This is a genomic window from Pseudoalteromonas lipolytica (assembly GCF_001306915.1).
Lineage (GTDB): Bacteria > Pseudomonadota > Gammaproteobacteria > Enterobacterales > Alteromonadaceae > Pseudoalteromonas > Pseudoalteromonas simplex.
Window position 1 is genome coordinate 230,685 of record NZ_LJTC01000003.1, and the last position, 57,671, is coordinate 288,355.

Genomic DNA, 57,671 nt, shown 5'->3' on the forward strand with positions numbered 1-57,671 from the left:
ATAATTGATAGTCAGAGATTTTTTTATTTTTTAAATCAATTGACTGAATTTGTGCTAGAGCCAATGCAGGTTTATTTTGGGCTTTGTATGTTTTAGCAAGTTCTAATATTACAGCAAGCTTATCGCTTTGAAGATTATTCTCATTTAGTAAATTGAGTGCTTTTTTCAATATTATTTCTGCTTTTTTATATTGTGCTTGAGAGTTATAAATTTTTCCCTGAGTGGTTAGATTAACTATTTGGTGTGAAAGAAAGTCGTTGCTTTTCTGAAAGTTATATATGTTACTAAGTAGTTCTAATGCTTGGTCATATTTTTTTAAACCAAGCAAAGCCTTAGCAAGAAGATTACTCGTAAACGACTCATTAAAGGTATGGTTATTTGTTTTGCTGTACTCTCTAAATTTTTTAAATATTTCTGCTGCATTGTTATATAGGTGTAATTTTAAGTAGATAACAGCGATGTTGTTTTCAGTTTGCATTACAAGGTTATTATTCCTCATCTTTGCAAAAGGGAGCGCTTGTTTGTAATGATTAAGTGCTTCTTGATATAACCCTAAATGGGAATAGATATTTCCCGAAATATTATAGTAGCCATACATCAGGCTCTTATCTTTCGATTTGGCAACCATACTCTCGAACTCTACGAGCGTAATCATCGCTTCATCTAGTTTATTATTACCAGATAAAACCCACGCTTTATAGTTAGTCATAATGATCTTCTGTTCAAGATTCAACTCAGAATTGGCTAGTATTTTATTTACTTCTTCTAAACCTAGCTGTCTTGAGTTTGCGTAAGTGTTTCTGACTTGGTTGCGTAGTTTTTCAAATTCTGTTGCTGTAATTGCGGTTGCTTGCAAAGGAACTGACAAAAACATGCCTGCGATAATTGGAACCATGAATCTCATGATTTATTCCTATCCAAGCAAACATGTATCATCTGACAATACGTGTTTACTCTACTGCTTTAAGATGATGTTCATTGTAAGTTTTCACTCATTTTAAGGGCATCTGAAAAGGCTTAAATTAAAGGCAGAATTCTCGTGCATGTTTAAAAAAAGCATTAAAGGTTAATTTAAGGTAACGCCAAAAATGTATTTTTCTAGTTATAAATTCTTATATTTAATGCTGGTCATACCTATTTAATTGCTAGCTATTGACTAGGTTAGGGTTATAAATAAAATATGCTGGCTTTCAACTCTGAGAGCTAGAGTTAACCCCTAACCACTCACGCAGTTTAAGAGTATTTTTATGTCAAACGTGTCTACTTGCATTACCTATGATGCATCTACGTCGTTAGTTATGATGACGTTAAGAGGGACGGCAAGCGCACAGGATGTGATTAACTTTTACCAAATCGCCCAACAATACTCAGTATTATATGGGTCAGATAAAATACTCGTTGACGTGTCTGAGTTGACGCACAATTTCGCACCTGCTGATTTATTCACAATTATGCCGGCAGTGGCAAACTCTTTGAAAGAAGCTGTTGTAGCAATTGTCGTAAGTTTTGATGGTTTTATGCACGACTTATTTATGCAAAAAGCAAAGCGCTATAACTTACAAGCTGAAAACTTTGAATGTTTTAACAAAGCAAAAAATTGGCTGGTTCGTCAATAATTGGTCGAGCTAGTCATCGCTATTTTGTTGTGTATATCTGGGCTTACAAATACCGCTAATTTTTAGCTTTTATTGTGCGATTTACCTTGATGTTTACCGCCAAAACCTAGCAATTCATTACGTAACCTTTTAAACTGTTTAGCCAATTAATAATTATAATTTGTTATGACAGCAACTAGGATAGATGCAAGCAAACTAGCTCAAAATTCAGAGCCGTTTAGCTTCAATGATCAACAAAAAAATTCTCTTTTTGCCCAGCTTAAACAGCAACGTGGCATCTTATCTCAAACAGATATTTCTTCTCTTTGTCAGCAGTTTCAGGTTAGCCAACTTGAGTTACTAAAAGCCTGTGTACCCGTCGCAAGTTTATTTTCTGTGGCGCCTATTTCTAAATTCTACGTGGGCGCTATTGCAGTTGGGTTAAATGAGCAAGACGAAACAAATTTCTATTTTGGCGCTAATGTTGAGTTTTCTCATCAAGCCTTGAGTTTAGTCGTTCATGCTGAGCAATCAGCGATTAATAATGCATGGCTTAATGGCGCGCAAGCAGTACAAAGAATTGCAATCAGTGACGCTCCTTGTGGCTATTGCCGTCAATTTATGAATGAATTGAGTACTGCAGACTCACTTGAGATTTTATTGCCAGAGCGTAACTTTAACCTTCATGAGTTATTACCTTATTCATTTGGCCCGAAAGATTTAGGTAATGATGCGTGTTTATTTTCGCATAAGCAAAGTGATAAACAATTTGCCGACCTTACCATTGATGACGCAAAACTTATTCAATTAGCACTCAATGCATATGTGCCATACACAGGTAATTTTAGTGCTGTTAAATTAAGTACATTTACCGAAGGGGATTTTTACGGAAGCTATGCCGAAAATGCAGCCTATAGTCCAAGCCTTTCGCCATTACAAAGTGCATTGAGTCAGTTTTATCTTGCGGGTTTAAGCTTTGATGATAAAACAGTTAAGTCGATAACCTTGTTAGAAACACAAGGGGCAGAAAATCAATATGAGGTGGCTAAATCTGTGCTGGCAAGCTTTGCAAACCCACCAGCATTTGAGCACTATATTGCGAAATTAAGTAACGCTTAATTAAGCAATAGTTTTGCAGCTTCAATGACGACGGCGACTGATTTTTTCTCAATCTCGCCGTGGTCAACATTCGGAATCTCTTGTTTAGTACGATTTACTAAAACACCTGCAACACATGCTGCGCGTAAGCCAAGGGCAGCACACATAGTAAATAGTGTTGCTGATTCCATCTCGTAGTTCATCACACCTAGTTTTTGCCACTCTTCACAGCTGCCTTGGAATGAGCGCGGAACATAACCTGAATAAGTATCGTAACGCTCTTGACCTGGGTAGAATGTGTCACTTGATGCAGTAATACCAATGTGGAAATTAATTCCTAATTTATCACATGCATTGACCATTGCTTGTGTAGCAAAAAAGTCAGACACAGCAGGGTAGCTTAGTGGTGCAAAATGCTGGCTTGCGCCATCTAATCGAACAGATGCTTGGCTAATTAAAATGTCGCCTTCATTGATGTGCGGCTGAATAGCACCGGTCGTGCCAATTCGCAAAAAGGTATCAATACCAAGTTGGGCAAGCTCTTCAACAGCAATTGAAGTAGATGGGCCGCCAATACCGGTTGAACAAACGACAACACTGTGGCCGTTTAGCTCACCACGGTAAACATGAAATTCACGAGTCTTCGCTAAGCATTCAGGGTTATCAAGAAGCGTAGAAATGCGTGCTGAGCGGTCAGGATCGCCAGGTACGATAGCAAGAGTTGCCCCTTTTAAGTCGTCACGTGTGATCCCTAAGTGAAATACCTTTTCCATTATTAAACCTTATTTTTGTCTAAAGCGTAATACTTTAATCATATGTGTTTAAAGTACAGGACAGATGTCCGATTAACTTAACAATGTTGCAAGAATTGCACAGTTAACCTAAACCTAAAGATGTCACCTTTAATGAGGATACATTATGCCAGCATCATCTTCTATGAACAAAAATCACGAATTTGCTCGTTGTTTAGAGAGCTCTCAAATATCTGCATCTGCACCGTTTCATTGGTTAGCACTTGCATTTAAGGACATCGCTAATGCGCCAATACTGAGCCTTGTCTACGGATTAGTATTTACCTTGATACCAGCGACAATTATGTATTTTGTATATCAGTTTGATACGCACTTAGTTATTTTGCCTGCTGTGGTTGGCTTTGCATTAATAGGCCCTGCCTTTGCTGCTGGCCTTTATGATGTAGCGTGGGAGCTTGAAAAAGGCCATAAACCTACTCTAATGCATAGCCTTAAATCTATGTTTAGAAACCCAGCAGGTGAATGGGGCTTTGCTGTGTTATTAATGGTGATTATGATTGTTTGGATGCGTTTAGCTGCGCTCATCCACGCCCTATATCCGAATGTTGTTAACCCGAGTTTTGAGCAGTTATCTGCGTTTTTAACGCTCGGTAGTATTGTCGGTGGTATCTTACTGGTCACTGTATTTGCTATCTCAGCGTTTACCCCGCAAATTATGATGGAACGCCGAGTTGATATCATGACTGCGGTAATTTCTTCAATGAATGCGGTTAAAACCAATTTTGCTGCCATGGTTGTTTGGGCTGGGATAATACTCTGTTTAGTGTTTGTTGGTTTTATTACAGGCACTGCTGGGTTTATTGTGATTATGCCTTTATTAAGCTACGCCAGTTGGCATGCATACATTGCTGTTATCAAAACCAAGAAGCCAAGAGGCTACGAATAATGAGTATTCACTTCGTTTGAATATAAATCTATAGCGGCAATCGACTCGGTTGCCGCAAAATTTGACTTTCTTTTCGCGCATGTTATACCTGCCAAAATACAGCGCTCTTATTTGACTAGAGCAGTTTAAATTCATCTGCATTGAAAATATAATCATTTAATATCAGTGAGTTATAGGTTTGGTTGAGCAAGTGATTGTTGACTCTTAAAAATCTTAACTATACACAAACCTGATTGCGCAAGTTTTTTAATTACGCATGAATATGCAGATAATAATCAGCGGAGTAGAGATGAGTAACACACAAAAAGCATTCCACGAAAAACTAAGTCAGTGTCTTTGTCCTCCTGGCGATGGTGTATTTACAGTAAATACAGCAAAAGAGCGTAAAGATGCGTTGCGTACTAAATTATACGGTCAAACAGACAATGTTGATGTGCTTTGGAAAGAGTCACTTGAAACATTGGCAGAGTCTGAGCACAAAGCCGTTATTTTAGGTATTAGCTCTGACTGCGGCGGTGGTATATTACGTGGTGCTAACTGGGGACCTCTTTTTTTACGCTCTACCTTGATTGATCAACAACCGCAAGCACGCGCTTTTGATTTAGGTGATGTGCGTGTGATCCCACATTTACTGCATGATAAATACCTTAACGATGCGACCATCACAAACTGCCAAAAAGCGTTATATGCTGATGAAAACAGTGAATACCATGTATCACCTTTGTCTATCACTGAAGATGTCTGTGACGGCTTTTATGCGAACTACCCTGATAAGGGTATTTTTGGTATCGGTGGCGACCACTCAATTAGCTACCCGCTAACTAAAGCTTACTTAAAAGCAAAACGTGATGCTGGCAAACGCACTGCAATCATTCACTTTGATGCTCATACAGATTTATTAGTAGAGCGTCTTGGTATTGATTTATGCTTTGGTTCTTGGTGTACACATATTCTTGAGTACTTACCAGCGCCACGTAACCTAATTCAATTTGGTATCCGCTCTAGTGGTAAGCCTAAGCAACATTGGGAAGACACGTTTGGTGTTAAACAACATTGGGCCCACGAAATCATCGAACGTGGCTCTAAAGCAGTTGCTGAAGAAGTGATTGCACAGCTTAAAGCAGATAATGTTGATGAGCTTTATGTGAGCTTTGATATTGATGCGCTTGATGAAAGCTTTGCTTCAGCGACAGGAACACCAGAAGCAGGTGGCTTAACACCTCAGCATGCATTAGACATTCTTGTTGCATTGGCTGACGAGTTCCCAATTACAGGTGCTGATATGATGGAAATCGCGCCATTCACCGACAGCTCACTAATCGGCCAAACAAGTTCTGAAACGACACTCAGAGAAGGTGCTAAAATCTCTGCATTTTTGATTGGTGCAATGAATAAGTAATTCATTTTGCAAGATTAGCGGAAACTTAGTTTCCGCTAATTGTTTATTTCTGTTTTACATTTCAAATTTCATCACCTCGCGCTATATTTGTATAAAAAATAATTATAATTTCCGGTATAGCGATTATGCATAAGCTCTTTATCTTACTTTGTTTACTAGTGTCTTTACCTGTATTCTCTGCAATTACAGTGGTCACTGAAAATTTACCGCAGTTACAGTATCAAGATGAGAATGGTGAGTTAGTGGGGACTGTAGTTGATAAAGTACTAACATCGCTCAAGCAAAGTAACATCAACTATGAAATTTCTGTGAACCCTTGGTCTGTTTCTTACAATGCGGCTCTTAGAGATGAAAATACATGTATATTCTCAATAGCTAGATTACCTGCTAGGGAGCGTGATTTTATCTGGTTGTCAAAACTTGGACGTTTCTCTGCTTCATTTTATTCGTTTAATTTTCAGCAAATTTCAATTAGTAATTTACAACAAGCTAAGCAATACCGTATTGCGGTGCTAAAAGATAATTACTCTCATATTTTCTTAAAAGAACATGGCTTTGATGAAACAAATCAGCTGATATTACTTGATAGTTTTGACAATATTTATGATGTGTTAAAAAGTCGTCGAACGAGCATAGATTTAGTCGTTTTAAGTGATCAACAATTTGATTTTGAATTACAAAAAGACTCTACACTCAACTCACTAAAACCAGTGTTTAGTATTCCAGTTGTTAATCCTGACTTATATTTTGCTTGTAATAAAAATATGAACACTGCATGGCTTGAGAAGTTAAGTAAAGCCTTTGCTGATTACGATTAAAAATAGCACTTGTTGATTGTAATAAAGCGGCTATAATCAGCTGCTTTTTGTCCATTCTCGCCAAACTCTAGCTAGCAAAACGAGCAAAAAGTTGTTTGCATTCAACACCCTGAATGCGTTTAATTGTTAGGAGTTACAATGAGTGACTTACTCATTATTATTATTTTAATTCTGATCAGTGCGTTGTTTGCTATGAGCGAAATTGCAATAGCAGCATCACGCAAGATTAAATTACGAGTAATGGTGGACGAGGGGAGTTCTAAAGCCCAAGCGGTGCTGGCGTTGCAAGAGCAACCTGGTGCTTTCTTTGCCATGATACAAATTGCCCTAAATGCAATTGCCATTTTGGGTGGTATTGTTGGTGAGCAAGCATTATCGCCTTATATCGAACAAATCTTAGGTATGATTTATCAAGGACCTTTACTAAGCCAAATCAGCTTTTTGATTTCGTTTTTGAGTATTACCTCTTTGTTTATTCTATTTGCTGACTTATTACCTAAACGGTTAGCAATGATTATGCCGGAAGCCGTTGCAGTTAATGTGGTTTCTATAATGCGCTGGGTAACTTTTGCGTTAACACCCTTTGTCGTTTTCTTTAATGGAATTACCAACCTGATTTTGCGCGCGTTTAAAGTACCCGCTGAACGAGAAGACATTGTTACGACAGAAGACATTGTGGCGATGATGGATGCAGGGGCAGAGTACGGTAGCTTACAGCAACAAGAATATGAGTTAATTGGCAATGTATTCGATTTAGAAGCGCGTTTTTTATCGAGTGTAATGACTCCTCGTGATCAAATTGTCTATTTTGATGTTAAAGCTGATGCTCAAGAAGTGGCGACCAAAATTATCGAACATCCACATAACCACTTTTTAGTCTGTGATGGTAATTTAGATAAATTAATAGGTTCAGTTGAATCAAAAGATATTTTGCGCAAAGTGCTTAAAGGGCAAAGCGCCGAAATTGATAATGAATTGATAAGCCAAGATATTTTTTATCTTCCAGAAACATTGAGTTTGTCTGAAGCTTTAAACACATTCAAAAAAGCGGCTGAACCATTTGCCGTTGTGGTTAACGAGTATGCACTCATGGTAGGTATTGTCACTGTCAAAGATTTAATGAAAGGCTTTATGGGGGATTTAATTAGCCATCAAGGCGAAGAGTTAATTATTCAACGTGATAATTCATCTTGGCTGGTCGATGGTTTAACACCTGTGGTTGAGCTTGCTAAGGTACTTGAAATTGAAGAGTTCCCTGAGCAATCTCATTACGAAACAGTCGCAGGGTTTTTGATCTACACCATGAAACGCCTGCCTAAACGCGCTGAGTTTATTAATTTTGGTGGCTATAAGTTTGAAGTTGTCGATGTTGAAGGAGTGAAAGTCGAGCAACTACTCGTTACTCGCATTTCGGATACTGTTTAGGCCGCCGATGCGGCCTTACTCAAAGGCGCCTTTCACAAGGGCTTTGCCTTTGCTTACCATATGAACACCCTTTGACCAGCATTCTGTTGGCGCAAGCGTTGTTTTATTAAGTAGCACAAGATCGGCATCTGCATTTTGCTTAATGACACCTTTATTGATACCCAGTATCTGTGCAGGGTTTGATGTAATCGCCATTAAAGCGTGTTCAATCGAAACATTAAACTTTTGCACTGCTTCTACAAACGAGCCATGCAATGTGGACTCTTTACCGACTTCAAGGCCAAGCAGATTATAGCTTTTGTCAAAAATAGGGAGGCTTGCATGGCCATCAGAGCTCATAGTGAGCTTTGTTGGGTCGACCTTATTCTCTAGGCAATAAGCGAGTGCGTGTGCGGCAGAGTATTCGCCATGAGCAAGGTCATACTCGGTTGTACTTGTTGTAAAATCGATAGTGCCACCGGCTTTACAAAACTCTACCCCAGCATTAAGTAAGTCGATATTACGATTCATGTGAGTTGGGTAAAATTGTGCCAGCGAAATATCGGTTAGCTTATCAACCTCATGTAATAACGATAAATGTGTATCAACAGGGCCAACATGAATGCTGACAGTGCCTTTTTTACCACTTAACATGCCTGCCACTTTTGCCTCAGCGGCAAGCTGTGCCAGCTGTTGCACCGTGGGTTGGCTACTACGATGATCAGATATAGCAACTTCACCCACACCAATAAACTCATCAATGTACATTAAATCGCTGGTGACTGAGCCTGTCAGTGTTTTCGCAGGTAAATGATATGAGCCCGAATGACAAAACACGTTGAGCCCAAGCTCTTTCAGCTCTTTTGCTTTAGCAATCAGGTTACTATGAGTTCGGCTACTTGAGTCAGTGCCAAGGGCTGCAATAACGGTTGTTGTGCCATGTAATGTTGCATCAGTCAGGTTCATTTCAGGTGTTCTGCTTGCAAAGCCAGCTTCGCCGCCTCCGCCAGTTATATGAACGAGTGAATCTACAAACCCTGGGGCTAAAATACAATGAGTGCCATCGACTGTGGTAATCCTCTGATAAGTATCGATGGTGATTTCAGGCTGTATATCAACTATTTTTCCGCCAGCAATAAGAACATCTTGAGTGCCTAAAGGTGAGGGGGCGAAAACGTCTGCGCCTTTTATAAGTGTTAACATAATTAAATCTTTTACTGATAGTTAATAAAGTGTGCGAGAAAAATAAAGCAGCTAGCAAGGCCAAACAAAGCTAAAGTGAAGCGCCAAATAAAACGTGCCCATTCACTCCAATCTAATTTAACAATACCTAAACAGCCAATGAGACTAGCAGAAGTCGGAATAAAAATATTGGTTAAACCATCACCCAACTGAAATGCTAACACCACAATTTGACGTGATATATTTAATAAATCACCGAGCGGTGACATTAGCGGCATTGTTATGGCTGCTTGTCCAGAGCCTGACGAAACAAAGAAGTTAAATACACTTTGAAATAATAGCATGCCCCAAGCCGCAATATAGTCGGGTACAACTGAAATGCTGGTGGCACTGTAGTACAGCAAGGTATTTAGAGTTGAAGGCGAGGTTAAGTCACTACCGCCAAGTATTAAAATAACGCCTTTTGCCAGAGCAACTAAAAGCGCTGCAGGTAGCAGTTCTTGAGCACCTTCTTTAAATGCGTTTGCGCTTTCATTGGCAGTTTGTTTTTTAAATAGGCTGGCGATTACAGCACAAGCAATCCCTAGGCAAAAGAATTGCGCTGCTAATTCAGGAATATAATACTGCCTAGCCATCACGCCCCAAATAACCCAAACAATGCCAGCAATAAAAGTAAGTAAGATTAGTTTATCTGCGTTATCTAAATTTATTGCACTGTCTTGGTGTTGGTTAGATTGTTGTTTAGTGGCTCTGATAGAGTTGGCATAGCGAATAGTGAATACAAGGCCAAATGAAGTAAAAACAAGCCAAGCAACCATTCTGAACCCTGCGCCAGAAAAAACGGGAATTTCAGCTATAGACTGAGCTATTGCAATGCTGAACGGGTTCATCCATGAGGTGGCAAAGCCAATTTGTGTAGCAACATAGGTTGTTAATACCGTTACTTTTGCGTCATAGCCAAGTTGTTTCATAATCGGGAATAACACAATACAAAAGGCAATGGCTTCCTCACCCATGCCGAAAACAGCACCACCTAAAGAGAAAAGCACGAACAAGAGAGGAATGAATACCCACTCAATATGTTGTGTTTTATTGATCAGTGCCATGATGCCGTTATTTACCGCACCGGTTTTTAAGATAATCCCAAACGCACCGCCAGTAATTAAAATAAACGCCATCACACCAATCGCTGCGCCATACTTATCACCTGACACTAATCCTTCAAATAAGACATTAGCGAGGCCAATTTCACCACCTTCTGCAAATAATGCTGGCGGGGTATGATCTGAGGCTGTTTGATATTGTGATAATTCAACACTATGGCTATCTTTTTCGGCATTAAATACACCGGGGGTTATAAATAGGCTGGCAAAATAGGCGATAACTGCGACGCACAACAAAATGATGCTCGCATCTGGCATCGCAAACTGTTTGTTTTTCATAAAGTCACTTAAATGTCATTCGACGTTTATAAGATAAGCAAGGTATTGTAGCCCTTGCTAAGAAAGATTAATACTGAGAGTCGTTAGTTTAAGATAACGTAAGCTCAAAAGTGTGGGCGACGATTAAGCCGCCCATACCTTGCTAAAAGCGATAGCTCAAACTTAACGTATAGCGACTGCCATAAGCATTATGGTTTATAGAATCAAAACCTCGACTTGAACCATATAGTTTAGGCGGTTCTTTATTAAAGATATTATCGATACGAGCACGGATTGATAATGCATCATTGATAAAATATCCGGCTGATAAATCCCATACTAGCCAGTCATCAACATCACGCTTTAACTCATCATTAAGCTCGCCAAGTTCTTCTAGCTCGTCTATTTCACGGCCACGAAGCCCTTCAATATCATCCTCATAGCTACTGGTATAATTGGCACCTAAGTTAAGATAATAATTTTCGGCTTCCCAATCGATAGACAGTCGGCCAATATTTTCTGGATATCGATAAGTGCCGATGAGTTTTTCTACAGCATCTGAACCGGGTTTATTTCTCTCAAACTCTAAATAGTGTGTACCATCAAGGGCAAACGTTAAATCACCTTCAGCTAAGCGAAAACGATGATCAAATTTAAAGTCGATACCCGCTAAGGTTTGCGTGCCGGTATTTTCAAGAGGAATAACATGATCTCTAAATAGTGGCAGGAATAGCTCATCTTCTCGCGGGTTAAACTCACTTATATAGTTTGCTAGGATCTCTGAAAGATTAGCGCCATCACTTTCGATATTAAGGCCTGCATTATCGGTTACTTCACACAGCTGCTGCTCGTAGGAAATACCTTGTTGTCCTTGTGGTACTAAGCCACAGTGACGAAGAGACGCGTCCGTAATTGCTCTATCAAGCACGGCAGTCATATTGGTATCGATGACTTGTTCATGATCAAAATGCCAATAATCGACAGTTAGGTTGGTATTTACAGATGGACTCCATGCAAAGCCAATGCTGAGCGCTTCAGATTCCTCGGCTTTGAGTGCTTGATTACCAAGCTCTAGGCTGTTAACACTGACTTCTGTACCATCACCCATACAGTATAAATCTGCAACAGCCTGATTTGCTCCGCAATCAAAGCTTGATTGTGTGGTCCGTAATTTTACGCCAGCTTGAGTTAATGATGGTGCTCTAAACGACGTTGACCAAGAGCTTCTAATGATCAGAGAATCTGAAGGGCGGTAGCTTAAACCCACTTTAGGGTTAAACGTTCCACCAAAGTTATCGTAATGATCGTAACGACCAGCAACTTGCAGTTCTAGCTGCTCAGTAACTGGCATATTCAACTCTACAAATGCAGCGTACTGCGTACGGTCTGCTTCTGATAAGCTCGAGCCAAAACCAAAAACATCAACTAAATAACCATTTTCAGCACGCGCTTGTGAGTCTAAAGACGGAATATCTTTTAACTCTTCTCGGCGAGCCTCAATACCAAATGCAGCATAAATGGGTAACTCATTAAATGTAAATAAGTCGCCATTAAAGTTTAAATCCCATCCGTAAACTGTACTTTCACCACTTCTACTAGGGTTTGCTTTTGCAAGCTCAAGCACCGCATCATTATTAGCATCACCCTGTAAAAAAGGGTTGTAGAATGGCATTAACTGACCTTGCGAACAATTGAGCTGAGTTCCATCAAATGTAGCTAATGAACCGTCGGAGCATAATTCACCGGTGATTGCAGCATGAAATTGGTAGCGGTTGTAAATACCATCAATCGCTTCTTGCTCTGACTTAGAACGAGAAAATGTTACACCAGACTCCCAACTCCAGTCCCCAATGTAACCAGCTAGGCTACTGACTAAGCGCAAGTTTTTAGTTTCAACTTCAACTGTACGCGGTGAATTAAAACGTGCATCAAATGCAAAGCCATACACTTCTCGACCCGCTTGAGTGGTAAATGGATCAATATAAAGCTGGTCCATTAAGTCGTTACTGCCATCAGCGTTATCATAAATGAATAGCGCATCTTCTATGATAAACGGACCATCATCGTCGTTTATTTGATTGATTGGTGCAGGTGATGAATAGGCTTTTGATTTAGTTTGGCTATAGAAGAAATCGGTATGCCAATCTAAATCACCTAAGGTGCTGTTAAACATAAAGCCAGTTGAAAGGCTTTCAAATGGGGTTTCTAGGTAATCATCTTGGTTTGCATAGTAAGCACAAATTTGCTCACCATACTCAGTCGTGACAAGCTCTGTTTTACAGTTTGGGGCTGGTAGTTCATTGCCATCTCGGCTGCTGTAATAATAAATGTTTGGTGAGTTCTCAAGTTTCGGTAAATATGAGTAACCATTCACTAGATTAGGTGTTGCGGTATAACTTCTGTCGGTCGCTTTAAAGGCATTGCGGTCGTAAATATCAGCAAATACCGTTAAGTTACTTTCACCGATATTGGTTCCGTAGACTAAGTTAAGTTGCTTCTTAGCTTCATCATGACTGTCAAAACTATTGGTGTAAGAAGTGTTTACTTCAGCTCCTTGATAGTCATCTTTAAGAATATAGTTAATAACACCGGCTACCGCATCAGCACCATAAATTGCTGATGCGCCAGTGGCTAAAATATCAATGCGCTCGATTGCAGCAAGCGGAATTGAGTTTACATCGACAAAGTTCTCAGTGCCTGCTGCAAACGAGCTTGGTGCTACACGCCTACCATTAATGAGTGTTAATGTGGCAGATGGCCCCATACCTCGAAGGCTCGCAGCGGATTGACCCGCTGGCGTTGAGGTTGATGTACCACCACTTTCAGATGTTGAAAAGGTACCGGATCCGCCTTTAAATACGGATAAATCTTTTAATAATTCATGAATAGTGTTCGCTCCTGAGCGCTTGATTGCATCTTGGTCAAGCACGGTAAGCGGGATGGTTCCTTCTAAATCAACCCCTTTAATTCGTGACCCTGTTACTTCTACTCGTTCAATTTTTTCTGATTGTTGGTCGTTTTGAGCATACACAGTTTGTACTGGGCACAGCACAGCACTGATTGCTACAGCAATTGATAACTGACGAAACATATTGATTTACCTTTGCCTTAAAAAACACACGGCAAAACCGTGACATTTTGAATAATTGTTATAATTTTTTAGACAGGGCAGTGGGTTATAGACACAACTAGCCCCTCACAGGAAGTGAGGTGTGGCTACTCGTCAAACCACTCCGAAAGGTAGTGTGGAGAGTAGAAATATGTGCAAAGCGATAATGCGTTTTTCAACATAATTCCAATCCGTAAGGTCTTTTGACAAAGCTAGCGATACAGTGCTAGCTTACTCGCGTTTTTAAATGTTCCTTTTTTTTATAGCAAGCAACAAAAAGCTGCGCAAGCAATTTTCTAATATTTTTTTACAAGAGTGTAACAATATGAACATCCTTAAGGAGCAAAAGACTAAATATCAAACTTCAGCTTTTTCTTTGGTATTTAGTTTTTTTTTCGCATCATTTGGCAGCAAAGTCTATGCAAATGATCAACAGCAAACGTTGGTTTTAATTGGCGGATCTTTGACCACCTGCTCAAGTATGAGCCCTAAAAATTGTCTTTCGAATAAACAGATTAGTGGTAAACAGACTAATCAATATCGATTAAATAATGATGCTTTATCTGCAATAAAGACAAATTGGCCAACCAAGAACAAAAAAAATCGTCAGCAAACGCTTAAGGTATTAGCACAGATTGCACGTCAAAAGTCAGGTGTGATCACTAAAAGTGATATTTTATGGGCTTGGCGCGATTTAGATAACAAGTTACTAAACGAGCTTACTGATTCAGAATACAACTTTGTCATAGACTCACTTGAAGTGGCTGTATTAAATACAGATTCGACCCGCCAAAAAGAGTTGGTCAGTACAAGCGATAATAACGAACGTGCAGCCAATGATATTTTAGATTTTGTTGCTGCTTCATTAAAAACAAGCACCGAATCACCAACAATTTTAGCGGTTACTGCATCAAGCAGAGATCCATATGAATCAGCTGACTTTTATGAAGGGTTATTAAACTTTACTGGTGTAGAATCAAGCTGGTTACCTCTAACACCTGCTTTAGCAAAAGCGATTACCAGTAAGCAATGTGACAGTTTGGATTCCTTACGTACTGACTCTTTGGGCGTTTTTAATCGTGAGGCAATTTACCCTGATAGAACTAAGGCCGAAAAAGCGCTTTGTGATAAAGGGGTCGATCATTTAGTTAAGCTGATTGAAAATGCGACGGGTATTATGTTTAACGGTGGCGATCAGAGTTTAACCAGAAAAGTACTGTTTGATAATAACGGTAAGCAATATCCTTGGACTCAGGCAATTTTACAAAGACCATTACTTGTTGGCACAAGCGCAGGTACAGCGGTGCAAAGTGGTGGTAAAAATGCCTATGGCACAGTGCCGATGATTTCAAATGGTACAAGTTTAGCGGCAATGAGAGAAGGCTCGTTTGCGGTATCACCGCCAAGTGAGCGCTGTGAAAATGAATGCGGTGATAAGCTTTCGGCTGATAGTCTTACCTATGAAAAACAAGGTGGGCTTGGCAGCTTTACTTATGGTGTTCTTGATACACACTTTAGCGAGCGCAACAGAACAATGCGTTTGGCAAGATTACTGGCAGATACCGGGCAACAGCATGGTTTTGGCATTGATGAGACCACCGCCCTTGTATCAATTCGAGCTGGTGAAACTGCACTAATGACGGTGATTGGTAAAAGCGGTGTCGTGCATGTTAAATCTAACGCTAAAAATAACGGAGCAATCAGTTATTGGCCTGCTGGTGCAGTTATTGATGTAACAAAGGATGGTTTTACTCTAGCTAAACGAACTGTTGATAATGCACTCCCTAGTATTAAAATTCCGCCACTACCGATGCAGCGTTTTGGCACTATTTTTTCAGATGCTAAATTACGTTCGCTTGTACAAGCTATGTGTTTAACCCAAGAGCAACAGGCAGTAGCCCAGCACGATGAGTTTTTATTGGACTTAATTGCCACTGACAATACTCGTTATTACCGTGTAAATACGAGTAGTACAGGCTGTGCAGTAGAAAACCTAGCATTTAAAGTTAAGACCTTTTAGCAGTTAAGGTACTGAAAAAGTAGTGGATTATTTGTTCATTATTAGTTAGCGTAAAGCTAATAATGAACAAACCATGGAATGGAGTTATGAAATATAACGTACTACTTTTATTTATTTTTGGCTGTTTATTTGCCTATTTATCTATACCAGTCATAGGTTATGGCTCGGCTATTGCGATTCCAACCGAAGTACTTTCAGCCCTTTATGACTTGTCACCTAACTTTGCTTTATCAATGGTTGATATCGTTACTTTAGGTCTTCCATTATTAGCGTTACTTTTGGTGTTTTTATTAATAAGTAAGTCGCTGTATCTCAAAGACAAAGCGTATTCATATTTTATATTGCTGACACCATTTTTAGCATTGCATTTATATTTTGCTTTTAATACATTTTCTGCAAATATTGATAACACCGCTTTACTGACTAGTTTCCCTAAGTATGTACTACTAGTGCTATTTGTGGCGCTTTTTTCTACTCATAAGAAACCGAACTTTAGTTGATGTAAGTCATACGCGAAAGTTCAACATATAAGCTAATCTCTAATTAATCAGTGAACGAAGTTGGTAACACAATGAAAAAATTACTGCTATTAACAAGTGGGGGTGATTGCCCTGGGCTTAATGGGGTGATCAGAGCGGTGGTTAAAGCAGCCGAACATGATGGCAATTGGCAGGTGTATGGTAGCCGAAGAGCGTACTGTGGTGTGCTTGAAAAGCCAAACGATATTATACACTTAACCAGTGAAGTGGTGGCTGGTATTCATGTTCGTGGTGGAACAATTCTGGAAACTGTTAATAAAGGGAATCCTACCGCTTTTCCTGCTGAAATAGCAGGCGAACAAGTGTTTATTGACCGCTCTGATGAGTTAATCGGTATTATTAAGCAACTTGGTTTTGATGCGGTAATAAATATAGGTGGTGATGGTTCGCACAGAGTGTCTCAGCATTTATTTGAGCATGGCTTAAATATCGTAGGCGTACCAAAAACCATTGATAATGATTTATATGGCACTGATTACACAATTGGTTTTCAGACTGCTGTCGACACCGCCACCGAAGCCATTGATCGATTAATACCAACAGCGCAAAGTCATAACCGAGTGATTGTGACTGAGGTAATGGGACGCGATGCCGGTTGGATTTGTTTGCACTCTGCTATTGCAGCTGGCGCAGAAGTCGCGCTTATTCCAGAAATTCCTTACGATATTGAAGCGATTAAAGCCAAACTAACATCACGTTTTGATAAAGGCCACGGATTTGCCAATATTGTCATTTCAGAAGGAGCTAAACCTGTTGCTGGTGGTGTTGTTAGTAAACAATCAAATGAACTCGGTTACGAAAACCCTGTACTAGGTGGTATTGCTGAGCAGCTTGCTTCACAAATACGTGTAGCGCTTGACCTTGATGTAAGAGTAACCGTATTAGGGCATATTCAACGTGGTGGCACACCTAATGCGTTTGATAGGGTGCTTGCAGCAGAGTTTGGGGTGCAAGCATTTGAGCTAGTAAAGCAAGGCCAATTTGGTTTTATCCCTGTCAGTAAAGACGGTGAAATTAAACCAATCAGTTTAAAAGAAGCTACTTCTGAATATCGTGTCATCCCTCTAGAACATCCTTTAATAACAAGTGCCCGCGCTATGGGCATGTGTTTAGGCGAATAATCTGCGAATTGATATAACTTCAATTCGCATAACTAATAGTTTTAAAACAACTTTCTCAGTTACGTTCGTAATAATTCAATTAGCAATTTATTTATTGCACAAAATTCATGCGTTAAAGCAAGCATTTTATTTAATGTAAAGTTCTTTAAAGATGGTTGATCTGTGCCTTTTTTGGTTTAGAATGATCGTTCACTCTAAACTAAGGAACTACACATGCAGCGCTCTCGCATTCCATTTTTTGCACTGTCAGCTTTGGCTGGTGCTGTTTTATTATCAGGCTGCGGCCAATCAGAATCGGCTCAAGGGCAAACGCAGGCAGCTCAAGCTGTTCCTGTTGGCGTTATTGAGATGCAAAGTAAACCACTTACACTAACTAAAGAATTACCAGGTCGTGTGGCTGCTTCACGTATTGCGCAAATTCGTCCGCAGGTTAACGGTATTATTCAGTCTCGTATGTTTGTTGAAGGTGCTGAGGTTGAAAAAGGCCAAGCTTTATATCAGATTGACCCATCTACATTTGAAGCTGAAGTAGCGACTAGTAAAGCTGCTATTACTAAAGCTCAAGCCAGTATTGCTAATGCCAAGGCAAAAGCAGAGCGCTATAAAGAGCTATTAAGTATCAAAGCTGTAAGCCAACAAGATTACGACGAAGCTGATGCAGCATACAAAGGTGCAAAAGCTGATTTACTAACGGCTCAAGCGCAGCTTAAAACCGCTGAAATCAATTTAAACTACAGCAAAGTATTAGCGCCAATTAGTGGCCAAATTGGTAAATCAGATGTCACTGCCGGTGCCCTTGTGAGTGCTAATCAAGCAACAGCATTAGCAACCATTACTCAATTAGACCCAATCTATGTTGATTTAACTCAGTCAAGCAGTGAACTAACACGTTTGAAAAAAGCCATTGCTGCGGGTGAGCTTGATAAAGATGCCGCTTTACATTCAAAAGTTGAATTAAAGATGGAAGACGGCAGTACTTATCAACATAAAGGTACATTGCAATTTTCTGAAGTGACTGTTGATCCAAGCACAGGCTCAGTAACCTTGCGTGCTGAATTTCCTAACCCTGAAAAATTACTGTTGCCTGGTATGTATGTTCGTGCAGTGATTGTTGAAGGTGTGAAAAGTGATGCGATTTTAGCACCACAGCGTGGCGTAAGCAGAAACACCAAAGGTGAGCCTACAGCCATGGTTGTAAGCAAAAACAATACCGTAGAAGCACGCGTACTTAAAACTGATCGTACTGTCGGCTCAAATTGGTTAGTGACAGACGGCCTAAACAGTGGCGATAAGTTAATTGTTGAAGGTTTACAGAAAATCCGCCCAGGTGCACCAGTCAATGCAATGCCTGCAGAATCAGCAGCAAACAGCCAGTAACGGAGAAACTTAATGTCACGATTTTTTATTGATCGGCCCATATTTGCATGGGTACTTGCTATCGTTGTGATGCTGGCAGGTATCTTAGCAATTAGAAGTTTGCCGGTTGCGCAGTATCCATCCATTGCACCACCTGCAATTAGTATTCAAGCCACATACCCTGGTGCGTCGGCCCGTACTCTAGAAGATACGGTTACACAGGTTATTGAACAAAAAATGAAAGGGCTAGATGGCTTGCTCTACATGTCTTCAACCTCTGAGTCTAACGGCTCTGCGACATTAACCTTAACCTTTAGTGCAGATACAGACCCTGATATCGCACAGGTTCAAGTACAAAACAAATTGTCGCTTGCAACACCGTTATTACCAGAAGAAGTACAACGTCAAGGTGTCTCGGTTGCAAAATCGGCTCGTAACTTCTTAATGGTTGTTGGCTTTGTATCTGAAGACGGCAGCATGAACAACATCGATATTGGTGATTATGTTTCATCAAACGTGCTTGATATTATTTCGCGCGTAAACGGTGTCGGTGAAGTACAGCTGTTTGGTTCTCAATACGCAATGCGTATTTGGTTAGACCCAGCTAAGTTACTTAAATACTCATTAACTCCTGCTGATATTAGTGCTGCAATCAGTGCTCAAAATGCGCAGGTGTCAGCAGGTCAACTAGGTGCATTGCCAGCGGTGAGTGGCCAGCAATTAAATGCAACGGTGACTGCACAAAGCCGCTTACAAACGCCTGAGCAATTTAGAAATATTTTTGTAAAAACCAATGCTGATGGTTCAGTTGTTCGTTTAAGTGACGTTGCTGATGTTGAATTAGGTGGTGAAAACTACGGTGTTGTTGCGCGTTTTAACGGCAAACCGGCATCAGGTTTAGGTGTTAAGCTTGCTAGTGGTGCTAATGCACTTGATACAGCAGATGGCGTTAAAGCGGCGCTTGCTGAACTTGAGCCTTTCTTCCCTGAAGGTTTAACAACGGTTGTACCTTACGATACGACGCCATTCGTATCACTTTCAATTGAAAAAGTTGTCAGCACTCTTATTGAAGCTGTTGTGCTGGTGTTCTTGGTAATGTACTTATTCTTACAGAACTTCAGAGCAACACTTATTCCGACTATTGCAGTACCTGTTGTATTGCTTGGGACGTTTGCTATCTTGCAAGTGTTTGGCTTCTCAATTAATACCTTAACCATGTTTGCGATGGTACTTGCCATCGGTCTACTGGTAGATGATGCAATCGTCGTCGTTGAAAACGTTGAACGTGTAATGACTGAAGAGAATTTATCTCCTCTTGAGGCAACACGTAAATCAATGGATGAAATCAAAGGTGCCCTTGTTGGTATTGCGATGGTGCTTTCGGCAGTATTCGTGCCTATGGCGTTCTTCCCAGGCTCAACAGGGGTTATTTATCGCCAGTTCTCAATTACCTTGGTAACTGCGATGAGTTTATCAGTGTTGGTTGCATTGATTTTAACGCCCGCTTTGTGTGCGACAATGCTAAAACCAAGTCATGTACATAACGATAAATCTTTATTTGGTCGTTTCTTCCTTGGCTTTAACCGTGGTTTTGACAGAACGAACTCGGGTACACAAGGTTTTGTGTCTCGTATGATCAAGCACAGTAAACGCTACTTACTTATTTATGGTTTAATCGTGGGTGGCATGGTGTTTATTTTCTCACAATTACCATCGGCATTCTTACCAGATGAAGACCAAGGTATTTTGTTTAACCAAGTCAGCTTACCTGCCGGTGCGACAACAGAGCAAACGTTAAAAGTTGTTGAAAAGATGGAACATCACTTCTTAGAAGAACAATCAGAAGCGGTAAAATCTATCTTTACGGTAACAGGCTTTAGCTTTGCAGGTTCTGGTCAAAACGCGGCAATCGGCTTTGTGGGTTTAAAACACTGGGATGAGCGTCAACGCCCTGATCTAACCGTCGGTGCGGTTGCAGGTAAAGCCATGGGGTACTTCTCAACCATTAAAGAAGCATTCGTGTTTGCTTTCCCACCTCCTGCGGTTGTTGAGCTTGGTACTGCAAACGGTTTCACCTTGTTCTTACAAGATAGGGTTGGTCTAGGTCACGAAAAACTACTTGAAGCACGCAACATGTTTTTAGGTATGGCTGCACAAAACCCGGTGTTATCAGGTGTGCGCCCGAATGGTCAAGAAGATAAGCCAGAGCTTGAGCTTGATATTGATTTAGCAAAAGCCGAAGCATTAGGCCTAACGCAAGCAGATATCAATAATACGTTATCAACGGCTTGGGGTAGTAGCTATGTAAATGACTTTATTGACCGTGGTCGTGTGAAAAAAGTGTACTTACAAGGTACGCCAGAATCACGCATGGTGCCAGAAGACCTAGATGAGTGGTATGTACGTAACAATAATGGTGACATGGTGCCATTTACTGCCTTTGCTCATTCTTATTGGACTTATGGCTCACCGCGTCTTGAGCGTTATAACGGCTTCTCAGCGATGGAAATCCAAGGTGCTGCTGCTCCAGGCTACAGTACGGGTCAAGCGATGGCTGAAGTTGAGAAAATAGTTAAGAAGTTACCACCGGGTGTATCGTTCGAATGGACAGGTATTTCATATGAAGAACGTTTAAGTGGTGGTCAAGCGCCATTACTTTATGCACTTTCATTATTGGTTGTATTCCTATGTTTAGCGGCGTTATATGAGAGCTGGTCAGTTCCTGCAGCGGTTATGCTCATTGTACCGCTTGGTGTATTTGGTGCGTCGATTGCGTCATTTGTATTTAATTTATCAAACGATATTTATCTACAAGTGGGTCTATTAACCACCATAGGTTTGGCATCAAAAAATGCCATCTTAATTGTAGAGTTTGCTATTCATAAAATGGATGAAGGTATGAAACTTGTCGATGCCGCGGTAGCAGCTATTCGTCTACGTTTACGTCCAATCTTTATGACATCAATGGCATTTGTGTGTGGTGTACTACCACTGGCAATTGCATCAAGTGCAGGCTCAGGTGCACAAAACGCACTCGGTATTGCTGTTATTGGCGGTACGCTTGCGTCATCGACCATTGTGGTAATCTTTGTGCCGCTGTTCTTTGTACTGGTGCGCCGAGTATTCCCAGGCAAAACAAAATCAACTAATGAGGAGCAGGCATAATGAAAGCTAAACTTATCTCAGTGTCTGTTGCTGCACTTATGTTATCTGCCTGTAATATGGCGCCAGATATGGAGCAACGTGAATTACCCGTTGCTCAAAACTATGATATTCAAGGTACAGCGGGCGATATCAATGCGCTCAATTGGCAGTCATTTTTCAGTAATGCGCAACTTCAACAACTAATTGCGCTAACGCTTGAAAACAACAAAGATATTAAAACTGCTGCACTGAATGTGCAGCAGGTTAGAGCAATGTATCAGATTGAAGATTCTGCACTTTACCCAAGCATTGATCTCAATGCATCGGGAACCCGTCAGCGTCTTCCGGCAGATTTATCTGGTACTGGTCAAGCAACTATCTCTGAAAACTATTCAGCAACTGTTGGCTTAACCGCTTATGAGATTGATCTTTGGGGCAAAGTACGCAACCAATCCGAGCAGGCTTTGCAAAACCTATATGCTGCTGAGTACAGTTTAACCAGTGTTCGCATTAGTTTGATTTCTGAATTAGTGAATGCATGGCTTAACTATGCGACTGACAAAGAGCTATTGGCTTTAGCAAACGAGACTTTAAAATCTCAGCAGGAGTCTTTAGAGCTAACCCGTAAAACATTTGCTCTAGGTGCTGCCTCTCAGTTAACGCTATCGCAACTTGAAAGCACAGTAGCAACCGCGAAAGTTGATATCGCAAACTATCAGCGTTTATTAAAGCGCGATAAAAATGCCCTCGACTTTTTAGTGGGTAAAACCGTGACTGCGGATTTATTACCATCACAAAATATTGATGATGTACTGAGTTTACCGGATGTGCCAGTAGGGTTACCGTCAGAGCTTCTTACTCAGCGACCTGATATCAAAGCTGCAGAGCATGATTTATTGGCAGCCAATGCAAATATTGGTGTGGCAAAAGCGGCATTCTATCCAAGCATCAGTTTAACCGCGAATGCGGGTACAGCTTCTGCTGACTTGAGTAATCTTTTTGATTCAGGTTCAGGTACTTGGAGTTTTGTACCTTCAGTAAACTTGCCTATTTTTAATATGGGTCGCAATCAAGCTAATCTCGATGTTGCAAAAGCACAGCAAGAAATGGCAATAACCAGTTACGAGCAAACCATTCAACAGGCATTTAAAGAAGTCTCTGATGCCCTTGCTGACCGTGAAGGTTATATGCACCAGCTAGATGCCCTGAATGATTTGTACCAAAGTAATGAGCTATCTTTTACTTTATCGGATGCGCGTTTTCAAAAAGGCGCAGACAGCTACTTGCAAGTATTGGATGCACAACGAAATTGGTACAGTGCAGGACAACAGTTAATTTTGGGTAAGCAAGCGTATTTGGCGAGCCAAATTAATTTGTATAAAGCACTGGGCGGCGGCTGGAATGCACAAAATACTGTGCAATAAATCAGCAAAAGCATAATTTATTTAAGGTTTTGCAGGATCTTAGTTGTTTTGACTCTCCTCTAAGATTAAGATCCTGTAAACCTTATTTAAATTAAAGTTAACCATAGTCAGTAAAGCTTGGAGAAACCATGACGCAAAAAACAAAAAGACACAATGACCCTGCGCTTGCCGAGGCAAGACGTAATCAAGTGCTTTGTGCCGCGGCAGATTGTTTTCGACGTAAAGGCTATCATGGCGCGGGAATGGCGGAAATCTCGAAGACTGCGGGTATGAGTGCTGGCCATATCTATAATTACTTCGCCAGTAAAGAAGCAATTATAGAATCGATTGTTGAACGTGATATGGAAGAAATGTTCTCAATCTTTAAAGAGTTTGCTGATAAACCCGGCGATCGTGTCACTGTTCTGCTAGATGGTCTTGACCGAGGCGTTGAGCGCCATACCGATTTGAGTCAAGGTGCGCTTGATTTAGAAATGCTTGCCGAGGCAGCACGTAATGAAAAAGTCGCTAACTTACTGCGTGAGTCAGATAGCCACGCCCGTGATTCAATGCGCGAATTATTAGTGGGTGAAAGAGGGCCGTTACAAGGAACGGCACTTGAAGAAGTGAATGCTCGTATCGAAGTGATGTTTTCTGTGATGGGGGGGCTTTTACTACGCAAAATGCTGAACCCAGATCTAGATATTAATGAATTACTTAAAGCACTTCGCCCAACAATGAAAACCTTGTTACTACCTTTTGAATAAAGCGCATCTACTAGCGCTTACTAAAGCTTTAGATAGTTACGAACTAAATTTAATGGCAATAAATCGATTTACAAAACGAAATTTTGCCTTAGTAGCATAGGGTTTTCATACCTATAAATCGACGTACTAATTAGGTGAATTGGTGTCAAATGATTGATTATTTTCACTTAACGTGAACACTCTACTAAAGTTTGCAATGTCAGCAATTGCCTTGTGATTAGCATCAACTTCAAACAACGCACTGTAGTTTATGGTGAATGCTTGTGTAGTAGGACAGGTTATTTGAACAGGCACGACAATATATGATTCATTAAAATGTGAGTCGATTTTTAAATCCCCCTCATTATGCAGCTTACAGCCTATGTCATTCTGATTCACAACCAAATGTTTAGCTAAGTATTTTAAAATACTCTCTTTTTGGCTCTTGATCTCTTGCCATGTAATTACATCATTTGTGTTAATGTCAAAAGGTATAACATGTTCTAAGTCAATAACAGCAACTTGCCATTGCCCTTTTAACACTAACTGCTCGTTTTCGGTTTTTGTTAAGTTAAGATACGCTGTACTTAATTGATGGGCGTTTATTTTAAAGCTACATGCTATTAAAAATAAAAGAGCCGCTGCTAAGATTTTCATGATAATTCCTTAATTGCTAGTGTTAGTGAGTGCTAAAAGTTTTTTATCACTGTCTAATTTAGCTTGTTGCCAGTTCATTTCTGCCCAGTATTTAGCTTTTACATTATTTTTATCTAATGTTAAGTAATACAAAGCTAAATCACTGGCATGATAGGTGTCTTGACGCCGTTCTCTTAGTATCACTCGCTTTCTCATTTTTTCTTGCCATTTATCTGATTGCTTCTCAATTTTTTCAGCTTGCGCTAGGCGTAATAATATAGCGTCTTCCAAGTTAGTATTTTCAGCAGTTAAACTTGCTAACGTTGATAATACTATCTGGTGGTTTTTCTTTGCCATTTGAGCGTCAGCCCATAGAACAACTAAACTGACAGGGGCTGTTTTTAGGTCAAGGTTACTGAGGTAAGTTATCGTTTGTTCTGGATAGCCTAACCTATAGGCCATCTCGGCGAGCACATGACGCGTGTTTCTAGTCATTGACGATTCTTTTACAATGGTTTGTAAAGCTTGATAACTTTGCTCAAGTTCACCTGTTTGACTCTTAACATCGAGAGAGCAGGTAGAAATAGTTTCCAGTCCAACTAAACCAAATAATGATAAACACTGTGCAAGTGCTTGTTCAAATCGACCTTTAACCATCAGTAAATTTGCTTTTAATAAAATAGCATTCGTATGATCAGGTTTGCGTGAGATAACTTCTGTCAGAATATTAATTGCTGTTTCAAACTCATGTTCTCTTTGTAGTAAGCGAGCATAAAAATAATGTATATCGGGATCTTCGGTTAGAGTAATTTGTTTTTCTAAATAGCTTTTTAACATACCTTGATTTGTTTCTGTTTGACCAACAAATTGGCTTTTATTAAATAAGGCGGTTAGTTGTTCTTTAGTGAATTCAGTTTCTTTCGGTTTGCTTGATAAGGCTATAACATCTTTATCATTTGGTATATAAGGATCCGCATGAGTGTAAGTGCTAAAAACGAAAGCTATGTATAAAAGATATTTCATGATTGCTCCAGAAATAGCCATCCGTGGCCAAGCTAAAAACTAATTCCCGTTTAATAGATCATCAAAATTTGCCTCAGAACCTGTATTAATAAATTCTCGACCATTCAATCGAAGAGGTTCATCATTTACATCTTGAATAAATGCGGCCCGACCAAGCGTTGCAAAGTCAACTTGTAAGGTCTCTATGGTGATACTTACTGTTGCTGTTACCTGACTATTCACACCATCACTGACTGCAAATTGAAAACTATCAGAACCGACAGTCTCTAGGTTTGGCGTATAAATATAGCTACCATCCGTATTTACATTTACAGTACCTAAACTTGGCTCACTCACTAAACTAAACGTTAACGTATCGCCATCAGGGTCTGAGCCTTCGAGCATGTCGTTAATAACGGTTTCAGTCTGAGTGGTTACCATTGCATCTTCTGCGCTAGGTGCTGAATTAACGACTTCAGTATCCATATTTTTCTTACTATCACTATCGTTACAAGCGACTAGTAAACCAGACAATACAATGAGTGTGATACTTGAGAGTTGTAATTTACACATAATGACTCTCCTGTTTATTTAGAACCAGCAATTGGAGTAGCAAGGTATGGGAAACTGCTATCCATCATGCTTGCATCAAGAGGCGCACCATCTGTGAAAGGTACATTACCAACACTTGCATCATCTGATGTACACAAACCAAGATCTGTGTCTGTGCCATTAACAGGGATCGGATAACATAAACGGCCCATTACAACACGTAATGCGATATCAACTACATCATCACCAGGGCGACGGCCATTCGGAAAGCCAGCTAAATCATCACCTGCGACACCAAATGCTGATTGCTCATTTTGAGGTGTTGCGGCAATTGCTGTGTTTAAGCGAAGCATTTCAGATGGCGTTACTGTAGCAAGTTGATTTACACCAGGGAAACCCGTTAAAAATGCGGTGACTAAATCATTTCGTGGGAAGTTAGTCGGTGCCAATGTTTCAATATCCGTGCCCAACGTCGTATTAACAGCGTCTTTAAAGAGAATATTTAATAATTCAGGTAAAGAAGGGTGGGTAACATAGTCGGCAAATTGACCATCATCGGCAGGTGCTGAAGTAGAAAATGTATCTTTATCTTTAAGGCCAATTACTAATTCGTTCACTAATGGGTTACCAAGACGCGAAACCTGCGTTAAAGCACCGCCATTTACCGAAGTTTTTGCAAATGCGGCATTAGGATTTAAAATGCGTGCTTGGGGCAAACTTGCAGTTGTCCAGCTACCAATTGTGCCATTCCCTTCACCTATTACACAGGCTTTTGGTACTTCTACAGCAATTGCAGTGACATTCTTCATAGCTAAGTCATCATTATCAGCTGTTTGTGTAATCCCGCCTGGGAATCCACCACCATCGCCTGCACCTGGCGCACTATCACCTTCAACAGGGACGTAATTAACTAAATCAAATGTTTTGCCTAGATTCACAACAAATGGGTCTTTTCTTTGACCTACAAACACTTTGCCCATGCCATCACATCCAGGCAGTGCGACACTATAAACAAATTGATTTGCGTACTCTTGGTATGAAGCCATTGAAGAGAATGTCTTATTACCAATGTAATCGAGAGGTTTATAAAAATCGTTGCTGCTATTGGTGGTGTTTGTCAGCATGCTTTTTGTGCCGGAACGTTGTGAGCCAGAAATTACACTCACAGTATATGACTCACTGAAATTAACGGCAGCATTATTGCCTGCTGAAACGCCACCAACATTTTTTAGAGGAACTGCGACTGTTCTTTGATTACCTTCGGGGCCGACGGTAAGAGCAACTCCCATATTGTTGTTCGGTAACATACTTTTAAAATTAAATGCGAATGTCATATCTTCAACAGCATCACCATCGTTATCAATATGGATGCTATAAGTCGCGTCTGGATCCATCGCAAAGTAGTTTGGTCCGCCATAGGCATCTTGCAAAGGAATATAATTGGCAATAAAGGTTACGTAGTCACCTCGACCTTCTTCGTAACTATTAAAAGCATAAAAGTCAGTCGAATCTAACGTTGGAAAGCGCGTAATATTAGGGGCTTCTCGGTGGCTAGATGCTTCAGAAATAGAAGTGAATAAGGTACTACATACTGCAATAGTGATTAGAGATGGTATTACTTTGTTCATGACTTTTTCCTTAGTTGTAAAATAAGTCATTGCAAGTAACGTACTGGCAATCTTATTGGATGCAAAAAAGTTAAAGTTTTTTAGAAAAAAGTAAAAAGCCGTGTTTAAACACGGCTTTTAATTTACAAAATAATGAGTTCTGTAGTGAAAAGTACCTCGGTTGGAGAGCCATTTGGCGAGCCTCCTAGAGGCTCTAAACTGATAGCGAGTAGTGAAATTTCTGTCGCATCAAACTCTATGTGTTTTGGTAATTCAAGTGTTCCCGATTTTGGAAGTAAACCTAAAGAAACCGGCGCATCTTTACCTTTTAAGATCATCCATAGCTCATAATCTTTATCAGTGCGCGGAACAAGTGCTGTTGCAGCTCGAATCGATAAGTTTTCATCTTTTACATCAATAAACCAAAGGGGTTGTTCAGCCTCATTTTTAAAAAGGGCTATTTGTTCTGATTTAACTTTCGTTATTTCCTGAGGTTGCCAAATAATTAAAGCTAACACTATACATGCAGCCGTAGCGATGAGTGACCAAGCTTGTAATATTGATGATTTAGATTTATTTGGCTTGCTTGTTATAGGTATTACCTGAGGATCGATCCTGCTAACAATTTTCTGCCAAACATGTTCATCTGGAGGCACAGATTCTATTGAACTTGCAAGGTTGTTCAAGTGTTGTTCCCACATCCAAGTTGCTTCACGTGCCCGCGTTGAAGTTAGCATTAACCGAGTGAATCTATCTCTTGCTGAACCACGTAATGTCCCCAGTACATATTCAGCCGCTAACATATCAATGAGTGTTTGATTTTCATAATTCATAGCGTTAAGCACCTTTGTAGTTGCTGTAAACCACGTCGGATCCAGCTTTTGACTGTTCCAAGCGGTGTCGCGATGTGGTCAACTAATTCGTGATGAGTCAAACCTCTATAGTATGCTAAATGAATAGCCTGTCTTTGCTGAGGATCAAGCTGTTCGATACAATCTACCAATTTGCTGTTGTCTTGATAATTAATATCAATAGGTAAATCATCTAAATGATCAATTTCATCAACAAGAGTTTGTTCCTTACGCACTTTGTGATGGCGAATCATATCTAGGCTTCGATATCTAACTATGCTGATCATCCAAGACATAACAGCGCCTTTAGATGATTGATATTCACTTGCGTTATGCCAAACTTTAACAAAAGCATCTTGTAAAGCTTCCTCGGCGTGCGCTCGATTGCCAAGCATCTTAAGACTTATTGCGAAAAGTGTTGCGCTGGTCTTCTGATATAAGTGACCAAAAGCAATTTTATCGCCTTTAGCTGTAGCACTTAATAGGGTTAATAATTCATCGTTTTCCATAGATTTCCTTTGTTATTATTAATAACGATTAGCTGACAGTTTTAGATGCAATTCATTTATGTTTTTACAAAAAGAATGGTTTAATTTTGTAAAAGTAATTCTTTTCCATTAGTTAGCGTAGCAGGGTTGCAAGACAAGGCAAACTTACATGTGAATATTATGTAAATTTGTGTAAGTTATTCATAAAGTAGTGAAAAAATGTCCTAAACTAAATTGGTAAGCTTTTTAACAATTGCTAAGTTGCTGATTTTTCATAGTCTATAAAGCTATTTAAATGGCTTTATATGGAGTGAAATTTGCAAGGTATTGTGCAATTAGAATAACAAGGAGTGATTATGTGGGCAGCATTTAGTTACTTAGCATTAGCGATTGTATTTATAATTGCGGCTATTCGCGTAGAAATTGTGTATTTTGCACTGTTTTTTTATTGGACTGCACTGTCGTTACTATTAGTCAGTGGCGCATATTTTTTTAATATCGCGCGTATTTTTAGAAAACGTGAAAATGGCGTTATTCCTATTTATATTCGTTGGGCTTTTATCCCCTTTTTGTTGGGTGCACAGCTTTACAATGCTTGGTCGCGTAAACACGATAAAGTACCGCCATTACAGCAAATTAATGAGCATTTATTTTTAGCCTGTCGTTTATTTCCTTCCGATATAGACACTATGAAAGAAATGGGTATTACGGCTATTTTAGATGTAACTTGCGAGTTTGATGGCCTTGAATGGTCTTCTACCCAAGAGAATATTCGTTATTTAAATATCCCTGTTCTTGATCATAGCGTGCCAACACGCGCGCAACTACACCAAGCGATTAATTGGATTGACCATCAAGTAAAAGCAGATAGACGTGTGGTAGTGCATTGCGCTTTAGGGCGTGGCCGTTCTGTATTTGTGATGGCTGCTTACTTACTTAGCCAAAATAAAGATGCCGATGTACACCAAGTACTCGCACAAATTAAAGAAACTAGAGAAACTGCGAATTTAAACAAGCGCCAGCTGCGTCATCTAGTGCGCCGCCATCGTAGAGGTGACTTATTAATCAAAAATAAAGCTGTGCTCATTGCTAACCCTGTTTCTGGCACAAAACTGTGGGAAGCTAAACGTAAGCAAATTACATCTCGTTTGTCTGAGTATTACGATTTAACTGTTTATACAACATCGGAACAGGTAAATGGTACTGAGTTAGCTAAAGAAGCACTTGAATTGAACCCTGATGTTGTCATCGCCTGTGGTGGCGATGGTACAGTAACAGAGGTGGCAAGTGTACTTGTTAATACAGACTGTAAATTGGGTATTATTCCTTTAGGTACTGCCAATGCGCTCGCTCATGTGTTGATGGGTATAAAATCGAAGCTTATTCCGGTAGAGCAGGCGTGTGAGCTTATTATTGAAGGGCAGGCGAGTCGGATAGATACCGCTGTGTGTAATGGCGAGCGTATGTTATTACTTGCAGGAATTGGTTTTGAACAAAAGATGATTGAAAAAGCCCATCGTGATGCTAAAAATGAGTCTGGGCAATTAGCTTATTTACAAGGGTTTTGGCAAGCATTAGGTGAGCATGAAGCGCAAGACTATATTGTTACTATTGATAATAACGATGAGCAAACAATCAATACTACCAGTTTAATCATCGCCAACGCCGCGCCATTTACTACTTTACTTGCTCAATCTGCAGGGCAGCCAGATCACCAAGATGGTTTATTGGATGTTAACTGGCTAACACCTAGTGCCGATTCTAAAGCGAGTACTTTAAGTATTGCGGAGTTAGTGTTCTCGAGTATTACACAAACTAGTTTTGCTATTAACAGTCACCACACAAATGCTAAACGAGTGACAGTACAAGCAGCAAAAGGGTTGAGCTATGTTATTGATGGTGAGGTGAAAACCGCAGATAAACTAGAGGTGGAGATATCACCGAAATCGCTTTCGGTGATTGTAGCTGCTGAAGATTAAGTGGTTACTTTTTGATGCTTTTCCATTGGAAAGTGCCATCATCAGCTAGGTCATTATTGATAAAGGTATCAATATATAACTGCTCTACTTTTTCACGTGCCCAAGGGGTCTTTCGTAAAAATTTAAGACTCGACTTTACACTTGGGTCATTTTGAAAGCAGCGTACATCGACGTGCGCTGCCATACCTTCCCAACCAAGTTTTTCTTCAAGTTTAGTAACGATGTCGGCTAATTTAACGCCATGTAACGGATTATTTGGTTGATTGTCCATGATAAATCTTAGGTTATTTGCAACCGCGCAATAGTACCCTATCTGTGCGTTTTAATCTAATTGACGTGAATCGTTTTCGTTTGTTTAGGGTAAATAATCTCGCCATTAGCATTTAGTCTGAGCCACGCCAAATCACTGTTTGAAAAATTAGGCTGTTTGGCGCTGCAAATTAAGGTCATCTCGCCAACGACAATATAGGCACCTTCGGTATAGCGTTTATTTTCATACCAACACACTTTTTCATTGTTTAACGCCTCTTGACCATCAAGCACGATTAATGGTTTTTCCTTAGCGTGCGCTTGATTTAGAAACCCTAAAGTAAACAAAGTACTTAACAGTAAAATTTTCTTTAACAAAATACGCCTCCCGTTGGGCAGATTTGTATAACTACACTAAGCTTATGACAAGGAATAAATAATAAAAAGGTGAACACATGCAATTTGATAAAAATATGATCGATGAACTAACCCTGCTTGCAAAATTTCCTCGTAACTCTCAAATGCAGGGAATTAAAATACACTCCGATGCCGAAAACTCAATTAAAGATGCAGCAAAACGGCTTTATGATAAAGGTATTACTGACAGTCCTGATGGGGGCTACTTAACCGACTTAGGGCTCGATTTAATTAACCATGTGAGTGTGATTAACTCAGCGCTAAGATAACAAATATAAAAGGCCCGAAATGTTCGGGCCTTTTTAAATACAAACCTTAAAGCTTAAATTGCATCTGGCTGGTTTTGTGGTGCAGCATCTATAAAGGCATCAAGCTTATTACATTGCTCATATACCGCAGCAATTTTAGGGTACTTGGTCATATCAACCTTAAAGCGCAAGGCATTAAATACTTGCGGCACTAAGCACACATCTGCAAGCGTTGGTTTGTTGCCCACACAAAACGTGTTCGCTTCATCAAGTAACTTTTCGATACTCTGAAAGCCAACTTCTACCCAATGCTTATACCAGGTTGTTTTTGCTTCTTCATCAACACCAAGATCGTTAGCCAAGTATTTTAATACGCGCAAATTATCGATAGGGTGGATATCGCACGCTACGGCATAACATAAATTACGGATCTGAGCTTTTTGCCATGCATCACCTGTTAAAAGAGGCGTTTCTGGATGAGTTTCTTCTAGCCACTCTAAAATAGCCAGCGATTGCGCAAGTACACCTTGCTCAGTTTCTAATGCAGGCAATAACCCTTGAGGGTTCTTAGCTAGGTACTCGTCGCTTTGCTGTTCGGATTTTAATAAATTAACTGTCACCAACTCGTGATCAATGTTCTTTAAATTAAGCGCAATGCGTACTCGATATGCAGCTGATGAACGAAAATAGCTATAAAGTTTCATTATACGTCCTGTTTACCTGTGAAATGTTTTTTAATAGTGCGCCAACAGTCAGTATAATTAGGCTGACGCTCTTTACCTTCAAGGGCATATTTAGTTGGTGAAATAACGTAACGCGATTCGAACATAAATGCCAAGGTGTTTTCGTAGCGTTGTGGTTCAAGTTCAGCATTTGATGCTTTTTCGAATACATCGGCTTCTGGACCATGTGGCGACATACAATTATGTAAGCTAGAACCACCTGGTACAAAGCCATGCTCTTTGGCATCGTACACACCTTCGATTAAGCCCATAAACTCACTCATGATATTACGGTGGTAATAAGGTGGACGGAATGTGTTTTCAGCCACCATCCAGCGTGGAGGGAAGATAGCAAAATCGATATTAGCGACACCTTCTGTACCCGATGGTGATGTTAATACAGTAAAGATTGATGGGTCTGGGTGATCGTAACTTACTGTATTCATAACATTGAATCTAGCAAGGTCATACTTGTAAGGTGCACTGTTACCCGTCCAAGCAACCACATCTAATGGCGAGTGGCCAATATCACAACGGAACATATTGCCATTGAATTTAGCAACGAGTTCAAAATCACCTTCAATATCTTCGAAAGCGGCTACAGGGTAGTGGAAGTCACGGTCATTAGCATAACCATTGGCACCCACTGGGCCGCGCTCTGGTAAAATATAGGCATGGCCATAGTTTTCACAGATATAGCCACGGGCTGTATCTGTAAGCAAATCAACTGCGAACTTAATGCCACGAGGAATTACGGCAATTTCGCCTGCACGAACGGTGAGTATCCCGCACTCGGTTCTAAGTAATAGCTCACCTTGTTGCGGCACGAATAACATTTCACCGTCAGCATTATAAAAGTAACGGTGTTGCATTGATTTATTAGCGACATAAATATGAATACCAATACCTATTTGTGCATTGGCACTGCCGTTTGCAGCCATAGTGACTAAACCATCTATAAAATCGGTTGGCTTCGTAGGAATGTCGATTGGATCCCAACGCAGCATCGTCGGTGGTGTTGGCACTTCTGTAATAGGAGCGGTGCGAATAAGGCCATTATCAATTGGCGTGTAATCACCTTGTACTACTGATGGGCGAATGCGGTAAAACCAAGTGCGACGGTTATCAGCACGGGGCGCTGTAAAAGCCGTAGTACTGAACTGCTCAGCATATAAATCGTATTTAACTTTTTGCGGGCTGAATTGACCGATAGGTAATGCACCGGGTAATGCTTCGGTTTCGAATTCATTACCAAAGCCTGTCATATATTGTAATTCGTTATTCATCACTAGACTCCTGAAAGGTTTTAGGTAAGATACTCTCATGTGAGACTAAATTCAAACTACACTGAATTTACTTGTGTAAATATTTTTTGACAGTAGTGCAGCTATGACGACAGATAATCAAACAACGCTCGATTTAAAACAGTTCTTACCTTATTCACTAACTAATATTGCAATGCAAATGAGTGAGCAGTTTAGTGAGCTATATCAACAGCAGTTCGATTTAACCGTGCCACAATGGCGGATAATTGCGAATTTAGCGCAATATGGTGAGCGCACTGCCAAAGAATTATGTGATATGGCACGAATGGATAAATCAACGGTGTCTCGAGCAGTAAAGTCGCTATTGACCAGAAACCTCATAACAGCAAAGGAAAACCCTAAGGACAAACGCGCAAGTTTGTTATCACTTTCCGTTGAGGGGAACCGTCTGCATGAACAAATTGTGCCATTAGCAAATGAGTGGCAAGCAGGTTTAGTGAGTGACTTAGATAGGCAAGAACTTAAACAATTTATAAGCACTCTTAGTAAGCTTTCCAATCACTTAAATAAAAATGTTTAAATCTGTAATCAAGGCTTTATAGCAATTGATTTAGACAATCGATACATATATGATAATGGCTATCATTTACAATTAGAAACTTGGATGTCCCCCCTATGAAATTAGCGTTAAACACCGTTAAAACACTAGGTCTTAGCCTAGTATTAGCATCTACTTTTATTGCCCAACCTGTATTGGCAAATGGCCCAATTGGTGAGCACGTTAATCATCTAAAAGAAAATTTAAAAGATTACTCAGAAGACGTTGAGTGGATGGTCGGTAAAGTTGACACCATGGTTACCGATTATGAAACAAAAGGCGCAAAAGCAGTTAAAAGCGATGATTTAATTGAATACTGGGAATCAGTAAAGTTTCACAGTGCGATTGAAACGAATTATGTGCCGGTTTATGCATCAATCTGGCAAGGCATTTATGGTATCAAAATGGCTATTGATGACAAAAAACCAGCAAGCGAAGTACGTAAACACCAAAAGGCCTTAAATGCTGCCTTGTGGCAGGGTCTTGGAGCTGTTAAACTTGCTGCTGACTTCCAGCAAAAAGGCTTATTAAAAGCTGTAAAAGCAACTGCTTCTGAAACAATGACGCAAAGCGCTACTATCGATGAGATCAAACATAAATTAGACCGTGTTGTTGCAAAATACGCAGAACGTTTAAGCGATGAAGCAACGCAAATTGTACACGATACTTACCTTCACTTATTTGAAGGTGTTGAAGGTACACTTATCGAAAAAGATGCGAAGTTAGTAGAAGTACTCGAAAAAGATTTTAACGTAACCCTGCCTAAAGCTATTTCTGATAAAGGGTCTGTTGACCAAGTCCGTGCAGTGGTTGTTGATATGCAAGAAAAACTAGATCGCGCTAAGGTGTTACTAGAAGAAGCCGAAAAAGCACGTAAGGATGTATTTTAGTGAAGCGTAGGACCTTTATTCAAGGCCTGGCTGCGTTTGGGGTAGTAGGCGCAATGCCGCTACCTCTTTCTCGTGCCTTTGCAGCCTCTGCTGCAAGCCCAATTTCAGTGAAAGACTTACCAGCCCTAGAGGGTGACCTAACTTTATATTTAGGCCGTGGTGAAGGTGGTTTGTACGAAAACGTACTGCAATCAATCCAAAAGAAAAACCCAAAACTTAATTTATCTATTCGCCGTGGCCCAACTGCTGCACTTGCCAACATGATTGTGGCAGAAGCGAAAGCGGGTGTTAAACGTGCTGATCTATTTTGGGCGGTTGACTCTGGTGCGATTGGCTTAGTCACAGATGCAGGTTTAGCTAAACCGCTACCATCTGACTTAGAGGCGCAGTTACAACCGCAGTTTCGTTATCCGGGCTGGGCACCAGTGACAGGTCGTATTCGTACATTGCCTTATAACACTAAGCGCCTAAGTAAAGATCAGATCCCAGAGAGCATAATGGCCATTGCTGATAGCGATTTATCTATTGGTTGGGCACCGGCTTATGCTTCTTTCCAATCATTTGTCACGGCAATGCGTATTCTTGAAGGTGAAGATAAAACCGCTAAATGGCTTAAGAAAGTTCAAAAACGTTCGAAAACTTATGCAGGCGAGCTTGGCGTAGTGATGGCTGTTGAGCGTGGTGAAGTGGATATCGGTTTTGCAAACCATTATTACACGTTACGTCTTAAGTCAGGTAAACCTGATGCTAATCTTGATCTAGCATTCACCAATCAAGATGCCGGTTGTTTAGTTAATGCATCAGGTGTGTTATCACTGACAGACAACCCAAATGCAATGAACTTTATGCGCTACTTACTAAGTTCTGAAGTACAAAGTTACTTAGCACGTGAAGCGTACGAAATTCCATTGATCCAGGGCATTGAACAGCCTGCTGGGTTACCAGCATTAACGGATGTGTCACCGCCGAAAATCGATTTAACTCAATTGGCAGATTTAAGGCCAACACTTGACCTTATGCGCAGTAGCGGTATTTTATAATGCGCATACCTGCTTCTTATCCCATGGCGCTGCTTGCAGCGCTTTTGGCGTTAGTGCCAGTTTATATTCTGATCACCTTAGCCAGTGATGCGACGGCTGTTTTTGATAGTCATAATTTAAAAATTCTTGGTAACACTTTATCACTTATGGTGTTAACTGTTTTAGGCTCTATTTTAATTGGCGTGCCTCTGGCGTTTATTAGTGCCTATGTTCAACTTCCTTTTAAAAAGCTTTGGCTTGTTTTGTTTGCAGCGCCACTTGCTATTCCAAGTTATATTGGCGCGTTTACTTTATATGCAGCATTTGGCCCCGGTGGTGAGATAAATCAGCTGCTAGGCTTTGAAACCCCGCCTATGTATGGCTTAACGGGGGCTGCCATTGTAATGACGCTATACACATTTCCGTTTGTGATGCTAACAACGCGTTCGTCTTTACTTAGTCTCGATGCCAGCATGGTAAACGCGGCTCGCACTTTAGGCATGTCGATGCCGATGAGTGTGTTTAAAGTCATATTACCGCGTGTAATAAACGGTATTGCGGCGGGCTCATTACTGGTTGCACTTTATACCCTATCAGATTTTGGTACACCGGCGATGATGCGCCTAGATACCTTTACTCGGGTAATCTATGTTGAATATAACGCCTTTGGCTTAAGTCGTGCAGCGATGTTGTCGCTTCAATTAATGGTAATAGTAGGCTTTTTACTGTTCATCGAATCACAAATTAAAACAGCTTCAGAGCGCCACGGTAGACCGCTAATGTTATTTCCATCAAACGGGCAAAAGTTAGCCATGCTGGTGACTTTTCTACCTGTTTTATTATTGGCTATTTGTTTGCCGTTAGCCATTTTTACCCTTTGGCTTGCCCGTGATGGTGTTGCTGATTTTGATTTCAGCATTGCGTGGAACTCAGCTTATGCATCTGGCATTGCGGCTATTGTCGCTGTTGTGGTTGCTGTGCCTGTAGCGCATGCTGCCTTAAGCGGTAAAGTAGGGCGCATTATGGAACGGGTAACTTATTTCGGATTTGGTATTCCGGGTATAGTGATGGGGACGGCGCTTGTTTATGGTGGCCTGCAATTACCGCTTTTATACCAAACTCTGGCATTATTAGTGATTGCCTATGTGCTGCGCTTTTTACCGCTGGCAGTTGGCTCTGTACGAACCAGCACAGAACACTTAGATTCTAGCTTAATCAAATCGGCACGTGTATTAGGTGCCAGCCCTCGTGAAGCATTTATGCGTATTACCTTGCCTTTAACACTGCGCGGTATTATTGCTGGTGCAGCCTTGGTATTTTTAGAATCAATGCGAGAGCTTGAAGCAACATTGTTACTCGGCCCAACAGGGTTTGAAACCCTATCAACTTATTTATGGCGTGTTTATGAAGCCGGTTATTTCGGTCGCGCTGCAATACCTGGGCTCTTGTTAGTAGTGATATCAGCATGTGGCTTAGCTATAATGCTCTCAGGCGAAAAGCGCAGTCAATTAGAACATTAAGGATCAGTTTAATGCTATCAGTTAGTAAGCTGTCTATCGATTATGGTAGCAATCGTGTGGTAAGTGAACTTAACTTATCACTTGGGGAAAGTGAGATCCTCATGCTAGTTGGTCCAACTGGCTGTGGTAAAAGTACAATTTTACAAGCGTTAGCCGGGCTTATTCCTATCAGCGAAGGCGAAATTAATTTAGGCTCATGGCGTGCAACACCCAAATTAAAAGTACCACCAGAAAAACGTAAAGTAGGTATGGTCTTTCAAGACTTTGCGTTATTTCCGCATTTAACAGTGCAGCAAAATATTTGCTTTAGATTAACCGATACCTCGAAAGCAGATCATTGGATTAAATTACTGGGTCTTGAAGCTTTTCGTGATAAAAAGCCTGCTACTTTATCGGGTGGTCAAAAGCAGCGTGTAGCCCTTGCGCGTACTCTAGCTCACGAACCTGACTTCGTATTACTTGACGAGCCGTTATCAAACTTAGATGCAGCTTTAAAAGACACCCTTCGTTGGGATATTCGTAATGCATTAAAAGATGCGGGTGTACCTGCTATTTGGGTAACCCATGACCAAGAAGAAGCCTTATCTGTCGGTGACCGAGTTGGCGTACTGAAAGAAGGGATTATTCAGCAAATAGATACCCCTGAACGCTGCTTTAGCTTACCAAGCAATCGCTTTGTTGCACGTTTCTTAGGTGAAGCAAGTTTCATTGCCGGTAACTGTGAAGGTGATATCGCCACCACTGATTTAGGTAATGCCCCAGCTATTAAGGTTGATCATGAAACCGCGAAGGTTGATGTATTACTTCGCCCTGATGATATTAATCTTATTCAAAATGCAGCTACTAGCAATGGTAAAGTGACATGGGTCCGTTACGAAGGTGGCAGCCGCTTATGCGCTGTTAAACTGGCATGTGATACTGTGGTGACAAGCCGTGTTAGCCATGAAGTGATGGTACGTCCAGGTGATGCAGTGCATGTTTCTATCAATACAACACATCCACTTGCGGTTTACGCAGCTTAAATAGACATAACTGTGCAGGTCTCATTGGCCTGCATTTACATATCAGTGTAGGTCGGGCTTTAGCCCGTCATCATTTGGTGTTTAAACATTTGTCGCCATAAATGACGACCTACATAACAATCTTAGATCGAGTTAAACATCAGCCCTCAGACGCGATGTAAAATCTGCTTCATATAAATGCATTAATTTGTTACTTCAAGCTTTAATCTTGGTACTGGCTTATTTTCCTCTCGTATCTCGTATCTCATTTCTACAACCATTCCCGGCTAAAGCCAGTCCTACGAAAAGATTTATCAGGTGTTAGATTCTAGGTTTTATGTAGAAGGGCGCGATGTAAAATCGCTGCTACCTAGCAACTCGCTAACTTTACTCTTGGAGCTTTACGCTTGCTAACTTTCCCCTAGTAGCTTTACTCTCGTAACTAGCAACTCCCTAACTTTCTCCAAAACGTAAAAAGCCCGCCAGTAGGGGCGGGCTTTTGCTTCATAACAAGTTTAACTCGTTATTAGAATGTGTAACGTACACCTACACGCATTTCCCAAACTGATGCACCGCTTTGAGTTGCAGTTTTACCATTGTTAGGGCTGAAGTCAGAGTATACGTAACGACCTTGGTCATCGATTGATGTTTTGATCATACGGTTACCAACGAAGTTACCTTTCTTAAGTACGCCCCAGTCATCGTTTAACATGTTAGTTAAGTTATCGATAACGAAGAATACTTCACCTTTGTGACCAGGCATGAAACCAGGTAACTCTTGAGTCATCTTGAAGTTAACTTTAGTGAACCAATCAGCATTTTGGCTGTTACGGCTAACGATTTCACCGCGTTCAAGGCCTTGAGCTGAAATCCACTGGTTAAACTCAGTTACTTCTTCAGGTGTCATGTCGTAAACAACGTTAGGGTCATTTACTTCAGGGATATACATTAGCTGACGGCTGCGGTTAGAGTTGCTATCACCCCAAACACCGTCACTACCGTTATATGTATAGCTGTAAGGTAGACCTTTGAACGTTTCGCTGAATAAGTTGAAACGTGTGCTGTAGCCATCAAACAACTCAGTTGTATAACCTAATGTCATTGTGAAGCGATGAGGGATCTCGTAATCAGATGTGTGTGCACCTGGGTTAGTCGGATCGTATGTCGCCATGTTACCGTAGTTTGAACTCGCTACAGAGCTAGTCATTGGGTTTACATCTGTTGAGTCAGTGTAAGCATAAGCAAGTTGTACGCTAATACCGTTATCAAAACGCTTACTCATTGCAGCAGAAATGATGTGAGACTCACCGCTATCACCACTTACGTTAGTCAGCAGTAAGTCACCGCTACGACCTTCGATAGACTCAAGAATTGGACGACCGTCAAATGTAGTTCTGCCTGAATCTTGTAATGCGATGTCTTGTAAAATTGCAGCATCTTTACGCTTAGTGAATAAGTAATCTAGAGAGAAAACGTATTCATCTTCAGTTGTGTATGTTGCACCTACTGAGTATTTCCACTCTGATGGCATTTCAAAGTCTGGGTCAACAGCATTTACTGATGAGTCACCTGCACCTATTTCAGTGTTAGCAACTTTATCATATAAATCTTGAGGTACTTCGTAACCTGGAGTACCACCATTAACATTTGGAGTGTCAAATAGGTTTAGGCGTGCTTGTCTTTGTTCTTCATCTAGATAATAAACACCGTCTACATCTTTAATATCGGTACTAATATTAGTGATACCGTCGTTTGAGTACGAGTTAGATAACCAAACGTTCGGGTTACCACCAGAGAATAGGCCTACACCTGCACGTACTTCTAACGAGTCTGTTGCATACCATTCAAAGCCTACACGTGGTTGAATTAAATCGATGCCATCAAATGTTGCTTGGTTGCTGAAACCGTAGCGGTTTGTAAAGTTCTCGTTGTAATTAGGTGAGTCATCACTTGTGTATTTATCATAGCGAAGACCAAATGTTAACGTAGCATCTAAATCTGTGAAGCTGTACTCATCTTGCACATAGAAAGTATGTTGTGCATAAGAGAAGCTTGCAGCTGCATCGGTCGGGTTGTTTGTACCCGCAGCATTGTTGTAGTACAAGCCATCAGCAATTCCATCTTCAAAATCATCTACAGAGTTAAAACGCCACTCACCTTGCGTATGCTGTACGAATTGGTTAAATACGTCTAGCTTTTCGTACTCATAGCCACCGGTAATCGTGTGTTGATCAAGGTAGTAAGTACCTGCAAGTTTTACAGTCGTTGTCTCATAGTCTAGGTCATTTGATTGACGTGAGTCATCTGGACCAATGTAGATAGTACCACCGTCAGCGGTATCAATTTGCATTTCACCAAAGCTGCTTGCAGCATCTAAAGATTGTACCGTTGCATCTAGCTCTGACTTACCAATACGAACTTCAGTTGAGAAGTTGTCTGACCAATCTGAGTATAGTGAACCGATGATTGATGTAAACTCAGCACCTTGCTTGAAGAAGTGATTATCTAAAGCTACTGTATCGCTGTATGCATCTGATTGAGATAGCGTGAAAGCATCATTGTAGTTATAGATTAAGTTTGCACGATGGTCATCGTTGATGTTCCAGTCTAACTTAATTAAGATTTTTTCATCTTCTACTGGAGCACTAGATGGCATGCCACCTGCGTCATAACCGTATACGTCTTGTGCGATTTGCTGTACACGAGCAACGTCTGCAGCTGAAACACTACCTGTGTTTAAACCGCCATACTCGTATTGTTTTACACCTTCAACTTTTTCGTATGAGGTGAATAAGAAAAGGTTATCTTTGATTAGTGGTAAACCAACGTTGAAGCCGTAACGTTTTTCAGTGTAATCACCGTTGTCGTAGTCTTCACCTTCGATTTTATCGCCTTTCATTGAATCATTTGTGTAATCGAAGAAAACACCACCGTGTACTTCGTTACCACCAGATTTAGTAACTGCGTTGATGTTACATGATGTGAAACCGCCATATTGAACATCAAATGGTGCTAGCTCAACTGCAACTTGCTCGATTGAATCGAAAGAGAAAGGAGCACCGATAGTTGGGTAACCATTTGAGCTTAAACCGAAGTTATCGTTCATACGAACGCCGTCAAGGGTTAAGCTGTTAAAACGTGGGTTACCACCACCACAGTTGATTGAACCGCGGCTATCATCGATAGTTACACGTGGGTCGATACGGATGATATCTTTTAAATCACGGTTGATAGCTGGTTGGTTTTCTAAATCTTCAAGAGTGAACGTTGCAGCAGGACCTGTACCACCAGACATACGGCTGATAGGGCGACCAGTAACTACGATTTGTTCTACATCAGATTGTCTCTCTAACGTAACATTAACTGGGTAGTCAGCACCCACTTGTAGGTTAATGTTGTTGAATGTTTGATCTGCGAATACGTCAGAATCTACAACAACGCGGTAAGGACCACCTACACGTAGGCCTTTTGCTGTGAAGTAACCCGCATCGTTCGTTTCAGTTTCTTTAGTTGAACCTGAAGGTAAGTGAACGATAGTGATCTTAGTGCCAGCAGCAGGGTTGCCGCTAGGACCTTTGATTTGACCCTTGATAGCAGATGTTGTTTCATTTGCTAACGCTGCACCACTCACACCAACACATGCTGCAATAGCAAGTGATAGAGCTGTTTTGCGGAGTTGGATTTTCATTATGTTATTTCCCGTGTTAGAGGTTATGTTTCATTTATAGTTTGCTGTCAGTTGGCATCTTAAGTGCCTTTACTAACGGTTTTGCTGATTTATCAAATAACGTATTTAATAAACCAGCCAATCTTATACCGCCTTGTTGTAGGCGAGTTTTAACAATGGGTAAGTTTTTGTAGATATAACTATAACTTACGTTTGTTTCATTTTCGTTATACAGTGAATTTGCAATATTATTTGATTCTATTAACCAATCGCTAGGTGAACTGGCAAGATAGTCCGTGATTAACGCTTGATTTGTTGTATTTATAAATTGCGCAAACTCAGTATAGGACAAATTTTCATTTTCAATGAGTTTTGTGTCCCATAGGCTATGTAAATTGGTATCTTGACCGAAGAATGTGACAGAAATATTGTTGCCACCACGATCTTCACCGCGTCCGGCATGAAAAGGTTGGTGGCTGTCACCAACTAGATGAACTAAAAAACGCAGTGCGAACTGTTTTTCAGCTAGTGAGGCTTTCTGGTTTTGTAAAACTGAGATTGAGTATTCCATGCCTTCAAGGATATCTGACACGGTTTCTTTATTATGATGGGCATCTGAATCGTAATGGGGTTTAGCATCGCCTTCTTTAAAGTTAATGTAATGCCAGCGCAAAGATTTCTTTTGCCAGAAATTTTCTGGAGCAGAACGCATTTCATCAGCCCACGTTGCAACTTGTGCTAGTGAGTCACCATCGAGTAGAGGAACTAATGCTAGTTTAGTGGTGTCTGTAATATGCTTAGATGCAATTTCACCAACAATACGATGACCATTTTGACCCCAAGCATTTGCAGGGGTGCTTAACACTGCTGAAATAACTGGTGTTGATAACAGCAACATTTTTATTGTTTTTTGTAACATTGACTCAGTGTCCAAAATGAATGTGCAATGAAGCACGATTTCTTGTGGCATATTTTCCTGAATTTAAAATCAAATAGAAAGGACTCAATAAGATTCATAATTTCTTGTTCATATATGTTATTTATCAATGGTTTAAATTATTCAAGTAAAATTACTTGTTGTAATAAGTAAGAATAATTGTTCAAATAGAGACAACGGAGCGTTGTTGGCTATTAAAATTGAATTTAAGAACAATACTAATAAAAAAATCGTCGATTGTTACATTTTTGTTTCTATCAGTTATTTTGTTTTTTTATATCGGAATTTTGCAGGGTAAACCGGCTGTTTCTGATATCGATGCATTTATTGAAACGTCTTTTCAATGTGATACCAAATCAGAGGTTAACCTTAACGAGTTAGTGGTGTATTCATCGGGCAAAGTGTTGGCTGAGGATGTTGCTAAAACCTTATGCAATGATGACATCATAAGTAAACAATATGGCAAGGTAACCTCTTATTGGGGTTATAAAACCTCAGACACGATTGAGTTTTTAGGCAAAGGGATTGCTGATTTAATCCTTGCTAAAGAAAATTTAATTAACGCTTTTATGGCGGAGTCAACTTACAACTATCAAGCTGTTGTTGGATTTCCTGATTACACTGCCTATTTAATTTCGAGTAAAGAAAAACCTAGAATTGATAAGAGCTACTTTTTAGATAAACGCATTGGTTTACTTGATTACCCAACCAGTCGCTCAGGACATATTTTACCAAAGCAGCTATTTAAAAAATTAGATATCAACCTAGAAAACCTAGATATAACTTACGCTAGTTCCCATACTGAGTTAAGAGAGCTGCTTGCCAGCGGAAAGGTTGATTTAATTTCTTCTTATTGGCAAGACAGTGATCAACAACGTTTTTCTAAAAATTATATTACGCCTATACGCGACAATATAAGTGGCAGTCGTTGGTATTTAAAAATGCAGGACGAGAACACCGACCTTTTATGTGCAGTTCAAGCGCAGTTAACCCTATTGGCACACAATCAAAATTCTCATTACTTTAATCATGTTGAGTCTTTTTGGGAATGTGACTCGACTCAGCAAACAATGAAAGTAGGGGATAGCAATGCTGCCAATTAGAATTAAGCTTGTTTATGGCGCAATATTTTTAAGCTGCTGCTTGGTATTATTTGCTACCTTCATTATTGCAAAAGCTTATAAGACAACAACTAATGATGCACTGACTTTAGCAAAAGTTGAAAACCGTATTGCTCTTGATTTAAACCATTTAAATTTACCAGATGGTTTTTTGAAGCACTCCGGTAGTAGAGACATGGTACTCAATTATATCACGCGTCTTAATGCTCAATTAGCAGACTCAGGCGTGATGGTTTACTCTATTGAAGGTATTTCGGAATATCCTGCTCGTGCTGATTTAATTACTAAGCAATTACATGCACCTCAAAAATCATTAACGGTTAGCTTTGTTATCGCATCTTCTTTATTAGATAAAAACGATATAGCTGTGTTCATTCTGGTCTGCTTATTTGCATCTACATTTACCTACTTATTATTTATCAGTGAACGAACCAAGATTCAAATAGCTAAAAACGAACCTGAAGTCGCAGTTCAGATAGAAGAAAAACCTAAATTGATAGTCGATCTTCAAAATAAAACCTTGGCTGCTAGTTGCGATGTCGATAAAACAGTGGCCCTTGCGAATAAACCATTGTGTTTTTATCTCGCTTTAGTTGAGTTTTGTATTGAGCAACCAGACGTAGTGCTTAATCAAAATAAAGATGTACCAGAAGAATTACTGACTTTAGCGAACAAGTATTTTTACCGGTTAGTTGAGCTTGGTCACACAATACGTAAACGACCAAACTTTACCAATAGCTTAGAAAAAACTTTAAGCGAAATTCGGGCAGCCCTTGATGAAGTTTGGCAAGACCAGCTTGAGATAAAAGAAACCTATTATCCGCCTAAAGCCCATGGTGAAGGTTCACGCTCTCGATTACATCATTACGGATTGAAGTCGATTGAGATCACCGATATTGAAGTCATAGGGAAATAATCTAGTTTTAAAGTAAAAAGGGAAGTCACTGACTTCCCTTTATCTATTTAGATATTGATGATTAGGTATCTAAAACTGCTTAGGAGTGTAATCAGCCGCTTTAACAGGGCTATTTTGCTCAAAGAAACGTTTTAATGCCTGTGCATCGGTATCATCTGTACTTACAAAGCCTTTTTTATTGGTAAGCGTAGGGTAGCCATCACCACCAGAGGCGTTGTAGCTATTAATACTCATTCGATATGTTTTAGTCATATCAAGTGGTTTACCAGCAATTTTAACATCAGATAAAGTGTCGTTATCGCGTTTGAAGCTTAGCTTATAGTATTGTAAGTAGGCACCTGAATCAGGTGGGAAAGAAGTAACAACCTGCAAGTAGTCATATAGCTCTTGGCCTGTCATATCAATATAGGTGATACGGTTTTTAAAAGGATGAACTTTTAAAATATCTTTATAACTGACATCGCCAGCTTGAATGCTATCACGAATACCGCCACCGCTTATCAAACCAAAATCAGCACCCACTGACTGCATTTGTGCAGCAATAATAACGCGTGCTAAGTTTACTTGCTCATAGCGTACTTTATTGCGGTCACCTTCAAGTTTTGCATCCACGTTACCTATTTTACCAGCAATTTGTGCTGCACCTTTTTTCTGATAAACCGCGAGCATGTCTTGTAAGTTTTTGTTTGGCTCGATGTACTCAGCCGCTAGCTGTTTATTGCCATTTTCATCATCGATATAAAGGTTTACCGGAATAAGTGAGTAATTAAGCAGAGTTAATTCATCGTTTTCTAACTTGAATTCAGCTTTTCCCACATATTTACCCCACTCATGGGCTTGCATGATCCAAGTACCGTTTTGTTGATCAGGCTTACACGCTTTACCTGGCATAAAGCTTTCGTCAGCAACATTGGCTTCTTTCATACACACCGGCTCTTGTGAATGACCGCCGACAATAATATCTAGCATTCCTTTTGGTAAGTTACGCGCCATAGTCACATCACCGGGTGCATTAATACCAAAGTTAGCATCAACATAGTGACCCATGTGCGTTACAGCAATAGTGATATCAGGCTTGTACTGCTTTTCAATTTTTGGGGCTAACTTTGCAGTCACTTCTGTAGGGTCTTTAAATTCTAGGCCACCGATATACTGCGGGTTACCTATTTTTGCTGTATCTGTTGTGGTTAAACCAATGACAGCTATTTTGAGTCCGTTTTTTTCAAAGATTTTGTATGCTTGATAACGAGTTTCACCGGTCGTTTTATCTATGATATTGGCTGATAAAAAAGGGAAGTTAGACCATTTTTGCTGTTTATCGAGTACAGCCAGCGGGTTATCAAACTCATGGTTACCAATTGCCATGGCATCGTAACCAATTACAGACATACCTTTAAAATCCGGTTCTGCGTGTTGTAGATCTGATTCAGGAATACCTGTATTGATATCGCCACCAGACAGCAGTAAAACTGCATGTCCTTGTGCTTTAGCATCGGCTCTTAATTGATCAATTAAAGTCTTGCGAGCAGCCATACCATATTCACCATGTTCGTTATGCCAAAAACGACCGTGATTATCATTAGTATGGAGCAGAGTGAAATATTGGGCTGAATCTGTATTGTTAGAAGAGGAGCTACACGCGGTTAGGGTAACCAGTAGCGATGTTAGTAAAAAAAAACGCATAATTGTTTGCCTGAATAGAGCAGTAGGTTAATTATGCGCTTAGTTTAAACGACTTAAGTTTAAATTAAATGTCTTTTATAAACTTTTGTCGCTATTTTCTGTATTTAGTTGTCCTGTTGCGGCAAGTTGTCTTCGTTGTAGTTCTTGTTCTGCATAATGAGACTTAAGATGATTATTGCCGACCATCCAATTTAAAAAACTAGCGGGTAACTTACTATAAGGCTCACCTTGGTGTAGGCCAAAATCGCATATTGCGTTCTCTTCATTCGCCATGGTTCATTCCTGTGTGTTCATTGTTGTCGTGCAGATACTAACAAACTGAGCCTATTTGATAAGACGATTTTGATTTAATCTTTAAACTTTTTATAACCATAATGAATACACAGTGTAAATTAATGTAACTGAGATGTAATTGATTTGACGCGTTTTGTGTAACTGTTTTGTTTGCTATTTAAGCACCTGTCTATTTTGTTTAAGCTTCTTGCAGTTTTATAATAAAAATTATCAGGAAAGATAAACAATGAAAAAACATCTACTTGCAACAGCTTTATTGGCTAGCAGTTTTACAGCGAATGCAACTATTGTCGAAATGCAAACGGACCTGGGTAGCATTACGGTTCATCTTTATGATCAACAGACACCTGTTACAGTTGAGAACTTTTTAAATTATGTTGCAGATGGTAGCTACGATGGCACCGTTATCCATCGTTCTGTTGATAACTTTATTTTACAAGGTGGGGGTTTTAAATTTGGTACTGACTTTGATGCGATAGACACCGCAGACGCTATTACTAATGAACCAGAGTTGTCTAATGTGAAAGGTACCATTGCAATGGCTAAGCTTGGTGGCAATGCTAACAGTGCAACCAGTCAGTGGTTTTTTAATTTAAAAGATAACAGCGCAAATCTTGACTTACAAAATGGTGGCTTTACCGTTTTTGGCGAGGTAACTGTCCAGAGTATGGCTGTGATAGAGCAAATCACAGAATTAGTACATTGTGGAGAGATCCCAGTAGTAAACTTAAATGAAGAGCAGTGCCCAGATACAACATCAGGTTTTAGTGGTGAAAACTTATTTTACATTAACAGTGTAACTGTGATTGACGATGACCCTTATTCATCTGCTTCTTTATCACCAAAAGAAAACACGCTGATTGATGAAGATGACGCTTCAGACAACGGCGGTAGTAGTTCAGGTGGTAGTCTTGCATGGATGCTATCTTTATTAGCCCTAGCAGGCTTTGCTCGTCGTAAATAGTTCCAACCCAAAAAGTTAATAAGGCGCTAAAAAGCGCCTTATTTCTTTGTATTGATGATTATTAAAAGATTCTAACTAAAATCAGCACCCACATTATAAGCATTATAAAGCTACTGACAACGAAACTATAATAGCGCGCCTTCAAGGTGTTTGAAGTTAAGTGTATTACGCTATGAATAATTCTCAATGCAACATAAACCCAAGCAAGGGCAACAAAAACAGTACCTACAGCATTTACTTGCAGAGCTGTTAAACAGGCAATAAAAAACAGCACAGGCATTTCGAATTGATTGATAAAGTTACGGTCTGCTACGCGAACATTATCCCCAGCCTTTTCAAGTTCCATTGTTAAGAAGTCTTTCATCTCAATGGTTTTTTGTTTTGCCGCACGAAAGCGGCGTTTACCCATAATGTACATCACAATGAATGTCAGAAAGACTTGAGTGAACATTGCTACAATTAGCCACTTTTCCATAGCTCATCCTTTGTTATAGTTATTGCTATTAATTTTAACCGTAAGTACTGCATTTTCACAATGTGTTACAAAGTTTTGCTGTAACTTAGCTCAAAAGCATTGAATTGCGGCGCTCGAAAACACATGATAAATAAAAATTTATTCAATTCCTAATGGATACAAAATAATGAAAAAAATAATGGGACTCAGTGCAATCGCTTTTGCAGTGTTAGCAGGTTGCTCTTCTACTTCTACCACAACGCCTCCTGCTGCTAATACTAACCTTATTCCAGACTCGTTAGTTATCAGCCCAAACGATACCCGTGAGTACAAAACATTAAAACTTGATAATGAAATTGATGTAATTTTAATTTCAGATCCAAGTGCTGAAAAATCAGCTGCTGCATTGAGTGTTGGTGTTGGTTTATTGCACGACCCTATGTCGCAACAAGGTATGGCGCACTATTTAGAGCATATGCTGTTCCTTGGTACCGATCGTTACCCAGACACCAAAGGTTACAGTGATTTTATGACTAAAAATGGCGGTGCTCATAACGCTTACACTTGGTTAGATATCACAAACTACATGTTCAAAGTGAACAATGATGCCTACGATGAAGCACTTGACCGTTTTGCAGATTTCTTTAAATCACCAAAGCTTTACCCTGAGTACACAGACAAAGAAAAAAATGCGGTAAACGCAGAGTGGTCAATGCGTCGTGAAATGGACTTTTTTGGCCAATTTAAACTGGCACGTCAAATGATGGGCTCACATCCTGCTAACCGCTTCTTGATTGGTAACCTAGAAACACTAGGTGATAAAGAAGGCAGCAATCTTCATAAAGAAACCGTTGCTTTTTATAACAAATACTATTCATCGAACATTATGAAAGTGGCGATGATTTCTAATCGTCCACTTGCTGAGATGGAAGCAAAAGCAAAACAGTACTTTGCTGATATTGAAAATAAAAATATCGAAAAGCCAACGGTGACTGATAAGTTAGACTTCTCTGAAGCTGGCGGTAAACGTGTTTATTACGCACCGAATGAAGACGTAAAGCAACTGCAATTAGAATTCACTATTGCTGATAACAGTTCACAGTTTGCAGTAAAACCAAACCGTTTTGTTTCTTACCTTTTAAGTAACGAAATGCAAGGCAGCCCAGCACAAATACTACGTGATAAAGGTTGGGTATCAGGTTTATCGTCTTCTGCTTCACCATCGCAATATGGGAACTACGGAAGCTTAACAGTTGATATTGAATTGACTGATGCCGGCATGCAAAACCGCGAAGAAATTGTTGCTATGGTTATGCAATATATTGCACTTATCAAAGAGCAGGGTGTTGATAGCAAATACTTTAATGAAATTCGTACATCGTTAAACAATTCGTTTCAATTCCTAGAAAAAGGGGATGAGTTTGGTTATGTAAGTAACTTAACTGATAGCATGCAAAAGTTCCCTGTGAACAACGCAATTAACGCACCTTATTATTATGCCAAGTTTGATGCAGATGCGGTGCAAAATGTCCTTTCGCAATTAAACGAAGATACTTTACGTATTTGGTATATTTCAAAACAAGAAGAGACAGATTCACAGCTGCATTTTTACGATGGTAAATATCGTATTGAAGATATCAGCGAGTCAGAAGTTGCAAGCTGGAATAAACCAAGTGAATACGCGTTAGCATTACCAACAGTAAACCGCTTATTACCTGAAAGCTTTGCAATTAAAACAGCTGAGTTTAAACAACAAGCGCATCCTGAACTCGTATTTGATGAGCAAGGCGTTAAAGTTTGGCGTCAAGCAAGTCAGCAGTTTGCTGAGCAGCCTAAAGGTCTTGTTGAAGTTTATATTAATACGCCAGTTGCCCTTGTGAATGTAAAATCACAGGTTCTTTACTCAATTTGGGCTGATCTTTATAACTTACAACAAAGTAAATTAAGCACAGAAGCCGCTGTTGCAGGTATGAGTTTAGGGTTACAGCCAAGTAATGGCCTTGTATTATCGCTTAGTGGTTTCACTGATAAACAAGATGTCCTTTTAGCTCAGGCGCTTGAAAATCTAACCTTAGAGGTGTCTGAAGAAGGTTTTGCCCAAGCAATCGATCGTTTTAAGCGTGATTTACTAAATCAGCAAAAACAGTTCCCGTTCTATCAAGCATTCGGTGAGTACTCTAAGCTTACTCGTAGTGGTAAATTTGATACCGAAACCTTGATTGCTGCGGCAGATGCGCTAACTCTTGCTGATTTTGCAGATATTAAGCAATCAACACTTGCTGCCAATGACTTACGCGTATTCACGTTTGGTAACTATAACCAAAATGATGTTGACGCTATTGCGAGTAAACTAACCGCTATTTTACCAAAGGGTCATAAAGCGACCGAGTTTGCTAGAAGTAAAGCCTGGTTGCCTCAGCCTGGTGAGCGTATCGTTTTACAAAAAGATATAGATGTAGCTGATGTAGCAATCATTGACATGGTTGTTCACCCAACCCCTGGCTATAAACAAAAAGCACAGGCACAAATTTTACAAAGCCACTTTAGAACCGTAGCGTTTGATAAGTTACGTACTGAAGAGCAATTAGCTTATGCGGTTGGTGCGTTAGCGCGTCCAATCGAAGATTATTCTGCATTAGGTCTTTACATTCAAACACCGGTTAAAGGCCCTAAAGAGATGCAGGCGCGCTTTGATGAGTTTAAAAAGCAATACGCAGTTGAGCTTGATAACATGACAGAAGAAACATTTGCACAACTTAAAAATGCAACGCTTGTGTCTTTAAAAGAGCAACCTAAGAATTTAAGTGATGAAATGTCGCCACTTATTACAGACTGGTATCGTGAGAACTTTAAGTTTGACTCTAAAGAAAAGCTTATCGCTGAAGTTGAAAAAGTGACATTGGCTGATCTGAAAGATTATTACAAGAAAACGATGCTCAATAGTGAAGCTGCGCGTTTAAACATTCAAATGCGTGGTAGTAAGTTTGCAGACAAGCCATTTGCAGATCTGAAAAGCCAAACAAAAGTTGAAAACTTAGAAAGTTTTTACAAAGGCATTAAATTCCAAAACTAATTTAATAGTTGATAAACAAAAGCCCAAGCTATTGCTTGGGCTTTTTGATTTATGCGATCAGCAAAAATCCTATAAATGCAGCAGTTGCAGCAAGTAAGGTATAAGGCAGTTGCGTGATAGCATGGCTGACTAAATCACACCCTGAGCCTTGTGCAGCAAGTACGGTGGAATCTGAATAGAAGCACGCTTGACTACCAAATGACGACGCCGATAACAAAGCACCAATCACTAAAGGAATATTGGCATCAATTGCGTAAGCCAGTGGCATTACAATAGGAATAGTTACTGCGAAAATTCCCCAGCTTGAACCCGTTGCAAAAGCAAGTACTGCCATTGCTAAAAACACCACGGCAGGTAGGTACTGTGCTGTCATATAAGGGCTCAAGGTATTTATGACATATTGCGGTAGCATTAATTGGTCACACACATCTTTAAATATAAATGCTGCAACCACAGTCCCAATAGCGGGGATCATGCTTTTAAAACCATCGAGCATACGCTCAACGAGTTCTGACAATGTCATCAACTTTTGTAACATATAAAAAGGCAAAACAACGGTAAAGGTTGTCAGCAGCCCTTTATAGACGTCAATGTCAAAGTAAACAGTAAACGCAACAAGTAAAACTATCGGTACTAAAAAGTTATAGAGTTTGCCGTTTGAAGCGGCTGTTTCAAAGTTTTCTTCTGCTGCTTTTACTGCGTATTCATCCGCTGTTTGAACATCTGTGTACTGGCTATTTGATATTTCGATTTGATTATTCATGGCACGTAGTTGTGCTTTTTTCATCGGACCAAAAGCAGGAATGACATTTAAGCTAACTAGTAATACCACAATGACTGCAAACCAAGCATATAACATGTAAGGTATTGCTTGGATATATACAGCAATACCTTGACCTTCTGGTGCAACATTATTATCAACTAACAAGCCACCAAAAAAAACGGCCCATGTAGAGAGTGGTACAAGCACACAAATAGGCGCAGCCGTTGAGTCAACAACATAAGCGAGCATTTCGCGGCTAATTTTAAACTTATCGGTGATACGCTTCATAGTTTCACCGACGGTTAATGCATTTAGGTAATCATCGATAAAAATAATTACACCTAGCACAAAGGTCATTACTAACGATGAACGCTGGCCTTTGGCAAATTTTAACGCTAATTCGGCGAATGCACTTGCACCCCCGGTTCTCACTAATAAAGCGATTAATGCACCAAATCCACCACAGACTAGAATTAGCCAGGCAATGGTTTCGTCTTGCATTACTTTTAATGAAATATCAGCAAAATTGGCTAACACAGCGGTCGTACCTAGCATGGCTAAACCAAATAAAGCACCAATTAGTAAAGATAAAATAGGGCGGCGTAAAAATACGGCCAAAACCACCACCAATACTGGCGGTAGTAAACTTAACGCAGAAGGTTCTTGCATTATAATTTTCACACAGTTAAGCAATACGAGATTGCTTAGAGAAATCAAAAGTCTATTGACTCAATTAACTGCTTTACGCGAACACACTTTTATGGACCCTATAGGGAAAGTGCCTGCGTTGGCTGGCGCCAGACAGTATAGAGGGTATACTGCTTTTGTTTTGCCCAAAACATCGAAAGAAAAATAATCCTGAATATTAATTTAGTCAATAACAATTTTAATTGCGATGATAATTATTTTACACTCATCTATAACGTCACTTTTTATTAATTGAGCAAAGGGATTATGGCATTTTCAGATACTTACAGACTCAGTAGCCATGCGGTTATCACCAACAACCAAGGTCAGGTGTTATTACTAAAAGCTGATTACGGTCAAAAAAGTTGGGGGCTACCTGGCGGCGCTTTAGATAAAGGTGAAACCATTCATCAAGCGTTACTTCGCGAATGCCAAGAAGAACTTAATTGTGATGTAGATATCGCTTATTTAAGTGGCGTTTATTATCACACCGCGTTTAACTCTCATGCGTTTATTTTTCGTGCTCATATGGCTGAGGACGCTGAGATAATGTTGAGTAATGAGCACACAGAGTATGGCTACTTCGATATTGATGAGTTATCTAAAGTACAAAAAGAGCGGGTTCTTGACTGCCTTAATTTTACCAATGATGTCGTGAGTAGGGTGTTTTAATAAATGTTAGATATATATTTGCGCGCTGGGCAGCCAGATGATTCGAGCTTTATAGTTGAGCTTTTAAACCAAACAACATTTTTAGAGCATATCGGTAATAAAAATATTAATACGCCCGCACAAGCTGAGCATTATATTCAACAAACGTTTATAAATAGCCACCAGCAATTTGGCTTTGGCAGTTATATTGTTTGTTTAGCTGATGATACACCGGTTGGAATGGTGGGGCTCTTTCAGCGCGATGCGTTAGCTATCCCTGATTTAGGATTTGCCTTGTTAGCTAAATATGAAGGCAAGGGTATTATTACAGCTGCTGCTCGGTTATTGATGGCAAAAAAACACGTTTTAGAGCTTGGTGTGCTTGCTGCAATAACCTCACAAACAAATATTGGTTCACAGAAGGTGTTACAGAAACTTGGTTTTGAGTTTATAGGCGATGTCATCATTAACGATGACAATCAGCCTCTAAAACTCTTATTAAAGAGCAAGCTGTGATACTTCGTTTGCAACCTGTTTGTTGACCTTTAGCCACGTTGACTCAAGTGTCGCGACAAGCCCTTCGTAATCACTTGCTTGTAATGGTGTAAGCTCATTGAAGTAATTAACCGCTTTTAACTTTCGGCCCGATTTAGGGCTTGCATAGTACAAACGCCAAAGCCCTGCAATGTTAGCATTACCTTGCTCATCGCCATTAAAGTGATGTAGTTCATATTCTAATTCATAATAGCTTTGTTGATCTAAATCGGTGATCACTGGCAAGCCTTTTATTACCATCCAATTATCTAGTTCGGTGTATAACTGTTGATGGGCACTCGCTGTTAACATTAAATCGGGTGATTCACTCCATAAATGGTAGTTAGCAGCATTGACTCGGTTGTTTTCGAGTACCATAGCAATACCGCGATTATTAAGCGCACCACGTAATTGTACTGTGTTGATCCTTAGCTGAGCTTGCGTATTTTCAGCTAACCGCTGCATATTCACGATTGGCTGCGAAAATTGATAATACTCAATAGTTGAGAATGACGTCTGACTGCAGGCCGAAAGTAACAGCACTGCTGCGATTGAAACACAGCGTTTATAGTTCATTATTGTTTCCTCGGCGTTGGATCTGCGGGTAGTTCTTTATCAAATATCAACATATTAGGTTGCTGGTTCAAGCCTCGTGTAAGTGGTTGTAGCTCTTCACTTAAACGTTTAAATTCGGACAAGGTGGTTTGTAACTGCTGATGGAAAGCCGAACCCTGTTCGTAACTTGCCATGGTTTTTTCAAATTGTTTCATGGTTTTATCGAACTGTTGCATGCTTTTAGTCATTTCAGCAAAGTTGCGATTTATATCACCGGGTAAATCTTGGGTATCTTGTTTATTGATCAATTCTCGCATGTCATGAGCAAGTTCTTGGTACTCAGAAAACGTAGTTTGCATTTGTGCCAAGCTGTCTTCTATCTTAAGGTTGTTCACTTTATTTAACACATCGGATACTTGGTCAGCTATGACCGTAATACCACTCGATACACTTGGGAATACGGTATAATCGGCTATAGTCTTTAATTCGGCAGGTTCCGCGTTATCATAAATGTCTAAGTCAACGTATACGGCGCCGGTAAGTAAGTTTCCTGGCTTTAAAGAGGCTCTAAGGCCATTTTTAATCCAGCTATCTAAGCTTGAATGCCAAAACTCGCGTGCAGCTGTACTGTCGTGGTAAAGACGACCATATTCAATTTTAATAAGGGCAGGTACTGCGGTATTGTCAGTTCTAAAGTGTGCAGGCTTGCCGTCGATCATGACACTTGCTGGTGCTTCAACCACACTACCAATACGCATACCACGGTATTCAACAGGTGCCCCAGCTCTTAACCCACGAATTGATTGCTCAAAATCGATTAAGTAATAATCAAAGTCATAAAAGCGCTCTTCTAACGCGGCTTTATAACTATTACTTAATGAAAAACTGTGTCCATTAGTGGCGACTTCACCAGGAGATTGCTGCTCAGGTATACCTACAGAAATTCCACCTTTAAGTAACTTACTTAATGAACCTGTATTTACATTAATTCCATCAGCTGATAGGTCTATTTCGATACCTGAGTTCACCCAAAATATAGAATTTAAGGTAATTAAATTTTGATAAGGCTCATTAATGAAAATGCCATATTTCATGGCCTGATTTTTCCAGTCAAAGGTTGCAGTTTCTATTTGGCCAATTTTGTAATCTTTGAAATAAATACCCGTACTTACATCAAGTACTTCAGCGTTATAGCTAAGCAGTGTGAAACGACCACCTTTAACATCATTGCCAATTAATGCGGGTTCATCCTGAAGTTCAAACTTATCCGCTAGCTTCTTGCTTTCACCCGGTGCAAATTCTAAGTATACGCCTGAGAGCAGAGTGCTCATTCCAGTAATACCTGTATCATCAATTCGTGGTTTAACGACCCAAATTTTTGCATCGTCAGTTAATAGGTCATCATAGTGTTTATCGATTTGAGCTCTTGCAATTACACTATTTTGCTGATCTGACAGACGTACATGATTAATTTGGCCGATTTTTACACTACGTACTTTTATTTCAGTTTTGCCAGCAACGATACCTTCCGCATGAGGCATTTTTATAAAGATAGTGGTGCCTTTATTTGCCTGATACTGGTATAACATCCATGCGCCTATTAGTAGGGCTATTAACGGAATTATCCAAATAGCCGAAATATTTGGCGCTGATTTTATTTTAGCGTTTTCGCTCATGCCAGAGTCTCTTGTTTTACTTTCTTTAAATTAGCAGGGCTGTCCCACAGTAAGCGTGGATCAAATGCATGGGCTGCCAACATTTGGCAAATTACCATAGTGGTAAAAAATATTGTGCCGATGCCTGGTGTCACAGACATTAAATTTCCTAGTTGTACTAAGGCTACTAGAATCGCGACAACAAATACATCAATCATTGACCATTTACCTATAAATTCAGTTAATTGGTAGATACGTGTATAGCCTTTTGTTTGTCTATTTGCAGGCTTCATCACCATATAGCATAAAAAACTTAAGATTAGCGCTTTGGCAAGGGGAACAACTACACTGGCCAAAAATATGATCATGGCTATTGGATAAGAACCACTATTCCACAAAATCATCACACCACCAATAATCGTAGAAGGCATTTCATCACCTAGGCTGGTGGTATACATAATTGGGTAGATGTTGGCTGGGATGTAGCAAGCGACAGATGTGATCAACCAAGCAAACGCTTTTTGTACACTATAAGGATTGCGGGTAAAGGTTTTTGTGTCACATCGCGAGCAAATTTCAGTATTACATAATTGGCCACAAACATGACAAGCACGCAGTCC

51 protein-coding genes (2 of these 51 cut by a window edge) are annotated in these 57,671 nt (G+C 40.0%); 26 read left to right on the forward strand and 25 right to left on the reverse strand.

What is annotated here, in order from left to right:
- Positions 1-904, reverse strand: partial view of an ATP-binding protein gene (locus AOG27_RS06305; RefSeq protein ID WP_054552161.1) — the 5' end (the start) only. The gene continues 1,127 nt to the left of window position 1, outside the view; the window shows 904 of its 2,031 coding nt (coding positions 1-904); its start codon is at positions 902-904; the stop codon falls past the left edge of the window.
- 343 nt (positions 905-1,247) lie between these two features.
- Between AOG27_RS06305 and AOG27_RS06310 the strand changes: the two genes are divergently transcribed.
- Together AOG27_RS06310 and cdd are read left to right on the forward strand one after the other, a co-directional pair.
- Entirely contained in the window at positions 1,248-1,616 is a 369-nt protein-coding gene (locus AOG27_RS06310; protein ID WP_054552162.1) for a hypothetical protein, read from the forward strand.
- A gap of 165 nt (positions 1,617-1,781) precedes the next feature.
- Positions 1,782-2,714 carry a cytidine deaminase gene (gene cdd, locus AOG27_RS06315; RefSeq protein WP_054552163.1) on the forward strand — a complete coding sequence of 311 codons (933 nt, stop codon included), beginning with the start codon at positions 1,782-1,784 and terminating at the stop codon, positions 2,712-2,714.
- On the opposite strand, the gene udp is transcribed toward cdd, so the two are convergent.
- Complete coding sequence (udp, locus tag AOG27_RS06320; protein WP_054552164.1) at positions 2,711-3,466, reverse strand: uridine phosphorylase; 756 nt, start codon at positions 3,464-3,466, stop codon at positions 2,711-2,713. The genes cdd and udp overlap by 4 nt on opposite strands.
- Before the next feature lie 145 nt (positions 3,467-3,611).
- On the opposite strand from udp, the gene AOG27_RS06325 reads away from it, so the two are divergent.
- The 4 genes from AOG27_RS06325 to AOG27_RS06340 all read left to right on the forward strand — a co-directional run bounded on the left by AOG27_RS06325 (position 3,612) and on the right by AOG27_RS06340 (position 8,033).
- The gene (locus AOG27_RS06325) at positions 3,612-4,391 is read left to right on the forward strand and encodes a DUF2189 domain-containing protein (RefSeq protein ID WP_054552165.1); all 780 of its coding nucleotides are present in this window, start codon (positions 3,612-3,614) and stop codon (positions 4,389-4,391) included.
- A 289-nt stretch (positions 4,392-4,680) separates the two neighbouring features.
- Entirely contained in the window at positions 4,681-5,790 is a 1,110-nt protein-coding gene (locus tag AOG27_RS06330) for an arginase family protein (RefSeq protein WP_054552166.1), read from the forward strand.
- Between the two features lie 125 nt (positions 5,791-5,915).
- On the forward strand, positions 5,916-6,608 hold the full coding sequence (locus tag AOG27_RS06335; RefSeq protein WP_054552167.1) for a substrate-binding periplasmic protein: 693 nt from the start codon (positions 5,916-5,918) through the stop codon (positions 6,606-6,608).
- A 138-nt stretch (positions 6,609-6,746) separates the two neighbouring features.
- A complete protein-coding gene (locus tag AOG27_RS06340; protein ID WP_054552168.1) occupies positions 6,747-8,033 on the forward strand; it encodes a hemolysin family protein in 1,287 nt (428 codons plus the stop codon).
- Positions 8,034-8,048: 15 nt separating this feature from the next.
- Here the strand turns inward: AOG27_RS06340 and iadA are convergent, their stop codons facing one another.
- The 3 genes from iadA to AOG27_RS06355 all read right to left on the reverse strand — a co-directional run bounded on the left by iadA (position 8,049) and on the right by AOG27_RS06355 (position 13,706).
- Positions 8,049-9,215, reverse strand: coding sequence for a beta-aspartyl-peptidase (iadA, locus tag AOG27_RS06345; RefSeq protein WP_054552169.1), 1,167 nt, complete (start codon positions 9,213-9,215; stop codon positions 8,049-8,051).
- An 11-nt stretch (positions 9,216-9,226) separates the two neighbouring features.
- Positions 9,227-10,636 carry a putative basic amino acid antiporter YfcC gene (gene yfcC / locus AOG27_RS06350; RefSeq protein ID WP_054552170.1) on the reverse strand — a complete coding sequence of 470 codons (1,410 nt, stop codon included), beginning with the start codon at positions 10,634-10,636 and terminating at the stop codon, positions 9,227-9,229.
- A 142-nt stretch (positions 10,637-10,778) separates the two neighbouring features.
- Positions 10,779-13,706 carry a TonB-dependent receptor domain-containing protein gene (locus AOG27_RS06355; protein ID WP_054552171.1) on the reverse strand — a complete coding sequence of 976 codons (2,928 nt, stop codon included), beginning with the start codon at positions 13,704-13,706 and terminating at the stop codon, positions 10,779-10,781.
- Positions 13,707-14,049: 343 nt separating this feature from the next.
- Here AOG27_RS06355 and AOG27_RS06360 point away from each other — a divergent pair, with 343 nt between their 5' ends.
- The 7 genes from AOG27_RS06360 to AOG27_RS06390 all read left to right on the forward strand — a co-directional run bounded on the left by AOG27_RS06360 (position 14,050) and on the right by AOG27_RS06390 (position 24,074).
- The gene (locus tag AOG27_RS06360) at positions 14,050-15,744 is read left to right on the forward strand and encodes a cyanophycinase (RefSeq protein ID WP_054552238.1); all 1,695 of its coding nucleotides are present in this window, start codon (positions 14,050-14,052) and stop codon (positions 15,742-15,744) included.
- An 86-nt stretch (positions 15,745-15,830) separates the two neighbouring features.
- Positions 15,831-16,244 carry a hypothetical protein gene (locus AOG27_RS06365; RefSeq protein ID WP_054552172.1) on the forward strand — a complete coding sequence of 138 codons (414 nt, stop codon included), beginning with the start codon at positions 15,831-15,833 and terminating at the stop codon, positions 16,242-16,244.
- A gap of 71 nt (positions 16,245-16,315) precedes the next feature.
- Positions 16,316-17,404 (forward strand): 6-phosphofructokinase, encoded by a 1,089-nt coding sequence (locus tag AOG27_RS06370; RefSeq protein WP_054552173.1) that lies wholly within the window; start codon positions 16,316-16,318, stop codon positions 17,402-17,404.
- A gap of 213 nt (positions 17,405-17,617) precedes the next feature.
- A complete protein-coding gene (locus AOG27_RS06375; protein WP_054552174.1) occupies positions 17,618-18,781 on the forward strand; it encodes an efflux RND transporter periplasmic adaptor subunit in 1,164 nt (387 codons plus the stop codon).
- A 12-nt stretch (positions 18,782-18,793) separates the two neighbouring features.
- Positions 18,794-21,925: an efflux RND transporter permease subunit gene (locus AOG27_RS06380; RefSeq protein WP_054552175.1), complete on the forward strand. Its 3,132-nt coding sequence runs from the start codon at positions 18,794-18,796 to the stop codon at positions 21,923-21,925.
- Positions 21,925-23,328, forward strand: a complete 1,404-nt coding sequence (locus AOG27_RS06385) for an efflux transporter outer membrane subunit (protein WP_054552176.1) — start codon at positions 21,925-21,927, stop codon at positions 23,326-23,328. The genes AOG27_RS06380 and AOG27_RS06385 overlap by 1 nt, the downstream gene beginning before the upstream one ends.
- 128 nt (positions 23,329-23,456) lie before the next feature.
- On the forward strand, positions 23,457-24,074 hold the full coding sequence (locus AOG27_RS06390; RefSeq protein WP_054552177.1) for a TetR/AcrR family transcriptional regulator: 618 nt from the start codon (positions 23,457-23,459) through the stop codon (positions 24,072-24,074).
- Between the two features lie 126 nt (positions 24,075-24,200).
- Here AOG27_RS06390 and AOG27_RS06395 read toward each other — a convergent pair whose 3' ends face one another.
- The 6 genes from AOG27_RS06395 to AOG27_RS06420 form a co-directional block, all read right to left on the reverse strand.
- Positions 24,201-24,710, reverse strand: a complete 510-nt coding sequence (locus AOG27_RS06395) for a hypothetical protein (protein ID WP_054552178.1) — start codon at positions 24,708-24,710, stop codon at positions 24,201-24,203.
- Between the two features lie 9 nt (positions 24,711-24,719).
- Complete coding sequence (locus tag AOG27_RS06400) at positions 24,720-25,712, reverse strand: tetratricopeptide repeat protein (RefSeq protein WP_054552179.1); 993 nt, start codon at positions 25,710-25,712, stop codon at positions 24,720-24,722.
- A gap of 39 nt (positions 25,713-25,751) precedes the next feature.
- Positions 25,752-26,264: an Ig-like domain-containing protein gene (locus AOG27_RS06405; protein ID WP_054552180.1), complete on the reverse strand. Its 513-nt coding sequence runs from the start codon at positions 26,262-26,264 to the stop codon at positions 25,752-25,754.
- A 14-nt stretch (positions 26,265-26,278) separates the two neighbouring features.
- A complete protein-coding gene (locus AOG27_RS06410) occupies positions 26,279-27,871 on the reverse strand; it encodes a DUF4331 domain-containing protein (RefSeq protein WP_054552181.1) in 1,593 nt (530 codons plus the stop codon).
- A 122-nt stretch (positions 27,872-27,993) separates the two neighbouring features.
- Positions 27,994-28,683, reverse strand: coding sequence for an anti-sigma factor (locus AOG27_RS06415; RefSeq protein ID WP_054552182.1), 690 nt, complete (start codon positions 28,681-28,683; stop codon positions 27,994-27,996).
- Positions 28,680-29,210 carry a sigma-70 family RNA polymerase sigma factor gene (locus AOG27_RS06420; protein WP_054552183.1) on the reverse strand — a complete coding sequence of 177 codons (531 nt, stop codon included), beginning with the start codon at positions 29,208-29,210 and terminating at the stop codon, positions 28,680-28,682. Before AOG27_RS06420 ends, AOG27_RS06415 begins: the two co-directional genes overlap by 4 nt.
- A gap of 335 nt (positions 29,211-29,545) precedes the next feature.
- Between AOG27_RS06420 and AOG27_RS06425 the strand changes: the two genes are divergently transcribed.
- Positions 29,546-31,168, forward strand: a complete 1,623-nt coding sequence (locus tag AOG27_RS06425; protein WP_054552184.1) for a diacylglycerol kinase family protein — start codon at positions 29,546-29,548, stop codon at positions 31,166-31,168.
- 4 nt (positions 31,169-31,172) lie between these two features.
- Here the strand turns inward: AOG27_RS06425 and AOG27_RS06430 are convergent, their stop codons facing one another.
- Both AOG27_RS06430 and AOG27_RS06435 read right to left on the reverse strand, forming a co-directional pair.
- Positions 31,173-31,439: a VF530 family DNA-binding protein gene (locus tag AOG27_RS06430; RefSeq protein ID WP_054552185.1), complete on the reverse strand. Its 267-nt coding sequence runs from the start codon at positions 31,437-31,439 to the stop codon at positions 31,173-31,175.
- Positions 31,440-31,495: 56 nt separating this feature from the next.
- Positions 31,496-31,795 (reverse strand): DUF1496 domain-containing protein, encoded by a 300-nt coding sequence (locus AOG27_RS06435; protein WP_054552186.1) that lies wholly within the window; start codon positions 31,793-31,795, stop codon positions 31,496-31,498.
- A gap of 77 nt (positions 31,796-31,872) precedes the next feature.
- Here AOG27_RS06435 and AOG27_RS06440 point away from each other — a divergent pair, with 77 nt between their 5' ends.
- The gene (locus AOG27_RS06440) at positions 31,873-32,103 is read left to right on the forward strand and encodes a TIGR02647 family protein (RefSeq protein WP_054552187.1); all 231 of its coding nucleotides are present in this window, start codon (positions 31,873-31,875) and stop codon (positions 32,101-32,103) included.
- A gap of 53 nt (positions 32,104-32,156) precedes the next feature.
- Here AOG27_RS06440 and maiA read toward each other — a convergent pair whose 3' ends face one another.
- Positions 32,157-32,786: a maleylacetoacetate isomerase gene (maiA, locus tag AOG27_RS06445; protein ID WP_054552188.1), complete on the reverse strand. Its 630-nt coding sequence runs from the start codon at positions 32,784-32,786 to the stop codon at positions 32,157-32,159.
- A complete protein-coding gene (hmgA, locus tag AOG27_RS06450; RefSeq protein WP_054552189.1) occupies positions 32,786-34,090 on the reverse strand; it encodes a homogentisate 1,2-dioxygenase in 1,305 nt (434 codons plus the stop codon). The genes maiA and hmgA overlap by 1 nt, the downstream gene beginning before the upstream one ends.
- A 103-nt stretch (positions 34,091-34,193) precedes the next feature.
- Between hmgA and AOG27_RS06455 the strand changes: the two genes are divergently transcribed.
- The 5 genes from AOG27_RS06455 (at position 34,194) to AOG27_RS06475 (ending at position 39,118) form a co-directional block, all read left to right on the forward strand.
- On the forward strand, positions 34,194-34,649 hold the full coding sequence (locus AOG27_RS06455) for a MarR family winged helix-turn-helix transcriptional regulator (protein ID WP_054552190.1): 456 nt from the start codon (positions 34,194-34,196) through the stop codon (positions 34,647-34,649).
- A gap of 95 nt (positions 34,650-34,744) precedes the next feature.
- Entirely contained in the window at positions 34,745-35,557 is an 813-nt protein-coding gene (locus tag AOG27_RS06460) for a hypothetical protein (RefSeq protein WP_054552191.1), read from the forward strand.
- On the forward strand, positions 35,557-36,597 hold the full coding sequence (locus AOG27_RS06465; RefSeq protein ID WP_054552192.1) for an extracellular solute-binding protein: 1,041 nt from the start codon (positions 35,557-35,559) through the stop codon (positions 36,595-36,597). The genes AOG27_RS06460 and AOG27_RS06465 overlap by 1 nt, the downstream gene beginning before the upstream one ends.
- Positions 36,597-38,096 (forward strand): ABC transporter permease, encoded by a 1,500-nt coding sequence (locus tag AOG27_RS06470; RefSeq protein WP_054552193.1) that lies wholly within the window; start codon positions 36,597-36,599, stop codon positions 38,094-38,096. The genes AOG27_RS06465 and AOG27_RS06470 overlap by 1 nt, the downstream gene beginning before the upstream one ends.
- A gap of 11 nt (positions 38,097-38,107) precedes the next feature.
- Positions 38,108-39,118, forward strand: a complete 1,011-nt coding sequence (locus tag AOG27_RS06475; RefSeq protein ID WP_054552194.1) for an ABC transporter ATP-binding protein — start codon at positions 38,108-38,110, stop codon at positions 39,116-39,118.
- A 505-nt stretch (positions 39,119-39,623) separates the two neighbouring features.
- Here AOG27_RS06475 and AOG27_RS06480 read toward each other — a convergent pair.
- On the reverse strand, positions 39,624-42,785 hold the full coding sequence (locus tag AOG27_RS06480) for a TonB-dependent receptor (protein ID WP_054552195.1): 3,162 nt from the start codon (positions 42,783-42,785) through the stop codon (positions 39,624-39,626).
- Positions 42,786-42,819: 34 nt separating this feature from the next.
- Positions 42,820-43,683 (reverse strand): S1/P1 nuclease, encoded by an 864-nt coding sequence (locus AOG27_RS06485; RefSeq protein ID WP_054552239.1) that lies wholly within the window; start codon positions 43,681-43,683, stop codon positions 42,820-42,822.
- Between the two features lie 218 nt (positions 43,684-43,901).
- Between AOG27_RS06485 and AOG27_RS06490 the strand changes: the two genes are divergently transcribed.
- Positions 43,902-44,804, forward strand: coding sequence for a hypothetical protein (locus tag AOG27_RS06490; protein WP_054552196.1), 903 nt, complete (start codon positions 43,902-43,904; stop codon positions 44,802-44,804).
- On the forward strand, positions 44,791-45,738 hold the full coding sequence (locus AOG27_RS06495; protein ID WP_054552197.1) for a hypothetical protein: 948 nt from the start codon (positions 44,791-44,793) through the stop codon (positions 45,736-45,738). Before AOG27_RS06490 ends, AOG27_RS06495 begins: the two co-directional genes overlap by 14 nt.
- Positions 45,739-45,807: 69 nt before the next feature.
- On the opposite strand, the gene ushA is transcribed toward AOG27_RS06495, so the two are convergent.
- The 3 genes from ushA to AOG27_RS21965 form a co-directional block, all read right to left on the reverse strand.
- Entirely contained in the window at positions 45,808-47,421 is a 1,614-nt protein-coding gene (gene ushA / locus AOG27_RS06500) for a bifunctional UDP-sugar hydrolase/5'-nucleotidase UshA (protein ID WP_054552198.1), read from the reverse strand.
- Positions 47,422-47,496: 75 nt separating this feature from the next.
- Positions 47,497-47,694: a hypothetical protein gene (locus AOG27_RS06505; RefSeq protein ID WP_054552199.1), complete on the reverse strand. Its 198-nt coding sequence runs from the start codon at positions 47,692-47,694 to the stop codon at positions 47,497-47,499.
- 231 nt (positions 47,695-47,925) lie between these two features.
- On the reverse strand, positions 47,926-48,033 hold the full coding sequence (locus AOG27_RS21965; protein ID WP_365995968.1) for an AgrD family cyclic lactone autoinducer peptide: 108 nt from the start codon (positions 48,031-48,033) through the stop codon (positions 47,926-47,928).
- Here AOG27_RS21965 and AOG27_RS06510 point away from each other — a divergent pair.
- Positions 48,002-48,679: a peptidylprolyl isomerase gene (locus AOG27_RS06510; protein ID WP_419177725.1), complete on the forward strand. Its 678-nt coding sequence runs from the start codon at positions 48,002-48,004 to the stop codon at positions 48,677-48,679. The two genes, AOG27_RS21965 and AOG27_RS06510, sit on opposite strands and share 32 nt — an antisense overlap.
- Positions 48,680-48,740: 61 nt before the next feature.
- On the opposite strand, the gene AOG27_RS06515 is transcribed toward AOG27_RS06510, so the two are convergent.
- On the reverse strand, positions 48,741-49,154 hold the full coding sequence (locus AOG27_RS06515) for an MAPEG family protein (RefSeq protein ID WP_054552201.1): 414 nt from the start codon (positions 49,152-49,154) through the stop codon (positions 48,741-48,743).
- A gap of 166 nt (positions 49,155-49,320) precedes the next feature.
- Here AOG27_RS06515 and AOG27_RS06520 point away from each other — a divergent pair, with 166 nt between their 5' ends.
- Positions 49,321-52,206: an insulinase family protein gene (locus AOG27_RS06520; protein ID WP_054552202.1), complete on the forward strand. Its 2,886-nt coding sequence runs from the start codon at positions 49,321-49,323 to the stop codon at positions 52,204-52,206.
- A 49-nt stretch (positions 52,207-52,255) separates the two neighbouring features.
- Here AOG27_RS06520 and AOG27_RS06525 read toward each other — a convergent pair whose 3' ends face one another.
- Positions 52,256-53,638, reverse strand: a complete 1,383-nt coding sequence (locus AOG27_RS06525) for a Na+/H+ antiporter NhaC family protein (protein WP_054552203.1) — start codon at positions 53,636-53,638, stop codon at positions 52,256-52,258.
- A 285-nt stretch (positions 53,639-53,923) separates the two neighbouring features.
- Here AOG27_RS06525 and AOG27_RS06530 point away from each other — a divergent pair, with 285 nt between their 5' ends.
- Positions 53,924-54,328, forward strand: a complete 405-nt coding sequence (locus AOG27_RS06530; protein ID WP_054552204.1) for an NUDIX hydrolase — start codon at positions 53,924-53,926, stop codon at positions 54,326-54,328.
- 3 nt (positions 54,329-54,331) lie between these two features.
- On the forward strand, positions 54,332-54,823 hold the full coding sequence (locus AOG27_RS06535) for a GNAT family N-acetyltransferase (RefSeq protein WP_054552205.1): 492 nt from the start codon (positions 54,332-54,334) through the stop codon (positions 54,821-54,823).
- Here AOG27_RS06535 and AOG27_RS06540 read toward each other — a convergent pair.
- The 3 genes in view from AOG27_RS06540 to AOG27_RS06550 are tightly spaced (each overlapping or abutting the next) and all read right to left on the reverse strand, a layout consistent with a single transcriptional unit that may run on beyond the window.
- Positions 54,806-55,417, reverse strand: coding sequence for a PqiC family protein (locus AOG27_RS06540; protein WP_054552206.1), 612 nt, complete (start codon positions 55,415-55,417; stop codon positions 54,806-54,808). The genes AOG27_RS06535 and AOG27_RS06540 overlap by 18 nt on opposite strands.
- Positions 55,417-57,072: an intermembrane transport protein PqiB gene (gene pqiB, locus AOG27_RS06545; RefSeq protein ID WP_054552207.1), complete on the reverse strand. Its 1,656-nt coding sequence runs from the start codon at positions 57,070-57,072 to the stop codon at positions 55,417-55,419. The genes AOG27_RS06540 and pqiB overlap by 1 nt, the downstream gene beginning before the upstream one ends.
- Positions 57,069-57,671, reverse strand: the 3' end of a protein-coding gene (locus tag AOG27_RS06550; protein ID WP_054552208.1) for a PqiA/YebS family transporter subunit. Its footprint extends 636 nt past the window's final position; 603 of the gene's 1,239 nt are visible here — the last part of the coding sequence; its start codon lies off the right edge, out of view — the gene reads right to left on this strand; its stop codon occupies positions 57,069-57,071. Before AOG27_RS06550 ends, pqiB begins: the two co-directional genes overlap by 4 nt.

Bases quoted from the DNA above. Each gene is read 5' to 3' on its own strand.
- AOG27_RS06390 (WP_054552177.1), top strand. From the start codon at position 23,457: ATGACGCAAAAAACAAAAAGACACAATGACCCTGCGCTTGCCGAGGCA.
- AOG27_RS06325 (WP_054552165.1), top strand. From the start codon at position 3,612: ATGCCAGCATCATCTTCTATGAACAAAAATCACGAATTTGCTCGTTGT.
- AOG27_RS06460 (WP_054552191.1), top strand. From the start codon at position 34,745: ATGAAATTAGCGTTAAACACCGTTAAAACACTAGGTCTTAGCCTAGTA.
- cdd (WP_054552163.1), top strand. From the start codon at position 1,782: ATGACAGCAACTAGGATAGATGCAAGCAAACTAGCTCAAAATTCAGAG.
- AOG27_RS06515 (WP_054552201.1), bottom strand. From the start codon at position 49,154: ATGGAAAAGTGGCTAATTGTAGCAATGTTCACTCAAGTCTTTCTGACA.
- AOG27_RS06530 (WP_054552204.1), top strand. From the start codon at position 53,924: ATGGCATTTTCAGATACTTACAGACTCAGTAGCCATGCGGTTATCACC.
- AOG27_RS06495 (WP_054552197.1), top strand. From the start codon at position 44,791: ATGCTGCCAATTAGAATTAAGCTTGTTTATGGCGCAATATTTTTAAGC.
- AOG27_RS06540 (WP_054552206.1), bottom strand. From the start codon at position 55,417: ATGAACTATAAACGCTGTGTTTCAATCGCAGCAGTGCTGTTACTTTCG.
- AOG27_RS06470 (WP_054552193.1), top strand. From the start codon at position 36,597: ATGCGCATACCTGCTTCTTATCCCATGGCGCTGCTTGCAGCGCTTTTG.
- hmgA (WP_054552189.1), bottom strand. From the start codon at position 34,090: ATGAATAACGAATTACAATATATGACAGGCTTTGGTAATGAATTCGAA.
- AOG27_RS06360 (WP_054552238.1), top strand. From the start codon at position 14,050: ATGAACATCCTTAAGGAGCAAAAGACTAAATATCAAACTTCAGCTTTT.
- AOG27_RS06430 (WP_054552185.1), bottom strand. From the start codon at position 31,439: ATGGACAATCAACCAAATAATCCGTTACATGGCGTTAAATTAGCCGAC.
- ushA (WP_054552198.1), bottom strand. From the start codon at position 47,421: ATGCGTTTTTTTTTACTAACATCGCTACTGGTTACCCTAACCGCGTGT.
- AOG27_RS06385 (WP_054552176.1), top strand. From the start codon at position 21,925: ATGAAAGCTAAACTTATCTCAGTGTCTGTTGCTGCACTTATGTTATCT.
- AOG27_RS06505 (WP_054552199.1), bottom strand. From the start codon at position 47,694: ATGGCGAATGAAGAGAACGCAATATGCGATTTTGGCCTACACCAAGGT.
- AOG27_RS06405 (WP_054552180.1), bottom strand. From the start codon at position 26,264: ATGTGTAAATTACAACTCTCAAGTATCACACTCATTGTATTGTCTGGT.
- AOG27_RS06485 (WP_054552239.1), bottom strand. From the start codon at position 43,683: ATGTTACAAAAAACAATAAAAATGTTGCTGTTATCAACACCAGTTATT.
- AOG27_RS06380 (WP_054552175.1), top strand. From the start codon at position 18,794: ATGTCACGATTTTTTATTGATCGGCCCATATTTGCATGGGTACTTGCT.
- yfcC (WP_054552170.1), bottom strand. From the start codon at position 10,636: ATGAAAAACAAACAGTTTGCGATGCCAGATGCGAGCATCATTTTGTTG.
- AOG27_RS06440 (WP_054552187.1), top strand. From the start codon at position 31,873: ATGCAATTTGATAAAAATATGATCGATGAACTAACCCTGCTTGCAAAA.
- AOG27_RS06475 (WP_054552194.1), top strand. From the start codon at position 38,108: ATGCTATCAGTTAGTAAGCTGTCTATCGATTATGGTAGCAATCGTGTG.
- AOG27_RS06415 (WP_054552182.1), bottom strand. From the start codon at position 28,683: ATGAATTATGAAAATCAAACACTCATTGATATGTTAGCGGCTGAATAT.
- AOG27_RS21965 (WP_365995968.1), bottom strand. From the start codon at position 48,033: ATGCTACCCAGGTCCGTTTGCATTTCGACAATAGTTGCATTCGCTGTA.
- AOG27_RS06420 (WP_054552183.1), bottom strand. From the start codon at position 29,210: ATGGAAAACGATGAATTATTAACCCTATTAAGTGCTACAGCTAAAGGC.
- pqiB (WP_054552207.1), bottom strand. From the start codon at position 57,072: ATGAGCGAAAACGCTAAAATAAAATCAGCGCCAAATATTTCGGCTATT.
- maiA (WP_054552188.1), bottom strand. From the start codon at position 32,786: ATGAAACTTTATAGCTATTTTCGTTCATCAGCTGCATATCGAGTACGC.
- iadA (WP_054552169.1), bottom strand. From the start codon at position 9,215: ATGTTAACACTTATAAAAGGCGCAGACGTTTTCGCCCCCTCACCTTTA.
- AOG27_RS06520 (WP_054552202.1), top strand. From the start codon at position 49,321: ATGAAAAAAATAATGGGACTCAGTGCAATCGCTTTTGCAGTGTTAGCA.
- AOG27_RS06455 (WP_054552190.1), top strand. From the start codon at position 34,194: ATGACGACAGATAATCAAACAACGCTCGATTTAAAACAGTTCTTACCT.
- AOG27_RS06340 (WP_054552168.1), top strand. From the start codon at position 6,747: ATGAGTGACTTACTCATTATTATTATTTTAATTCTGATCAGTGCGTTG.
- AOG27_RS06370 (WP_054552173.1), top strand. From the start codon at position 16,316: ATGAAAAAATTACTGCTATTAACAAGTGGGGGTGATTGCCCTGGGCTT.
- AOG27_RS06535 (WP_054552205.1), top strand. From the start codon at position 54,332: ATGTTAGATATATATTTGCGCGCTGGGCAGCCAGATGATTCGAGCTTT.
- udp (WP_054552164.1), bottom strand. From the start codon at position 3,466: ATGGAAAAGGTATTTCACTTAGGGATCACACGTGACGACTTAAAAGGG.
- AOG27_RS06330 (WP_054552166.1), top strand. From the start codon at position 4,681: ATGAGTAACACACAAAAAGCATTCCACGAAAAACTAAGTCAGTGTCTT.
- AOG27_RS06400 (WP_054552179.1), bottom strand. From the start codon at position 25,712: ATGAAATATCTTTTATACATAGCTTTCGTTTTTAGCACTTACACTCAT.
- AOG27_RS06410 (WP_054552181.1), bottom strand. From the start codon at position 27,871: ATGAACAAAGTAATACCATCTCTAATCACTATTGCAGTATGTAGTACC.
- AOG27_RS06425 (WP_054552184.1), top strand. From the start codon at position 29,546: ATGTGGGCAGCATTTAGTTACTTAGCATTAGCGATTGTATTTATAATT.
- AOG27_RS06375 (WP_054552174.1), top strand. From the start codon at position 17,618: ATGCAGCGCTCTCGCATTCCATTTTTTGCACTGTCAGCTTTGGCTGGT.
- AOG27_RS06365 (WP_054552172.1), top strand. From the start codon at position 15,831: ATGAAATATAACGTACTACTTTTATTTATTTTTGGCTGTTTATTTGCC.
- AOG27_RS06395 (WP_054552178.1), bottom strand. From the start codon at position 24,710: ATGAAAATCTTAGCAGCGGCTCTTTTATTTTTAATAGCATGTAGCTTT.
- AOG27_RS06310 (WP_054552162.1), top strand. From the start codon at position 1,248: ATGTCAAACGTGTCTACTTGCATTACCTATGATGCATCTACGTCGTTA.
- AOG27_RS06335 (WP_054552167.1), top strand. From the start codon at position 5,916: ATGCATAAGCTCTTTATCTTACTTTGTTTACTAGTGTCTTTACCTGTA.
- AOG27_RS06525 (WP_054552203.1), bottom strand. From the start codon at position 53,638: ATGCAAGAACCTTCTGCGTTAAGTTTACTACCGCCAGTATTGGTGGTG.
- AOG27_RS06480 (WP_054552195.1), bottom strand. From the start codon at position 42,785: ATGAAAATCCAACTCCGCAAAACAGCTCTATCACTTGCTATTGCAGCA.
- AOG27_RS06355 (WP_054552171.1), bottom strand. From the start codon at position 13,706: ATGTTTCGTCAGTTATCAATTGCTGTAGCAATCAGTGCTGTGCTGTGC.